This window comes from Thalassospira sp. CH_XMU1448-2, from assembly GCF_037027285.1.
In the GTDB taxonomy this organism is placed as follows: Bacteria; Pseudomonadota; Alphaproteobacteria; order Rhodospirillales; family Thalassospiraceae; genus Thalassospira; species Thalassospira profundimaris_C.
This window is the reverse complement of record NZ_JAYMEA010000001.1, coordinates 575,222-632,892: the sequence shown is the minus strand read 5'-3', so window position 1 is coordinate 632,892 and position 57,671 is coordinate 575,222. Positions and strand designations below refer to the sequence as shown.

The window sequence follows — 57,671 nt, the reverse complement described above, 5'->3', positions numbered from 1 at the left end:
TTTCTTGAAGTCGGCACAGTGCGCAAGAAGAACCAGGTCAACGCCCTGGTTAAGATCATTGTCGATTTTGCGGTTTCGACGATTGCCTATTTCTTTGTCGGCTATAGTATCGCCTATGGTGTTGATTTTATTACAAGTGCATCGGTTCTGAGCGGGCATGCTGCAAGTGACGGCGTCCCGGCCTTTGCATCAAGCGGCTATGATCTGGTCAAATTCTTTTTCCTGCTGACCTTTGCAGCAGCAATTCCGGCGATCATTTCCGGAGGCATTGCCGAACGTGCACGCTTCTACCCGCAGCTTTTTGCCACCGCCATTCTGGTCGGCCTGTGCTATCCGCTGTTTGAAGGCATGGTCTGGAACAATAATTTTGGTTTCCAGGACATGATCGAAACAGCATTTGGCGCGCCCTTCCATGACTTCGCCGGATCAATTGTTGTCCATGCGGTTGGCGGCTGGATTGCACTGGGTGCGGTTATCAGCCTTGGTGTCCGGCGTGGCCGCTATACCAAATCCGGCGGCTTGATCGGGATTCCACCATCAAACATTCCGTTCCTGGCCCTTGGATCATGGGTTCTGTGTGTTGGCTGGTTCGGCTTTAATGTCATGTCGGCCCAGTCGGTTTCGGGCATCACCGGACTTGTTGCCGTCAACTCGCTGATGGCAATGGTTGGCGGCATCCTGACAGCCCTTATTGCAGGACGAAACGATCCGGGCTTTGTCCATAACGGCGCCCTTGCCGGTCTTGTTGCGGTCTGTGCCGGATCAGACGTCATGCATCCGATCGGTGCGCTTGTCACCGGCGGGTTGGCAGGTGTCCTGTTTGTCTGGGGCTTTAACCAGTGTCAGGCGAAATGGAAAATCGATGACGTTCTTGGTGTCTGGCCCCTGCATGGCATGTGCGGACTGATGGGCGGTATCGCTTGTGGTATCTTTGGTCTTGAAGCCCTTGGCGGCATGGGTGGCGTTTCTTTTGCAGCCCAACTTGCCGGATCGCTGAGCGGTGTTGTCTTTGCCACCATTGCAGGCTTTGTCGTTTACGGCGTGATCAAGAAAACCATCGGCATTCGTCTTTCCGAAGAAGACGAGTTTGACGGTGCTGATATCTCGATTCACAAGATCGGGGCCTATCCCGAGGATGACCTCCGCGCGAGCTAGGACCGCACAAAACATCATCCCCAAATTTCCCGAAGCCCGGAAAGCCCGTCTTTCCGGGCTTTTTGCACCTTCGTGCCCTGTCTCTTAAATCTTTCTTTGCACTTTTGGCATAGGGGTAAAGTCAGGGGAATTTACCCATATTCTGCATAACGGCTCCGTGGATCATGACGGGGCACAGATCAAGCTGGAATGACGACGACCATGTTTAACGAACGCCTCGATCAATTGCCTGCCTATCCGTTCCCGCGATTGGCAGCCCTGCTTGACGGTATTGAACCCGGTCAATCCCCGCTGGTGATGTCAATTGGCGAACCTCAGCACGAGCCGCCCGCCATGATCACCGAGGCGATGGTTAAATATGCCAGCCTTTGGCACAAATATCCGCCCGGTTCCGGCACGCCCGAACTGCGCGACGCCATCAAGAACTGGCTTGATCGCCGTTATAACCTGCCGACGGGCATGATTGATCGTGATGATCATGTTTTGCCCGTCGCCGGTACACGCGAAGCCCTGTACCTGATCGCCACCACTGTCATTCCACAGGATCAGCCGGGCCCGAAGCCCAAGGTCTTGCTGCCCAACCCGTTCTATCAGGTCTATTGTGGCGCAGCCGTTTTGAATGATGCCGAAATGGTACCGCTTGCCGCGGGCCCGGAGACCGGCTTCCTGCCCGATCTTGATCTAATTGACGACGCAACCCTTGATGCCTGCCGTCTGTTTTTCCTGTGTTCGCCCGCCAATCCACAAGGATCGATTGCCTCGCCGGCCTATCTTGAACGGATTATTGGTCTTGCACGCAAGCATGACTTCGTTCTGGCGATGGATGAATGCTACGCCGATATCTATGACAGCGAGGCACCGGTTGGGGCCCTTGAAATCTGTGCAAGTCAGGGTGGAAACATGGACAACATTCTTGTGTTCCACAGCCTGTCGAAACGATCAAGCGCGCCGGGCCTGCGGTCGGGGTTTGTTGCCGGTGATGCCAAAATCGTCAAACGCTTTACCGCACTTCGCAGCTATTGTTCGGCAACCATTCCGATGCCGATCATGGCGGCATCAACCGCGCTTTGGAATGACGATGTCCATGCCGAGGAAAACCGCGATCTTTACCGCGCCAAGATTGATGTTGCCGCCGAAGTCTTTGGCAACCGGTTTGGTTTCTATCGCCCGCCGGGGGGATTCTTCCTGTGGCTTGATGTGGGCGATGACGAAGCCGCAACCAAAAAGATCTGGAAAGAGGCCGGGGTAAAGGTCATTCCGGGCAGTTATCTTTCGATCACGGACAAGGATGGCAACAATCCGGGCAAGCAGTTCATCCGCATTGCCCTTGTTCATGATCTTGCAACCACACGCGATGGGCTTACGCGGATTGCCGCGGCGCTGGAAAGCTAAGCCTTTCGCGCCAAAGCAGTCATTAAGCCCAAACAGGACCTAACCAGAACGGATACCCAGATGAGCAGTCAGTCGAACATTCTTGGAACCGCCTTCATGCCCGGCAGTCTTGTGACTTGGCTAAAGCGCAGCGGTTTGCGGATTTGCGGCCTTGGTCTGGTGTTTCTGGCCATTGCCCTGTTCATCATGCTGATTGGCTTCCATCCGGGCGATCCGTCCTTTAATCATGCAACCGACCGCGGCCCCATTTTCAACCCGCTGGGTGTTATTGGCGCTTATGGCGCGGATCTGATGTTGCGCACCCTTGGTCTGGCGTCGGCCCTTCTGAGTGTTCTGATGCTTGGTTGGGGCTTGCGTCTGATTGCGGTCAAACCGTTTAGCTGGATGTGGGTACGGTTTCTGGTATTGCCGTTGGCCTTGCTTTTGGTGGCGATTTCGGCGGCGGCTATTCATCCGGGCATGCACTGGCCGCTGACCGTGGGACTTGGCGGTTTTGCCGGTGATCTTCTTCTTGCGAAACTGCAGACCGGATTTGCCATGATCGGCGTACCGGGTGCACGCGCAATCATTGCCTTGGCGTCAATGCTTCTTGGCATGGCCCTGACCATCTTTTGCATGGCCTATTCGCTTTCGGATTGGGCTCGTCTGGGCGGTGCTCTGTCCTTTACCGCAGGCAAGGTGATTGCGGGTATCCGTGCCGTCATTCCGACCGGCAGCAACGATGAACCGGTTGCCAAACGTGCACCGGGATCACGGCAGGAACCGTCGCTTGATAAATCGAAATCCAAACTGGGTTCTGTTATCTCCACCCGTCGTTCCGAGCCGAACATGGAACCGGACGATGACGGAGACGACGCGTTTGACGATGATGATGGTATCGATCACGAACCACCTGTTCACATTGTCGCCGCCCCGGCAGCCAAGCTGCAGCCGAGCCCGAAGGCCGCAGCCCAGCGTCAGGCATCCTTTGATCTGGGATCGGACGAATATCGTTTCCCGCCGCTTGATCTGCTTGGTGAACCCGATCCCACCGATGCCAATCAGATCGATCAGGAAGCCTTGGCACAGAATGCCCGTCTGCTTGAAACTGTGCTTCAGGATTTCGGCGTAAAGGGCGAGATCGTTCAGGTTCGCCCGGGCCCGGTTGTAACACTCTACGAGCTTGAACCGGCAGCCGGTGTTAAGTCTTCACGCGTCATTGGCCTTGCCGATGATATCGCCCGCTCCATGAGTGCGATTGCCGCCCGTGTTGCCGTAGTGCCCGGGCGCAACGTTATTGGCATTGAACTCCCAAATGCACGGCGCGAAACCGTACATCTGCATGAAATCCTGGCCTCCAGCGATTTTGAAAAGAATACCGGCAAACTGAATATGAGCCTTGGCAAGGATATTGGCGGCACCCCGGTGATTGCCGATCTTGCCAAGATGCCGCACTTGCTGATTGCCGGTACGACCGGCTCGGGTAAGTCGGTCGGTGTGAACGCAATGATCCTGTCATTGCTCTATCGCCTGAAGCCCGAAGAATGCCGCTTCATCATGATTGATCCGAAGATGCTCGAACTGTCGATTTATGACGGCATCCCGCATCTTCTGACCCCGGTTGTGACCGATCCGCACAAGGCAGTTGTTGCCCTGAAATGGGCGGTGCGCGAAATGGAAGACCGGTATCGTGCCATGAGCCAGGTCGGCGTGCGTAACATTGCAGGCTATAACAAGCGCATCAAGGAAGCCTCCGCCAAGGGCGAGCAGCTTACCCGTCGTGTTCAGACCGGCTTTGACCCGGAAACCGGCAAACCGATCTTTGAAGATCAGGAATTGCCGATGGAGCCGTTACCATTCATCGTCATCATCGTGGACGAGATGGCCGACCTGATGCTGGTGGCAGGCAAGGATGTCGAAGCATCGATCCAGCGTCTGGCACAGATGGCCCGTGCGGCGGGTCTGCATCTTATTATGGCTACCCAGCGCCCGTCGGTTGACGTGATCACCGGTACGATCAAGGCCAACTTCCCGACACGTATTTCCTATTCCGTGACCTCGAAAATTGACTCACGCACCATCCTTGGTGAAATGGGTGCCGAACAGCTTCTGGGTCAGGGGGATATGCTTTACATGGGTCAGGGTGGTCGTTTGCAACGTGTCCACGGCCCGTTCGTCTCGGACGAGGAAGTCGAAAGCATCGTCAAGCATCTGCGCGATCAGGGCGACCCGTCCTATCTTGAAACCGTCACCGAAGAACCCGAAGAAGACCCGATGGCCGCCTATATGGGTGGCGGCAATGCAGGTGCAGGCGGCGGATCGGATGATGATCTTTATAATCAGGCCGTCGGCATTGTCCTGCGCGAGAAAAAGGCATCTACAAGCTTCATCCAGCGCAAACTTTCAATCGGCTATAACCGTGCCGCGCGCATCATCGAACAGATGGAAGAAAACGGTGTGGTTTCCGCCGCCAACCATGTCGGCAAGCGTGAAGTGCTGATGGAAAATATGGATGGCAGTCCTTACGAATATTGATCGGGATAAATCCCGTTTTCCATGGACGCACCAACAATAAAAGGCAGGCTGAAATTCAGCCTGCCTTTTAAAATGTGTATCTTCCGATATTCAATATACGAAACCGGTTAAGTGACCAGAAAATTTGCACCCCCGAACAAGTCGCGGCCCTTATTTCCCGATCAGTTAATGGTTATCCGCAACGAAGTCCCATTCCCAAAGACCCTGCAGCCGCACTGATTTCAAGATCAGAACGAGGTACTTCGTGACACAGTCCCATACTATTTGATCCGGCAGCCGCAAGGATATCTGAATCACCATTCGACACGCCGCAAGCCCCGCCGCCATAGGTGAATGCCGCTGCTTCCATGCCGGAATCTTCGTTTATCCCCGCCTCCAGGGACAGAGCAATTGCCCCACCGTGGGCCATCCATGCCGCCATCGAGCTCCGGCTCACATCTTCCATCCGTTCCATGTTCACTATCCCTGAATATTGTGAATAAAAATCGCCTCAGGATTGAATATTAACAAATACAAATTGTCAACGAGTACAGATCAAACCAGAGAATTTGTTTCATTTTCAACAAACTGGTTATGGCCTGAAGTTGTGTGCCATCAATAGGAAGGAAGGCAGGCCATTGCGGACCTGCCTTCCTGATACCGGACATGTAACCGTGGGTATTGCGAACCCCGAATTCTTCATGCGTGGCACATCTCATAGCCACTACGCACGCCTTTATCAAAGGAGTGCGATTGCCGTCAAATGCAACTGTGTAGCTTGCCGAAGCTGTTACTGACCAATGCTGTAACAGGTTTGTGGTGAGCGCGTCAGCATGGCAGACTGCAATTCCTGACCCTGATCAATGCAAACAGGGAATTGCTGCGAATACTGGGCAGCCTGAATTTCATGCTCGATACAGAACGGAAAATGACCGGAATATTGTCCATTCGCCATTTCCTGATCGATGCTGTAGCAGGTCTGAGGCGAGCGCGTCAGCATAGCTGACTGCATTTCTTGGCCCTGATGATCATCGGCATTGGCAACCGGCGTCGCAATCGCACCTCCGGTTTGGGCCCAGATATCCATCGGACCTGTCGTCACGTTTTCCATACGGCTCATACTCGTGTTCCCTGTTTTTTTTCGAAAGCAGACGTGCATTTTGATTGAATGGTAATTCCGGAAATTAGTCAAATGGTTGCGGCAACTTCTGGTGATAAAACTGACAATATCCCCAACTTTGTGACGCAACAGCACACGGGATGGTTTCCTGATCACGGGGATCGATGCAACAGTCAACACATCCTGAATGGAAAAAGGCGGGCTCAAGGTGACCCGCCTTCTCTATCATTTCAAAACTGTCGGGCGCTGACTACCAGCCCTATGTGCCGGGCCTAAGACCACCGATGGTAATTGCAGCAGCTTGAAGCTCGGCTCAGTACTTGGAAGAAGACCCTCGCCCAGCCGTAAATGTCGTGGCCTAACGTTCGATGGAACAAGCTATGCGAATACCCATAGTCAGCGCAGCCGAACTCAGTTCTGCACCCAGACCCAAACAAACTGTGCCAATTGTAATGGCGGCAGCATTCATTTCCAGAGCCGGTTCGTGCGAGAAAATTGCATCAGCGGTATAGGCCACAGCATACAATCCCTCGTCGGTGGCAATCGCTGTTTCCGTCATGCCGACAATAGCACCACCCGATTGTGCCCAGGCATCAAGGGACGTTGTTGCAGCAATATTCATCTGCGTCATTTTCTGTTCTCCCAAAGGAACTCGTTAAACACAACGAGGGAAATTAGAGATTTGCAACCGAACAAAGTCAACCGGGGATTTGACTCTCACACTCCGGACAAACACCAAAACCAATACGAAAAATTTATAAATCAGCAACTTGCAGAGGGAACCTAAACAGAAGGGCAGATCAATCTGCCTGTCTTTTCTGAAATCTTTCCGCCGAAAGCACCGCCCGTAACCAGGGGGCTTCATGCGGAAAAATCCCAGTTTCAGGCTTGATGTCACGATATGGTTTCGAAACTTGGAACAAAAAAACGGGCTCAAACGAAGAGCCCGTTTTAAACGCAATTTCAGACCACGGGTCCGCTCTCAGGTATCCTGCAGGAATGGCACCAAAAGTAACGAAGTCACCTGTGTCAATTTCTGCCAGCTGCTGTTAGTTACCAGCCGCCACGGCACTGAATCGAATGGGTATATGCTGCCGACTGCAGCTCGGGCTCCCAACCGCCACCGCCGCGACACACAGCAATCGAAGGTCCTGCTGCGTTCAGTTCAGGCTCCCAGCCCCAACCGCCACCGCCGCCGCACACACCAAGCGAAGATGCTGCTGCGTTCATTTCAGGTTCCCAGCCACCACATGTAAAACCAACGGTAACCATAGCTGCATTTAATTCTGTCTCGGTTGCCGGTGCACAAACCCGGGCAAGGCTTGGCTGCGCACTTGCAAGGGTTGCGTCTGTTGAGCCGGAAATATCTGTCATCGCACCGTTGAAAGCACCACCTGACTGTGCCCAGACATCAAGTGACGTGCCCGTCGAAACTTGGTTCATGGTCATTGACCGTTCTCCCGTAGAAATTCAATAAAGTCAGCCCATTGAATTAGCTACCCGCCGCAGCCCAATGTCAATTAAAGATTTAATTGCATCTATACACATCACCCAAAGGGAACATCATGCAAGCAGAAGAACCGGCCTGACCTTTGGCGGTGAACCAATTTCCAGCAAAGCCTGTCCGATCCCCGAAAGACCCTGCATCAGACCGTGCTGAAGCATGACATCGCTGGCTGCCAATCCGATCTGCCCGCTATCAAGCCTTGAAATCCATGCCAACAGACGTTGATTAAACACCGTCTCAAGATTATCGGGGCCCAATCCCATATCCATTGCATAGGCCAGCATGGAAAAACGTCCGGCATGGCCACAACACAGATTATCGCGCCCACCGTCGGGTACCGACAATGTCGCAGCAATCGCCATATCAATTTCAGCCCGGATCATCGGATCATCAAGGATATGCAAGGTCGCCATTCTCGCAAAACCGATGCCAACTGCACCATGGCACCATTGCACCGGATCAACCCGATTTGCATCATCCCGAAGATCCGGCCAGCCTTTCAGGTCAGGATCAAACAACCCTCTTTCATAGGCCAAGCCACTGTTGGCAAGATCAAGGAAAGCTTTGTCGCCTGTCGCCTGATAAAGTTTCAAAAGAGCATAAACGACGCCCGCAGCCCCATGCGACATCCCCGCAAGTGTGGTTGATGAAACGCTTTTCCACATCGTCGGATTTTCGGGGAAATGCCGGCCACACCGGACAGCACGTTCAAGCACCCCGGAATTCCCCGTCGCATCATAAAGTGCCAACAAAACAAGGATCGCCCCGGCCGAGCCACTAATCACATCCAACGCCTTGTCTGATGCAATTGCCTGATCATCAAGCCGTGCACATAGTCGAACCGCGTCTTCAAGCAGGTCCGGCATTTCAAGAAGATCCGCACATCGCGTCAGAACATAAACAAGTCCGGCAACACCTTCGAATCCGCCGATTGCCGTGACCGGCCTTGGCATTGTTCTGGCATTTCCCAAGGCCATTTGACGCGGGGCTTCCAGTGTCGCCACGGCCAGATCGCGCCATTTCCCCACAGGATCAACACCGTAACATTCAGCAAAAAACAGTGCCTGTCCCGCTGTCCCGCCATAGAGCCCCTCATCCATGACCCGTGCTTCAAGGCCCTTGCCGTCACCGGTAATATCAGCCGTTATCCAGCTGGCACTTCCATCCATCATGATGGCCTGAGATGCCACAATATCGGCAATTTGAAATGCCTTGGTTCGGGCCACATCCTTGATGTTCTCGACCGTCTTGTCATTTTGCCAGGGACGGCGCGATGGCAGTAAAGCTTGTGAGGTTGCCAGGAAAGATTGCCGAATAATTGCCCGTTCCTGCGCAGCATTGCCGGTCACCAGATCAATACGCGTTTCGATGGTTGGCAAAACCGCCCGTTGCGTCAGTTGATCGGTCAGAAATCGGCCATCAGCCCAGATCCCATCCTGATCGGTTTTTCCGGTAAATAGCGGAACGTCCAGACGGGCCAGAGCTGTTCGTTCAGCCCCAAGCAATGCCCATCCCGGATAATTTTCCAGATCCCAGCGCGCCTTGCGACACAGCCGTTCGAAATTCAGGCTCCAGACAAACCCGTCCTGCTGGTTTTGTGGCTGGCGCGATGCCCGTTCAAGCTCCTGATAATAGGCTGTCGGGCGCAAGACATGACGGATTGTTGCCCCGGCAAAAGCGGCAAGCGGACCATCACTGGCAACCAGTTCGTCCTTGTGCGCACCCAAAAAGGCAACCGTATCATCAAAACCCGACAAAACATCGTCAAGGAAGTCGGCTATATCGGGGGCTTTGCCACCAATGGTCAGTGCGATCCCCGAAAGCAATTCTTCACGTTCGACCTGATCAAAGATCATCTGATCCTGATTGATGTGACGCAGGGTGGGAACTTTGACCATGCATGTTTGCGCCACCGCCAGTCCGCCATCGTCAATCCAGTGGCCCGCAATATTTTTACGTTTGGGTAACAGGCCGACCGCATTCACGCCCCCATCAAGGCGATGTTGTGCCAGTTCCTTGGCGTGCAAGGCGCGATCAGTCCCGTAAAACAACCGCAGTTCCGGCTGAAACAGGGTTTCAAGGTCAATAACAACCGGGCGCCCATCCGCAATCAGGAAATTTTCATGATGCATGTCACTGCCCTTAAGACAGTACATCAATGCCAGTAATTGCCCAGCCGCCCGATAGAAACCCGATCCCTGATCCTGTGAAAGATCGGCATTGGCTTTGACAAAGCCCATCCAGCCATACCCGTCGCGCGCCCAGGTCTTCGGGGCGCAAAGACGAATATCGGAACCGGCCTTTTCAAACCAGTCTGACAGCTCCTTCCATGCGCATTCTGCGTCAACCGGGCGGGGCTTATAGACAATTTTGGCATCATTTTCGAAGGTCAGGATAAGGACCGTACGACCATGATTATGCGGATCAGAAATACCCGCCGTAATTTTGGCGACCTTCCGGGCATTCGCCAGCTCAGGGAATTGTCCGGCCAATGCAGGAAGATCGTTTTCAAGCCGTTCAAGGAATTCGCGCGTTGCCCCGATCCAGTGATCCGTCACGGTTGCCAGAATCCGGATCAGAACCGGACGCGCCGCAATCAGGTTACGCAACGGACCACTGCATAACGCCGTTTTGAATGCACCATATACGCCGGTTCCCGCCGCCTGACCGGGGGCGATTCCGACCGCTTGACGATAGCTTGTGAAACTTTCGAAAAAGGCACCTTCGGCAAATTTCGACAGACGACTGACAAGCCCGAGGGTCAGGTCATCCTGTGCCTGTGATGTCAGGGGACTTGGTGCCCGGTCACCAAGCATTCTTTGCGCTTGCACCACCGCAGGCCAGATCAGATCAGCAAATGGTACTGTTTCAACGATATCGCTTGGGCATTCTGTATCCGTGCCCTGCCCGCCTGCCATCATTGCATCGAGAAACCAGATCGCCGTCGGAACCCAATCTGGTAACGCTTCGCCGTCCCTTAAACGCACATTGCCCAGAAACGGTGCAACATCACGTTCACTCAGCCCATCGCGCGCAAGCCTGCGTGTAAACAGATCATGGTCACCATTGCTGGCAAATTCACACCATCTTTTTAGATATTCAGCCTGAGTTTGATCTGTCGTGACCGACGAACCGTCCGTCATCGAATTGTCTGCAGGAACCGGAACGTATTTTCCCGACAACCTTTCATCAATCGTTGCCGCCCGTGCAACGATTGTGGTCCAAAACGGATCGGTTTCCATCAGTTCCCCTTGACCTTTACGCGATTTAACGCCCTGATAGTTCAAGCTTAAGTCCAAATGACCCGCAAGAAAAGTTTTGTGAAACATGTACTTGGTTCCGATCACAAAAGAAAACATTGAACGCTATATCGCGTTCCGCCTTGCAATCTCGGATGAGGAACAAAGGAACTATTTCGCCAGTATCGATTTGGCAGCTGTCATTTTAGCCAATGGCAATGAATACGCCTTGCAGGACGAAAGCGGACGGATCCATGCATCGGTCATCATCTCGCGAAAACCAGGCCCCGGAGATAGTCTTCTGGTACTGTTTTCGATCGAGATTGCCGAAAAGGATTCGCGGAAACTGACCGAATGTCTCCATCAGGTTTTGGAAAAAGAAAACGGCCGCCTTGCCAGTCACGACACCCGCTATCGCATCTATAACCCGCCCGAAACCGTGTATGTTAAAGCCGATATGGAAAACTGGGGATTTGCTGAAGTTCCCGGAAGTTTCCGATATGAACGTGCCCCGGGCCCCCCGCGCGCTGGCGAGTTTCCCCATGCAGATCGGGCAGTCGAAAAAGGCTATGAGACGATCCTGCTTGATGATGCCTATATCAAAAAGCATCCCGATATTTTCGAAACCCTTGCGGCCATTTTCAACCGGGCTTTCGAGAACCGGGCTTCGGTCAACCAAACCACCGCAGAGCGATTCGAAACCAACTACAACAAGGAAAATAACGGCATGATCATTGCCAAGCTTGGCGATGAAGTCACTGGCTGTATTACCTTGACCCATATGGGAAATTCGGTGCTTTCACCGCAATATTGCTGTCTGCGCCGTCATTGGGGTACGGGATCGGTTGACCTGATGTGTCGCCATCTTGCCGAGTATGTTGCGAAACGGTGGAATGTTCCGATCATTGGCTATGCCGAAGTAAACAATGCCGCGTCATGGAAGGCACTTGAACGCTTTGGCCTGACACGGGTTGAACAATATATGGTGTGGGAACGGGTCGTTGCAGCCGGTGAACGTTTCAAGATTTGATCGTCTGAACAACCCGGGAAATAGCAATTTTTCCCTTCTCCATCCCGGAAACAAGACCTTTCATATCGCCAAGATCAAGGATTTTCGCAGGCTTGAAAGGTGATCTTCTTTTTCCTCACTTTAATAATTTTTATTTTAAGTATTTGGCATAGATCAGTGCAACCATTCCCCGAATCCGCGAAATAACCTGCAACTTTTCAATTTTGTTCCGTGCATTTCACCAGAAATGCGACACATCGCCATTGGAATAGGTGCTAAATGAAGTTGTCTGATTATTCGTTCGCGTGGAAGTTGCGTGGTGTAATTATACTGGTTGCCATCGCACTGGTCGTAATGGCGGTCATTAATTTGATGTCCTTGCATGGTACCATGCTTGGCGACCGACAGGTCACACTGCGCTACACAGTGGATCAGTCGGCCAGTATTCTTGAAGATTTCGCCAAGCGCGCAAAATCTGGCGAGCTTTCAGACGACGAAGCCCGCACACGCGCCCTTGATATCATCTCTGCCCAGCGATTTGACGGCGACAATTACGTATTTGTCACCGATCTTGATGGCACGATGGTCATGCATCCGATCAATCCGAAACTTGCCGGGAAAAGTGCGGGGACAGTCAAGGACCCGACGGGCGTAACACCGGTTGCCGACCTTGCCAAAGCCGCCAAAAACCCGGACGGTGGCTTTGTTTCCTATGTCTGGCCGCATCCAAGCACCAAAAACAACGAACCCAAGCTGGCCTTTGCCAAAAAAGTTGATGGTTGGGACCTTGTTGTCGCAGCGGGCATTTATACCGATGATGTCGAAGCCGCATTCTGGTCACGGGCCCAGACCGATATCCTTACGCTGGTCGCGATGATGATCGTCATTGGTGGCCTTGGTTTTGCGGTTGAACGCAGTACGACCGAGCCAATGCGCAACATCACTGCAGCCCTGTCACGTCTGGCCGATGGTGACTTGTCAGTTGAAAACAACGCCATCGAACGCAAGGACGAGATTGGGGATCTTGCCCGCGCACTTGAAGTATTCCGCGCCAACCGTGAAGAAGCCGACCGCCTGCAGAAGCAACAGGATGCAGCAAACGCAGCCCAACTCGCTCGGGCCAAAAATGTCGATAGCCGGATTGCGCTGTTTGAACACGAAGTTGAAAGCAACCTGACCACAGTGAATGCCGCGCTTGATCAGCTGCGCAGCACGGCCACCAGCATGGCCGCACAGTCCGATCAGACCACGGCTCAGGCAGCCAATGTTGCCGCCGCAACCGAAGAAGCCGCAACCAATGTTGATACCGTGGCGTCGGCTGCCCAACAGCTTGCCGCCGCGATTGATGAAATCACCATCCAGGTTGCGCGCAGTTCCGATATTGCCCAGTCCGGTGCGAACGAGGCCGATGACGCCAGCGCCATTTTTGCCGAACTGGCCAGTGCATCGGACAAAATCGGTGAAGTCGTCGAACTGATTCAATCAATTGCTGAACAGACCAACCTGCTGGCCCTGAACGCCACCATCGAAGCAGCACGCGCGGGTGAAGCCGGCAAAGGCTTTGCGGTGGTTGCCGCCGAGGTCAAAAACCTTGCCAACCAGACAACCCGTGCAACCGAAGACATTGCCGGTCATATCAATGGCATTCAGGACAGCACCCAGGGTGCCTTGGGCGCAATCGAACATCTGTCATCGCGGATGAAAGAACTCAATGAAGTTGCGGGCGGGATTGCTGCTGCCGTAAGCCAGCAGGATGCCGCGACCGGCGAAATTGCCCGCAACGTTTCCGAGGCCGCATCTGGTACCAAGGAAGTTGCCATCAACGTGGACGGCCTGCGTCAATCAGCAGAGGATGAGCGTCATGCATCGACCGATGTTCTTACCGCATCCAACAGCCTGAGCGACAAATCACAAACGCTTCTGGTTCAAATCAAGCAGTTCCTTGAAGACATCAGGGCAGCCTGATCACCTGTGATGGCATTCAACCGGCTTAATATGAAAAGCGGTCTGAAAATCCAGACCGCTTTTCTGCTGTAATCAGAAGTCAATACCGTCCGGGCTGTCCCTGAGCTTGCACGGATTAAGGGTGAAAGCAACTCGGTACACGGGTTGGAAGCGCTGCAGAAATTTCATAATCCTGCATATCGCCTTGATCCCCACGAGCAGAAGTATCCTCAAGTGACTTGGCACCACCTGATGCCTGCCATCCCGCCAATTTCTCAGGCTCCAAAGAAGTTACGTTTTTCATCTGTTCAATCCCTAATAAACGCGGTGAGAGTGCCGCAATTGATGGATAACCAGTCAATTTTTATAATTAATGATTGATAAGTAAAGAGCGCAGAGAAATCATAAATACTCACATCACTGCAACGAACTGACGTCCGCCTTATACTGTGATTCGTGAAGGGCACCGATCTGTTGTGCAACAACGGAATGCAGCATTTACCCCGGCGAACATTATGACAAACGACCTTTCGAAACGGTGTTTCCTGATCGTGCTGTCCTTGACCTTTTGGCTGATTACCGCCCAGATATCCTGCAAGTTTGTTGTAAACAGGAACCGGAAAAACCAAGCATCATGCAGTTTGTTGCTGTCACGAAAGACAATATAACGCCTTATGTCACGTTACGTCGCGAAATCGCCGGCGAAGAAGAGCAGCAGCAGTTCCAGACGACTGATTTGGCTGCGGCCATTCTTGATAAAGGCGAGGAATATGCTCTTCTTGATGACGATGGCGTGATGCAGGCTGCTGTTTCAATCCGGAACGGAAACGCCCTCGTTAACGACCGTTGCATCATGATTTCGGTCGAAGCCAGAGACAAGACACCAAAGACAGAGTTCAGAATGCTGTGCAAAGTTCTTGCCACGACTGCACAAGATATTGTCGAATCTGACACGCTCTATCGCGTTTACGACCCGATAGGATCAGCCTTTCCAAAAACGGATATGATGGAAATAGGTTTTTGCGAAAACGTGGCGAGCTTTCGCTATGAAAGAAAACCGGGACCACCTCAGCCCGGCGAGTTTCCTCATGCCGACCGCGCGACAAGGCGTGGATACAGATCAGTCCTGATAGACGACGATTATGTCGCATCTGATCCCGATGTCTTTGAAAAGCTTGCCGATATTTATAATCGTGCCTTTTCCGGTTGCGATCTCGTGCGCCCAACAACACCGGAACGGATGCGCAAAAGTTATGACACTGAGGCCAACAAGACAATCATCGCCAAACTTGGCGATGAAGTAACAGGAAGCATTATGCTCACCAATCTGGGGAGTTATGTTCTATCCCCCCAATATTACAGCCTGCGTCGTCACTGGGGGACAGGATCGGTTGATCTGATGTGCCGACACACCGCCGAGTTTGTTGCGGAACACTGGAACCTACCCATCGTTGGATATGCCGAAGCGACAAATGCAGCATCCTGGAAAGCACTTGAACGGTTCGGACTGTCCAGGGTCGCCGAATATTGCGTCTGGGAGCGCAAGGTCCTAGCAGGAGAACGACTGACTGTCTGAACCGTTGTTACCGTCGAGGTCAAAAACCTTGCCAGCCATAGCAACGGCCTTCAGGACAGTACCCAAAGAGCCTTGGGCACAATCGAACATCTGTCATCGCGGATAAAAAACGTCATAAGGTTTCGGGTGGGAATGCCGCAACTGGCTAGATCGCCCGCAACGTAGTCGGCCTGCTTCAATCAGCAGAGGATGCGCGTCATGCAACAACCGATGTTCTCACCACATCCAACAGCCTGAGCGACAAATCACAGGCATTGCTGACCCAGATCAGGCTATTCATCCGGGCTACCTGATCGCATTGGCTCAGAGCAGGCCAAATTTGAAGGAGGGCTGATCAAGTCCGCCTTTTCCATGACTTTCACTTGACCTCGAAACCCGTTAACATCTTGATAGATAATCACTGATTCCATTTTCATCAAAAGAGTACATCCGTGACCCGTACGCTTCTTCCAGTCTCACCGGACAATGTAAAACGCTTTGCCGATCTGCGCCGGACGGTCAGCACGGAAGAAGTCCGAAATTACATGGCTACTATTGATTATGAGGCCGTCGTCCTGCGCGAAGGCACAGATTACTTCTTTGAAGATGATGCGGGACAAATGACAGCGGCCGTCTCGATTGTCCGCAACAATGACAAGACCGACACCCCGAATATTCTGATTTCGGTTGATGTGCTGCAAAAGGATCCCCGCACCCTGACTGATGCGGCTTGCGACGCCTTGCGATCTGTCGAGGACACCTACGAACAATCGACAATCATCAAACTGATCCCGCCTGAAGATGTAGCGTTTGTCGAACAGGACCTTCAGGCACTTGGTTTTGAAAAAAAAGCCAGCAACTACCGATATATTCGACCGGCAGGACCGGTAGAACCCGATCAGTTTCCCCATGCGCAACGCGCCCTGGACAAGGGATACACATCCATCATTCTTGATGATGATTTCATCAAGAAAACGCCCGATATCTTTGAACAACTCACCGACATCCATAACCGTGCTTTCGCCAGTTGGGAAACAACGGTACCGACCGCACCGGAACGCATCCGTGCCCTTTATGAAGGTGGTGCCAATGTGTTTTTCATCGGCATGCTTGGTGATGAGATCGTTGCCAATGTGGTCAGCTTGAATCTCGGTGCGCATGTTCTTTCGCCACGTCTTGCGACCTTGCGCAAGCATTGGGGCAGCGGCGTTACCGACCTTGTATCACGTCATCTGATTAACGATGCTGCCAAACGCTGGAATCTTCCGGTATTGGCCTATGTTGATGCACGTAATGCCGCATCATGGAAGGCGCTTGAACGATTTGGATTCGAGCGCGTCCATGAAACGATCCAATGGGAACGGCACATTCCAGCAGGCAACCCGTTTCGAATTTGACTGGAACGTGGCCATAAAAAAAGGCGGGCCATATCAGCCCGCCTTTTTGAATTCTGTGATCTGAGGATCAGATCGACTGGTTGATCCAGTCAACAAGTGCGCTTTTCGGCAACGCGCCGACTTTCATCGCCGCAACTTCGCCGCCCTTGAAGATCATCAGGGTCGGGATGCCACGAACACCGTATTTCGCCGGGGTGTTCGGGTTTTCGTCGATATTCACCTTGGCGATCTTGAGCTTGCCGCCCAGTTCACCGGCGATTTCATCGAGATACGGCGCAATCTGTTTACACGGACCGCACCATTCAGCCCAGAAATCGACCAATACCGGGTCGTTGGAACCCAGAACGTCGGAATCGAACGAACCGTCGGAAACTTTAATCGTGGTCATACTTTCAGATCCTAGTTGTTACGAGGCAAGGGGTATTCCCCGTTAACCTCGATCCGCTGTATGAGGCCAAGGTAGGCAGCACGAATGCAAACGTCAAGCGCATTGGGTGATCAGCGGTCATGTCACCCGCGCTATGCCTTGTGTTCTGCAGAGTCGATTAGATTAGCTAAATGTCAGAATATGATCGGGAAGTTCGACCATCCATGGTCCGTTTGTCCAAAGAATGAAACAACGCACCTTTTTTCCCGGATACATTTGCGCCAGTGCCGCCCGGTAAATCGACATCTGTCGACGATAGGCACGTGGCGTTCCTTCGACATCACGCGGCGGCGGACGGTTGGTTTTATAATCCACAATCATCACGTCATCATCCCGCACGACAAGCCGGTCAATCTGGGCTGAAACAACATCCCCGCCGACAATCCCGACCAGTGGCACCTCGGCCCGTGATCCGGATGCAAAGACCGGGGCAAAATCGGGATTGTTGAAAATGGCGATGGTTTCATCGGCAATCTCGGCTTGCTGATCGGCTTCAAGTGCGTGAACAGGTTGGGCCAAAAAACGCTCCGCCGCGATACGGCGCGCATCAGCAGGCAGGTCTGGCAACAATTCCAGAAGCTTGTGAATCAAAATTCCACGCTTGAAGCTTTGCCCCTGATCCCCGCCCAATGGCGATTGAACAGCGGGTTCTTCCTCAAGCGGGCGACTTGGTGCCAGTGGTTTGGGCGGAAAGGCCTCTTCGGGGGCAATGTTGCGGATCAGGCCGCGCCTGAGTTTTTGTTGACTATCCGAAACGATATCGACTTTATCGGGCTTTGGCAACTCGGACTGGTCGGTTTCCCAAACCCAGCCTTCCCCGTCCCAACCAGACCCGGAATAGGTTGCCAGATCAATCCGGGCGGATTTGGCGTAACCTTCCATCGCCTGCTGGCACAGATTGTACCAGCAATGCTCGGGTGCCTTGCGCCGTCCTTGCCAGCCACAGATATAAAGCCGATCTTCCGCACGGGTCAGGGCGACATAGAGCAGGCGGTTATATTCCTGATCGCGCTTGACCGCGATGGCATCGCGCAGTCGCGACACCACATCGGTTTCCAGTGCCACGCGCGGCAACCAGAACATCAGATTCTTGTCTTCCTGCCAGAACAGGTTCGGGGCCTGTGTCGGCACCTGCATGGTATCGGGCAGGAACACAATCGGTGCCTGAAGGCCCTTCGCCCCATGCACCGTCATGATGCGGACTTCGTCACGTCCGCTTTGTTCAAGGTCACGCTTGATTTCCGCATCACCGGCCATCAGCCAGTGCAGGAAACCTTGCAAGGTCGGGGCATGATCGGCCTCATAGCCCATGGCAAGGTTCAGGAATTCGTCAATCGGGTCATTGGCCTCGATCCCCAGACGCCCGACCAGACGGGCACGGGCACCGCGCGCATCCTCGCCACGACCACCCAGCAATTCGGCATAAAGCTCAAACGGGCGCTCGTAATCCACCCGGCCAAGCCATTTGAACAGAAACGCGTAAGCACGGGCAAAGATTGAACCCTCATCCACCGCGCCTGCCTTTTCACGCAACGCATGCCAAAGGGTTCTGGGACGGTTATGGGCGATTTCAAACAACTGATCATCATCAAGCCCGACCAGCGGACTTTTAAGCAATTCCGCCAATGTCAGATCATCTTCGGGCATCAACAGGAAGCGGCCAAATGCCACAAGGTCCATCACTGCAAGCTGATCGGTGATCTGCATACGGTCGACACCTGCGACCGGAACGTTGCGCTCCTTAAGCGCCTTGACGACCTCGTCAACGAAGGCAGTACGACGGCGCACCAGGATCATGAAATCGCCCGCCCTCACCGGGCGACCACGCGATGTCAGGATTTCCTTTTCATCAATCGCATGACGAATACGCCCGGCAATCACCCGCGCCAGACGGATTTCCGGGTCTTCGAGACGCACGATCCGGGTTGGTGGCGTCCAGGGGTCTTCGGATGCACGTTCCTGTGGTTCCACGGCGGGCCAAAGCTCAATCCGGCCGGCCTGCCCGACACGAAACGGACTATGGGCGACATCCGCACCATCATCGCCAACGCCCTGCCTTGCCACCGGTCCGGCAAAGACACGGTCGACCGTGCCCAACACCGCATCGGTAGAACGGAACGAGATATTCATTGGAACTTCGCGCCAAACGGCGGCGATTTCAGTTGCCCGCTCCCGGAAATAACGACGCATTTCGGCGAACTTTTCCGGATCAGCGCGCTGGAAGCTGTAAATAGATTGTTTCGTATCCCCAACGGCAAAGATAGTGCGCGGTTTTTCGGCGTGACGCGCAGCATCTTCAAAGAAAACATCTGCCAGAATACTGACGACTTTCCACTGCTCCGGGTTGGTATCCTGCGCCTCGTCAATCAGGATGTGATCAAGGCCTTCGTCGAGTTTGAACAACACCCAACTGGCCATTTTACTGTGCTGTTCAAGCAGTCCCAGACTGGTCAGGATCAGGTCATCATAATCAAGACGGGCATGAAGCGCCTTTTTGGTGGCATAGCGATCAAGCATCGCATTGCCGATGGTGATCAGGGCCGATGTCGCGCCTGCCATGGCCGCGGCCTTGCGTTGACGGTCAATTTCGATCAGACGTGCGCATTCCTGTTCAAGGGCATCAGCCCCCATCGGATGATTTTCAGCCGCTGTCTTGGTGATCAGTTTGGCGCGCGGTTCGCCCGCGGTAGTGAAGAACACGCTGCGATAATCACTAAACACCGCAAGCCGGTCTTCGACCGTGGTTTTTTCCAGAAACTGCGCGAGCGCAGGCACACGGGCCTGATCGGTTTTGGTTCCGGCTTCAAGCGCGGCAAGACCGCGCATCAGACCATCGCGATCAAAGGCATCATCAGACAGCGCCTTGGCAAGGATCGCTTCCTCGCTCAGTCCGACCGGCACGCCAAGCGCCTTATAGACCGCATCACGCATCCGGTTTGCGCCGCCCAGGTTGGCCAACATCCGTTTAAGACGCCCGCGTTCACGGGCCAGTTCGCCCATCACTTCACCAAAGGCACCTTCGCGCACCTGACCGGTCACCACCGACAGCGCCTTGGCCAGATCTTCATCGCGCCCGGTTCGGGCAAAGGCCAGAACTTCTTCCTGCACATCGGCCATGGTTTCGGCCGCTGTGCGGTCATCCATGATTTCGAAATGCGGGGCAAGCCCGGCTTCGAGCGGAAAACGACGCAACAGCGACTGACAGAATGCGTGGATGGTCTGAATTTTCATCCCGCCCGGTGCATCCAGAACGCGGGCAAAGAGCTGACGCGCACGAATGGTTTCATCTGAACCGGGCGATGCCCCGGCGAGATTGGCAAGATCGTCATGAAGTTCGCGATCTTCCATCGTCGCCCAACGGCCCAGCCGTTCATTGACACGGTTGGCCATCTCGGCCGCGGCGGCCTTGGTAAAGGTCAGACACAAAATCCGGTGGGGTTCGGTGCCAGAAAGCATCAAACGTAAAACCCGGTCCGACAGGACTTTGGTCTTGCCCGCACCCGCCGACGCCGACACCCAAACCGATGCATTGGGATCAGATGCGTCGCGTTGCAGGATATTGGGATCAGTACCGCGCATTTCGGTCATGACGGATCCCCTTCCCCGGCATCATGCATATCATCAGTTTCATCGGCATCTTCGCTGCCCATCCATTCCCGCAGACGCGACAGATGCACATAATCCGAATATTTCGGCGCGTGGTCGGGATGCGGCACACTGAGGTACGGCGTATCGGGATCGGCGAAGGCCGCCGCCAGACCATTCACCCCGTCAATCGCCTCATGGGCCAGTGCCGCCGGGGTGGTTTTCATGCGTACTGTATTGATCTCGACAATCTCGCCAGCCGGATCGCCGCCGGACAGCTTCCAGAATGCCATGCTGGCCGGCGGTCCGGCCGGCACATCGCCAAAGCCACCCTTTTCGGCAATGGCGGCCTCAAGTGGCAATTGCGGGGCAAAGCCATTGGCAACGTCACCCTGACTGGGCGGCGCACCGGTTTTATAGTCAATGATCGCAATCCCGCCATCGCGAAGCTCATCAATGCGGTCGGCACGGGCATAGACCTGAAAACCACTGCTGGTATCAAGGGTGCCTGCCTGTTCGGTATAGGACCTGCGCACTGCATCGCGCCTTGTGGCTTCGGTCTGGATGAACCATTTGGCGATACGTTCAAAACGTGGCCACCAGAATGCCCAAAGCCCCGGACGGGCTGCCAGCGGCTTGAAGACTTCGCGCCCGATGATCAGCAATTCATGTTCCCCATCGGGCGGCAAATGATCGGGATGACGCGCAATGAACTGATCCAGTGCATCATGGATCAGGTTACCGTAGTCGGCCGCACCGGGGTCCTCATCCACCCCGTCAAGCTTGCGCAGGCCCAGAATATGACGGGCATAAATCGCATAGGGGTCACGCATCCATGTTTCGATCTGGGTCACCGACAGGCGTTGCGGACGGGCCGATACCGGTGGTTTCGGTGCTGGTCGTCCGATCCGGATTTTCATGTCATCGGTCGGCTCATCAAGGGTCTCGGCCAAGGCACGCCAGTCACTCGCATCGGGTTTTTCCATGGAAACACCCGATTTCCGAAGAATGTTTTCAATCCGTAACAACCACCGTGACGGCACGGTCGGCGTGCCTTCGATACGCAATGCGCGGGTCATCACCACATCGGGCGAACAGAACAGCTGCTGGAAATCATGGGCCGATTGCCCGACCCGGTGTTCGGGGGCTGGCAGGCCGAATTTGGTCCGCATGGGGCGGCTCATCCATGGATCGGCACCGGCTTCGGGTGGCCAGACACCTTCATTCAGGCCGCCCAGAATGGTCAGATCGGCCTGCTGCATCTGGGCTTCGACCGTCCCCCAGATAAACAGACGCGGATGTTTGCCATAGCGCGGGCGTACTGCGCGATCGGCCATCAATGCATCAAGAAACGCGCCATAACGATTGCCAGGCATCGGCACGAATTCGCCAAGCGCATTAAGCAATTCATGGACAAAATCAGCCAGCGCCTCGCCCGCTTCGCCGCGCCACAGACGATCTGCACCGGATTGGGTATCGCTTGCCGCCAATGCCTCGGCAGCCGTGATATGGCAGCGCAGGGCATGAACCGGTGACAGGGCCTTGTCCGCATTCAGGTCCGAAAGACTTTCAAGACAGGCCGCACAACGCGCCACCAGATCAGATAGCCGGTCATGATCATCGCGCAGACGTTCAATCCGGGCGGGTGCACTTTCCGACCCGCTTGCTGTCAGGCGTTCGATCCCCTCGTCACGCCAGCCATCAAGGGCGGTTTGCAAACCATCCAGTCCCGGCCCCGGACGCGCCCCGCGCAAGACCTCTTTTTCCAGAAGCCGGGTCAGAACACGGAAGGTTTCCGGCGAAAGTCCGGCGGCCGACAATGGATGTTTCAGCAATTCCAGCAACGGAACCGGTGCGAATTCTTCCTGAACCGCACGCACGACAAGACGCAGATAAATGGCAGGCGCCGTGTCATGGAGCGGGATACCCGCCGAGTCATCAATTTCAACTTCCCACCGCCGAAGCTCGGTCGCGACACGGCGCGCCAAACCACGATCCGGGGTTACCAACGCACAGGTCTTACCCGAATGTTCAAGGGCCTCGCGCATCATAAGAGCGATTGTGGTTGCCTCTTCACGGGCACCCGAACAGTCTACGCGCAACACACCATCCAGCACATCCGGACCAAAGCCCGTAATATGACGCCAGTGATGCGTGGTTTTGGCCGGACGCAGGGCTTCGCGGGCCAAACGGCGGCGTTCGATGGTGGCCTCGGTTTCATCTGTCACAGCCGGCCAAAGCAGAACACTGTCGGCGTGTCGTCCGATATGGCGCAATGTCTTGCCCAGCAAATGCTGCGGATGGGTGGCGTCTTCGTGGATGGCGGCCCAGTCTTCGTGCGTAAGTCCCTTCATCAGGCCGGGCAGAACCACCCGCCCCATCGGCATCCCGAGAACCGCGCGCATCAAATCGCGCAATGCCGGGAACGGACCGGTCGACCCGACAATCAGCACCGGAGTTTGCGGCGGATTGGCCGCCCAAAGATCAATCTGCGCCTTGATCAGGGCATTTCGACGCATCGCCCGGTCACTAACATCCTGTGACGCCAGAATACCCGGCCAGTGCAGGGTCAGGATTTGCAGGAACTCAAGGGTCAGTTGCCAGTGTTCGGCGAATTCTTCGGGCACCAGTCCTTCGAGGTCATCAAAGGCACAGTTTTCCGTCTGTACCTGATCGAGAAAACGGGCAAGCTCGCCTGCCAACCGGGCTGCCTGATCGGCGGTCGGTTTTTCACCGCGATGATCGGGCCGGTTCATGATCAAGCGGGTCAAAAGCAGTTTTCGTTGCAGATCCGGAATGGCAGGTGGAAGGTCAAGAGCCGCCTGCTCCCCACCCGCGCCATAGATCGCCAGTTCATCCTCATCCGCCTCGCCAAGTGGCCGGATGGTCGGAAGCAACGTGACCGCCCCGTTTGATTGCCGCAGGAAGGCATCGCGCATGACCTTGGCCGAACGACGGTTGGGCACCATCAAAGCATAATCAGGCAACGCATCCGGCTGATCAGCGGTTTCAGCCATCAGCTGTTTGGCAATCAGATCGGCAAAGGCTTCGCCAGGCGGGATAAAGAACAGATTTTGACGGAGCGCATCTTGGACGCCAAACGGGTCCGCGCCATCGTCGGGATATTCCGGTGCGTCCATGTAATCAAACAGGTCCGCCATTACTTGCCCCCGGATGTGGCTTGTTTGCTGCGCTCAATTTCAAGCGCCTTGGCTATCACCGGTTCGGATTCCGAAAGCGCTTCGGGCGTGCCGATATGGAAATACCCGCCATCATGGACAAGCCCGTAACACCGCCCGCGCGCCAGCGCCTTGTCATAGATAACATTCAGCGAAAAGGCCCCGTCGGGCGTGTTTTCAAACAGACGCGGCGACAGGACCTGCACGCCGGTAAAGAAATAGGGCACGCTTGCTGCTTCCCCGCGACGTTTCAACCGCCCGTCGACTTGCCAAAAGAAATCACCAGCACCGTCATAGCCATACCCGTCCGCCACCGGATAAATCGCCAGAAGCGCATCCATATGGTCGGGATCAAAGGCGCTGATCATACGATCAAACAAGGCATCCCGCCCCTCGGTCCAGAAGACATCGGCATTGGCAATCAGGATGGCATCACGGTCCAGCATCGGCAGGGCCTTTTTGACCCCGCCGCCGGTTTCCAGAAGGTCGGCTTCGGGCGATGTGATGACCATGGGTGCTGCCCGTGTCGCGACGTGATCGACAATCATCTGGCCAAGGTAATGACAATTCACTACCGCCTGATCAAATCCGGCCGCGGCAAGCTTATCAAGCACATGATCAAGCATCGGCTTGCCCGCCACCGGCACCAGTGGTTTGGGCATATTATCGGTAATCGGGCGCATCCGTTTGCCAAGTCCGGCGGCCAGTACCATTGCCTGTGCGCTTTTTGGGATGCCGGTCATGAATGCGCCTCGCGGGTTAAATCTGTTGTGGTCTTTGCAAGATCAGGGGCCTTGCGCGCCGGATCGGGGATATGGGTTTGCACCCATTCTTCGAGTGCGGGCAAATGATCCGCCGCCCCGCGCAGGATTAATTCCCAGCAGCGAGGGATATAGTCAAAATAACGGGTTTTCCCCGCCTTGACCGCCAGCCAGCCGAACCGGCCCAAAATGCGGAAATTGCGCACCATCGAGGTCGCGACATAAGACATTTCGAATCCAGAACGATCAATATCAGGGAAAGCCGCCAGATAGAACTTCTTCATCCGGGCTTCAAGGTCCGGGCCGATATCATGGCGGACATCGCGCAGAAGCGACACCAGATCATAGGGTCGCGTGGCAATTGCCGCGTCCTGAAAATCAATGATGCCGCAATCATCCCCGCCATCGCCATTTTCAACCAGCATCAGATTATCGACATGATAATCGCGATGAATGATCACCTCGCCCGCCTGCCAGCACATTGGCAGCACGTCATCAAGCAACCGGTCAAATGCCGTAATCGCCGCAATACGCTTGCCCTCGTCACCGATGATTAGTGGCAAATAGTCGTTCTTGAAACTGGCCAGCATCTTGCGGAAATTATCCGGGCCATATTGGACCAACCCGCAATCTGCCATACCCCCACCATCACAGAAGCGGTGCAGCGTGATCAGTTGTTCAACCGCACGCAGGTAAAGTCCGTCCTGACCTGTGCCATCCATGATGCCACCCGCCTGAAGCGCACGGGTGAAGGTGATATCACCAAAATCCTCGATCAGGACCAGACCGCGTTTTTCATCCGAGGCGTGGATTTCCGGCACCCGCCAGCCCGCACGTTCAAACAGCGCCGTTGTGTGAAGAACCGGGGCAACCGATGCCGGGCGTTCGGGATCATCATAAATCCCGTGCGGATCGACATGAATCTCGTATGGTGGGAAATCCATCAAAAGGGCCGTGTCATGACGGCGTTCAAGGCGGAAATATTTGCGCGCTGATGCATCATCGACAAGGGGCGAGACCTGTGCATTCTGCCAGCCACAGGACACCAGAAAATCCTGGCGTTCGAAATTGCGACGTTCCTGATCCGGGGTTGCGCGGCTCATGCCCGATCCCCTGACAGCTGATCAATGCGTTTAATCCAGTCATCCCCGCTTGGCTCAAGGATGAACACCCGCCCATCAGGGCTCGATCCGGGTTCGATATGAATATCAAGCCGGTTTTCCGGGGTCAGATATTCCAGCCGGTCGGGCCATTCAATCAGGCTGACGGCGTCGGCAAAGGCATCCTCGATATCCAGTTCATGGATTTCTTCGGGATCAGACAGGCGATAGAGATCAAAATGCCAGACCGGCAGACGATCAAGCTCGTAAATCTGGACCAGCGTGAAGGTCGGGCTTGGGACTTCTTCATGGGGGTTATTGGCAACCGCACGGATAAAGGCCCGGCAAAACGCACTTTTCCCCATCCCCAGTGTGCCATGCATCAGGATGACATCGCCGGGTTTGGCGACGGCTGCAAGTTGGGCGGCAAGGGCTTCGGTCCCGGTTTGATCGCTGACAGTGACTGTCTTGCTCATGATGTCCGTTTATCGATTTGGCGACAGGATGCGTTTATGTCCTCTTTTGTAGGGTGTGAGGCCCACCATTCGCAATGATTTTACGTGGTCGTGAGATTTTACGTGGTCGTGATCAGGCACACAGCATTTCCAGCCAAACAACCCGAATTCGCCCGGTTTACATTGCGATATATGCCCCCAGATGTTATTTCGCGATGAACAGATTTCCCGCACACCGCCGGGCCGAAGATCGAACCGAGCCCAAATTTGATTTTATTTGGATGGAATGAATATGTCAGACGCATCACACAGCACCGATATTGCCATTATTGGCGCAGGCCCGGTTGGGCTTTTTGCGGTTTTCGAAGCCGGTATGCTGGGGCTTAAATCCCATGTGGTTGATGCGCTTGAAATGGTCGGCGGCCAGTGCAGTGCGCTCTATCCGGAAAAGCCGATTTTTGACATCCCGGCCCATCCGCAGATTGCCGGTCAGGACCTGATTGACCAGCTTGCCAAACAGGCCGAACCGTTTGAGCCGACCTATCATCTGGGCCAGCAGGTCATCAAACTTGAAAAACGCGATGATGGCCGTTTCACGCTTGAAACCAATATCGGCACGGTCATTGATGCGGGTGCGGTTGTAATTGCCGCAGGCTGCGGGGCCTTTGGCCCGAACAAGCCCCCGATGGAGGGCCTCGAAGATTACGAAGGGTCGGGTGGCGTTCAGTATTACGTCAAACGTCGTGCCGATTTCGCAGGCAAGAAAGTCGTGATTGCCGGTGGCGGCGATTCGGCCGTTGACTGGGCATTGTCGCTTCATGACGTGGCTGAAAAAGTCATGGTCGTGCACCGTCGCCCGAAATTCCGTGCAGCACCCGATAGCAGCGCAAAGCTTCAGGCACTGGCAGAAGCTGGCAAGATCGAAATGGTCATCCCCTATCAGCTTAAGGGCCTTAAGGGGGAAAACGGACAGCTTTCCCACGTTGTTGTCGCAACGCTTAAGGGCGAAGAGCTGGAACTTGAAGCCGACCATCTTCTGCCGTTCTTTGGCCTTGCCATGGAACTTGGTCCGATTGCCGATTGGGGACTGAACCTTGATAAAAACCATATCGGTGTGACCCAGGCGACCATGCAGACGTCGGTTCCCGGCATCTTTGCGATTGGCGATATCGCGACCTATGAGCACAAATTGAAACTGATCCTGTCGGGCTTTGCCGAAGGGGCCAGCGCAATCCATGCTGCACGTTCCTATCTGTTCCCGGACAAGGAATTCCACTTCGAATATTCGACCACCACGGGTGTTCCCAACGAATAAACAGCTCTTTGGGGTGAAGCAAATGCAGAATTACAGCTGTAAACTCCTAGCAGATAAGCTGGAAATTACATTTGACCCTGCTCCGCTTCATTCTATTGGCAGTATCTTAGAAGGAGACGTGAAACGCTTTATTTGCGGAAGTTTCCTACATAACTGGGAGCCACCCTCTTGGGAAGAGAGCCACAAGAATCTGCAAAAGCTTTATTCAATAGAGAAGCCTAACCATTTTTTCTCAGCTTCTCCGCATGAATGGTTGTCCCTAATTGAAACTCAGTCCACCAAGGGCTTTGAGTACTTTTTGAACGCTGGATCAGCTCTGCAAAAAAAAGCAAGAGTTCAGGATTTCTTGCTCGCATTTGGCATTGCGACGAATGTTAATAATCCGGAAGTTAAAGCAGAAGCGCCAACAAGCGAATCAAAGCGTATCGATCTGTCAATCATTTGGCATGATGAAAACAACCAAAAGCATGGCTTGGCGATAGAAGCAAAATTTCAATATAAAATCACTAGAGGACAGCTTCCAAGTTATCGAAAGCACCTACAAAAACAGATAAAAAATGACGACAAAATCTATCTATTTGTTGTCTCCATTTCGAAAAATTCAAATCTAATCAGAGCATTAAGCCGCAACACATCCTGGAAATGGATATCTTGGCAACATCTCTTAATAGAATACGAAAAAGTGCGTTCAACCCGCCACGATGACAAAGAGTTTTTAAGATTTAGACGAACACTTTGGGATCGATCAGGCACACGAAAAACACATTAGGAAATTCGTATCGCATGACACACTTAGAAATCCCCAAAAGCGTTTTCGAATACTTCAATAATTCCACCGTCAAAACCACAGTTGACCACCTTTTAAGTCTCAAAAAAGGGGCTCTTCCTTCAAACGTACAATGGTCCGACTTAAAAGAATTCTACCGTGCCAATCTATTTGCATATCAAACTCAATGTGAACACGCAGCAGTCATGGTTGACCTCTGGACTACTATTTGGAGCCCGCGACTTGAGCTGTCTCATAGTATATTTTTGCCTGATGCGTGGACTATTGAGAAAACACAAAAGGAGATGGTACAAAACTTCGACCCTAAATCTCTTTGGGACAGCACTTGGTTTGGAAAATGTTTCACCATCTACAGCGAGACTAAAATTCTTACCTTAGGAATTTCGATGACTCCTGAATACGGTATTCAGTTAAGCTTGAACTTTGAGGATAGTCATGGTGCACCTACTTTCCTCGATTTGTCGGAAGCATGGCCACTAGCAGAAATGGAAGACAGCACTGCTTGGACAAAAGCACGTTTGATTGAAATAAGAGCTGAGTCACTAGATCTTTCCCCGCTGGTTGCCGCTGCTTCGGATGCATTGGAGAGAATTCAATCATATCGCTGATAGGCTTCAAGTAAATGAATAATACCTTACACACGCACTCCGGCGGATGTCTTTGTGGCGCGGTGCGCTTTGTTGCTTCCGGTGATCCAATTGGCAGCAATCATTGCCATTGCGGCATGTGCCGCAAGGATAGCGGTTCGGGTGTTTCAAGCTTTGTCTGCTTTCCGACCAGTGCCGTCACATGGAATGGCATGCCAACCGATTATGAAAGCTCGCCCGGTAAGTTCCGTGGATTTTGCCCGAAATGCGGATCAAGCCTGACTTGGCGGAATGGTGCCAAAGACAGCGAGATTGATTTCCGCCTTGGCAGTTTTGATGACCCCCGTCCGTTCAAGGCCCGCAAACATCTGTGGATGAGCACCGCCCTTGAAAGCTTTGCCGGAATTGATCCCGACATCGAACATCTCGACTGAGTTCGATCAGATCGAAACGCCAAGATGTTTGGTCAGAACATCGACAATCATGCCGTGATCTTCGTGTGATGCCAGCCCCGAAACTGTAATGGCGCCAATCACCCCGACACCGGCAACCCGGATCGGAAAGCTGCCGCCGTGATCGGCAAAATCGGCGAAATCAACCCCGTGATCGGCTAGTGTTTTGCCCTTGGCCTTAAGCGCCAGCCCGAAACGCATCGAACTTTCATGTTCGCGCAAGGTCAGATTGCTTTTGCGCCGCGCCCAAGAATCATTGGCCGGCTTGGCACCCGGAAGGGCTGCATGAAACAGTGTGCGGTCCGGGGTGCGGATATCAATTACCACCGGGGCGTTTTGCGTCTTTGCCACCGCAAAGAGTTTGGTACCAATCGCCCAAGCCGTATCCTCATCAAAGCGATCAAAGATCAGTTTTGCTTCCTGTCTGGCGAGAAGGTCGAGATCCATGAAAGGCTCCTTGGGCAGATATGTCGCAAAGTGTCGGTTTGAACCATCCATACCCCAGCAAAAGGGATACTGGAAACAGCAAAGAAAAAAGGCTGCATCAACAATATGATACAGCCTTTGTTTCGATATCGTAATTTCGGTCTATTTTTCGTCGCCCATCTTGAGCGCATTGATAAAGGCCGACTGCGGAATTTCGACCTTGCCGAACTGACGCATCTTTTTCTTACCGGCCTTCTGTTTTTCAAGAAGTTTACGTTTACGCGAAACGTCACCGCCATAACATTTTGCCGTCACGTCCTTGCGGAGTGCTGATACGGTTTCACGAGCAATCACCTTGCCACCGATGGCGGCCTGAATGGCGATACGGAACATCTGACGCGGGATCAGGTCTTTGAGACGCTTGCAGATCTCGCGACCACGATATTCAGCCGCCGACCGGTGCACCATCAGCGCCAGCGCATCGACCGGTTCCTCGTTCACAAGGATGGAAACCTTGACCAGATCGCTTTCGTCATAACCGGCAATCTCGTAATCGAAGCTTGCATAGCCGCGCGAAATCGATTTCAGACGGTCATAGAAGTCAAACACCACTTCGTTAAGTGGCAGTTTGTAAACCGCCATTGCACGGTTCCCGACATAGGTCAGATCAAGCTGGATACCACGACGTTCGGTGCAAAGGGTCAGAATACCGCCAAGATATTCGTCCGGAACCATGATCGATGCCTTGATCCACGGTTCTTCAATCGTCTTGACCTTGGTGACGTCGGGGAAATCTGCCGGGTTATGCAGCAGGATTTCTTCGCCCTTCGTCATGGTGATCTTGTAGGAAACCGACGGTGCCGTCGTGATCAGATCAAGCTCGAACTCGCGTTCCAGGCGTTCCTGAATGATTTCAAGATGCAGAAGACCAAGGAAACCACAGCGGAAACCAAGTCCAAGTGCGGTCGAGTTTTCCGGTTCGAACTGGAAGGACGCGTCATTGAGATGCAGCTTTTCAAGCGCATCGCGCAGCACTTCATATTCGCTGGTATCAACCGGGAAAATACCACAGAACACCACCGGAATGGACGGTTTGAAACCGGCCAGCGGCTTGGCGCAGGGGCGTTTTTCTTCGGTAATGGTGTCACCGACTTCGCATTCGGCAACGGTTTTCATACCGCAGTTGATAAAGCCAACCTCGCCCGGGCCCAGTTCATCAAGCGCCAGCGGTTTTGGCGTAAAGACACCAACACGTTCAATCGTGTGGCTGACCTTGGCGTTCATGAAGCGGACTTTCTGCCCTTTTTTGAGCGTCCCTTCCTTCACACGCACCAGAATCATCACGCCGAGATAGGTGTCATACCAGCTATCAACCAGCAAAACTTCAAGCGGCGCGGTCGCATCACCGGTCGGTGCCGGCAGACGATGAACCAGTGCTTCGAGCACATCGGGAACGCCAAGACCGGTCTTGGCTGAAATCATCACTGCGTCCGAAGCATCAATGCCGATCACTTCCTCGATCTGTTCCTTGACCTGGTCGGGTTCGGCCGCCGGAAGGTCAACCTTGTTCAGGACCGGAACGATTTCGTGGTTATTTTCAATCGCCTGATAAACGTTGGCCAGTGTCTGTGCTTCTACGCCTTGCGCAGCATCAACCACCAGAAGCGATCCTTCGCACGCGGCAAGCGAGCGCGACACTTCATAGGCAAAGTCAACGTGGCCGGGCGTATCCATCAGATTGAGCGTATATTCCTGCCCATCCTTGGCGGTATATTTCAGACGTACGGCCTGAGATTTGATGGTGATGCCACGTTCACGTTCGATATCCATCGAATCGAGAACCTGATCGGCCATCTCACGTTCGGTCAGGCCACCGGTCAACTGGATCAGACGATCGGCCAGGGTCGATTTACCGTGGTCAATATGCGCGATGATCGAAAAGTTACGAATGTTCTTAAGGTCAGTCATTTTGGCTGCTTCTGGCACTAAAATTGGCTGGCATTTCGCCGCGTGGCACATTTGTTTCGAAACGGTGTGATCACCCGAACCGGGCTGATACGTTCGGCGCAATCAGCAAGCTGTCCTGTTGCGTTCCGCCCCGGTCTGCGCACCCAAAGGCCGCGACTCAGAGGCCGGATCACATCCGATTGCCGGATTGGCATGAACAGGAAAACCCGCCTTGCGTGATCGCCATATCATTCGGAAAACTGTCTTTTCAATTTCCCGGATCAATCACCAGCGGGTTTATAGGGGTTTTTGCCCGGAATTAGAAGCGTTGTGTTGTGTTTCGCCCCCAACGAATTCACATGTCTGGCACGCAGGCCTTTTGATCAAACCGGTGCCGATTGGCGCCAAACACATCAAAGAACTGCCAAACTGGCGTGGATAAAGACTTTTTCTTTGTTTGCACCCATGAATTCATCTGTTTGTCATCTTTTCAACCACACGAAAAGAACATAGGTTTCAAGGGTGGAAACCTGAAACCATCCTGACAGGGATACGCTGAAAACATGTTCATGACATCCATCGAGCCATCCCTGTCCCAGCGCAGTCTGGTTAAACTGCGCAAAAGGCTCGCAGCCCTGACCCTGACGGGCGTGTTTGTCTTGCTGTTTTCGTTCTTCTTTATCCAGAAAACGCTTTATGACAGTGCAGTTGATCACGCCCGCGCCGAGCTTGAGGCAACGGCATATCGGCTTGGTCTGATGCTGTTTCAGCATCAGGATATCGATCTGCAACAGATTGTTGATGACAATTCCACCATCACCATCGGTGTCCTTGATGAAGAATTTCATCAGATCAAGGGCTTTATCCCGCCGCATCTGATCGGTGATCTGTCAGACTTTATTCGCGAACAAAAAGCTGATCGTGCGTCCCTGCTATGTGTTCACAATCAGCAGGTCATGATCATGGCTTACAGCAAGCTTCATGACATTGACCGTATTGTTGTTGCCTATACCCCGCGCAGTGTGATGATGGAAAACTGGCGTCAGGCCATCATTTTGCATGCCCTGATGTTTGTCATGGCGCTGGTCATCATGAGCGGCCTGTCATTCTGGCTGTGGCAGCGCCTGAAACGCCAGCATCTGCGTGCGATCAATCTGACCGAGCATTTCAGCGAAACCGAAAACACCCTGTCGCAATGCGGCTGCGCGGTAATCAGCTGGCCGGTTGACAGCAAGGATGGAAAGCTCAGCACCCAGTTGAACTGGCCGGAAATCCTTGGCCCGACGGACGAGACAGTGCGTCCGTTAATGACCGACTTCCTTGATCGTCTTTCACCGTCATCGCGCGCGAAGCTCAAAGGCCCACTGATTGATAACAACTGGCCGACCGAACGGATCGGAGCAATGGTCGATCTTCGGGTTACCGCCCAGCAGTCACAGCGTTTTTATCTGATGGCGCAACGCCTTAAGGATAATGACGCCGACATCATTTCCGTGCTGCTTCTGGAAACTGCCGAGCAACAGGAATTATGCCATCCGTTTGAGACCTATCTTCGGCATACACCGGAACCATCAATTGCCGTTGATCAGGATGGCATTTTGCGTGGATTCAGCCCGGCACTTGAAGAGCTGATTGGTCCGAAACTTCATGACCTGACCGGCATGAATTTCTTTAACCTGTTCGAACACGAAGACCAGCAATCGGCGATGACAGCCTTTGGCCAGAGCGGCGGGCCCATCATGATCGGGGATGGGCAAACAATCTTGCGGGTACGCCATCATGACGGATCGGTACGCTGGCTGGCCTGGCGGGGTATTGGGCCGATTGACGGCATGACCTTTGCCAGTGCACGTGACGTGACCGAGTTTGTCGAGAATGCCAACAAGCTACGCGATACCCTTGATCAGCTTAAACGCAGCAACGAGGATCTTGAACAATTCGCCTATGTCGCGTCTCACGACTTGCAACAACCCCTTCGCATGGTGGCAAGCTATACCCAGCTTCTCAAACGTCGTTATGGCGGCACGCTTGATCAGGAAGCTGACGAATATATCGATTATGCGGTTGATGGCGCCAAACGGATGCACAAGCTGATCAGCCATCTGCTTGAATATGCCAAAACCGGCACCAGCGAAGACCTTACCGAGATTGATTGCAACCTTGTTCTCAACGAGGCACAGGCAGACCTTAAGGCCGTGATCAGCCAGGAACACGCGACAATCACCCATGATGATCTGCCCACGATCAAGGGGGACCGGATCGCCCTTTCGCGCCTGTTCCAGAATCTTCTATCCAACGCCATCAAATATCGCCGCCCGGGAGTCCCCCCGCATATTGAAATTACGGTCGAACCCGATCCGGTACTGGGCGACTTCTGGCGGTTTTCGGTTCGGGACAACGGGATTGGCATCCATCCGGAACATGCACAACGCATTTTCCGCCTGTTCCAGCGCCTGCATAAAGACGAGTTTTCCGGAACCGGGCTTGGATTATCGCTGTGTCGCAAGATTGTCGAACAGCATGGCGGACGCATCTGGCTTGATACCAGCCGCCCGGTCAGCGATCCGGGCACAACCATCATTTTTACCCTGCGTGTCAATCGACCCGAATAACCCCCGACCATAACACCCGACCGATCACATCTCGCAGGCAAAGGATCCGTGCACCTTTTGCGAGTCCTGAGTGGCAAGCATATTGCTTGGATAAGCTGGTATCGGAGCAGCCGGGTAAAAGCTGCCCTGTGGTGGCCAAAGGAGTAATGCATGTTCACAATACCCGCCCTATCACGGTCGCGAATATCCGTTCTTGTCACCATGCTGGGCGTGCTCACGCTGGGCGCGTGTGGTTCTGACATGCGGACCATGAATGACAGCCACATGCAAAAGCTGGCCTACTTCTTTGCCAATCACGAACCGGGTGAGCCCTTGCCACGCGGTTGGAGACGCCTTGATGGCGCAGAAATCAATTACCGTTTTGCAAACGAAACATATGCCGTCTATTCCATTGACGAAGACGAACAGCTTCTGGTCATGCATCTTTATGACAATGGCGAAGGCCGCCTTGAAGCCAATGATGATCGCGAAAGGTGCGTGTGGAACACCATGATGGATCAGCTGGCCATCGAATGCGATGACACCGATATGGAATGGCACATCTTTACCAATGGCCCGGACCTGATCGCACTTGATCTTGATGAAGATGAATATGCCATCTTGCGAAAACGCCCCGGTCGGTAAATTTGACCCGGTCGGGCCAGATATATGACCAACCCGTAACTCATCCCAAACAAAAGCGGGCTGCCCCTGGATAAGGGCAGCCCGCTTTGTTATCGGGGATGTGGAAGACGCCTAGGCGCGCAACGATCCACCTGTTGCCTTTTCAACCGCATCAACAACCTTTTTGCTGACCGCTTCAATTTCTTCGTCGGTCAGGGTTGCCTTGGTCGGCTGCAAGGTGATCGAGAAAGCGAGTGATTTCTTGCCATCTTCGATACCTTTGCCTGCATAAAGGTCAAAGATTGTAACCTCGGTGATCAGGTTACGGTCTGCACCACGCGCAGCCTTGATGATCGCCTCGGCCTTGACGTCGCTATCAAGCAGGAAGGCAAAGTCACGCTCGACCGACTGGAAGCTTGATGCGTTCAGGGATGGGCGGGCAGTGCCTTTTTTCTTTGGCATCGGAATGTTTTCAACAAACAGTTCGAACGCCACGACACGGCCTTTGACACCCAGCGCCTTGAGCACTTTGGGGTGCAGTTCACCGAAATAGCCAAGAACGTTTTTCGGACCCAGCTGCAGGGCCGCCGAACGACCCGGATGATACCAGGCCGGTGCACCTTCGGTGTTGACCTGAAGGTTTGCGGCATTGGTCCCAAGTGCATCAACCAGTGCTTCGACATCGGCCTTGACGTCAAAGACGTCAACGTCACGACGCGAACCGGTCCAGCTGCGCTGGGTGGTCGAACCTGCACGAAGGCCCGCCGCCACCAGACGCTGATCACCCGGCTGGTCACCAAAGAATTCCGGACCAACCTCAAACAGTGAAAGATCGGCAAAACCGCGAGCCTGATTGCGGCCGGCTGCTGCGATCATGTTGATCAGGGCGTTCGGACGCATGACATCCAGATCGGAACTGATCGGGTTGGCAAGGAACAGGCCTTCCTTGAGTTCGCCAAACAGTTTTGCCCAGCGTGAATCGGTGAAGGACCAGGTCACGGTTTCATAAAGACCACGCGACGCCAGAATGCGACGGGTCAGACCAACACGTTTCTGCATCGGTGACAGAGCCGGGACCGGAAGACTGGTTTCACGTTCAAGCGGAACAGTCGGGATTTTGTCATAACCGACGATACGCAGAACTTCCTCGACCAGATCGGCTTCACCGATGATGTCCGGACGCCAGGTCGGGGCAACAGCGGTAATGACCGGTGCCGAACCACTGACCTCAAAGCCAAGAGCGGTGAGGATTTCAATCGCGCGGTCGGCATCAACAGCAACACCGCCCAGCTCAAGAATCCGGTCGATCCGCAAATCAAAGGCATTGCGCGGATTGGGAACGTCGCCTGCCTTGACGACGTGGGAGACTTCACCCCCACAGATCTCGGTGATCAGATGGGTGGCAACTTCCATGCCCCATGCGACCGACTGCGGATCAACGCCACGCTCGAAACGATAGCGCGCATCGGAATTGACCTGAAGCTTGCGACCGGTTTTGGCGATGCTGATCGGGTCAAACAGTGCGCATTCGACGAAGACATTGACGGTTTCTTGAAGGCAACCGGTTTCTTCACCACCAATGATGCCACCGATGCCAAGTGCCTTTGCCTGATCGGCAATGACAACCATGGAATCGGAAAGCTCGTATTCCTTGTTATCAAGGGCAGCAAGCTTTTCACCGTCGGTCGCGTAACGAACATTGATGTCACCCGACAGTTTGTCGGCATCAAAAACGTGCAGCGGACGGCCAAGATCGTGGGTCACAAGATTAGTGATATCAACCAGCGCCGAAATCGGACGCAGGCCGATGGCCTCAAGACGGGCTTTGAGCCAATCCGGGCTTTCGCCATTTTTCACGCCACGAATATAGCGACCGTAGAATGCTGGAACTGCATTGTTTTCAGCGATCTCGCCGGAAATGGTGACGCCAATCGGGCTGTCAAACGAACCGGCAACCGCTTCCTGACGCGGATCGGCCTTAAGCGTGCCGATGCCTGCTGCTGCCAGATCGCGGGCAATACCGCGCACACCGGTGCAATCGGGACGGTTCGGGGTCAGGCCGATTTCAATGATCGGATCATCAGCACCGAGAACGCCTGCAACCGGCGCACCGATTTCTGCATCTTCGGGCAGTTCGATGATGCCGTCATGGTCTTCACCCAGGCAAAGCTCACGGGTGGAGCACATCATACCCTGGCTTTCGATGCCACGGATCTTGCCCGGCTTCAGCTTGGAACCATCAATCGGAATGATCGCGCCCGGCTGTGCCAAAGCAACCTTAAGACCCGTGCGCGCATTTGGCGCACCACAGACGACCTGGATGATCTTGTCACCGGTATTGACCCGGCACAGTTTCAGGCGGTCGGCATCCGGGTGCTGACCTGCTTCTTCGATATAGGCGACACGAATGTCAGCAAGAGCTGCTGCACGATCAGTGACATTTTCGATTTCAAGACCGATATCGGTCAGTTTTTCGGCAACCACCTTGATCGAAGCATCGGTATCAAGGTGCTGTTTCAGCCAATCAAGTGTGAATTTCATAATCTCAGCCCCTTACCATGTTCGGTACATCCAGCGGCACGAAACCATAATGTTTCAGCCAGCGCAGATCGGTATCGAAGAAGGTGCGAAGATCAGGAATGCCGTATTTCAGCATGGCGATACGTTCGATTCCCATACCAAAGGCAAAGCCCTGATATTCATTGGGGTCCAGACCACAAGCCGCCAAGACGCGCGGATGAACCATGCCGCAGCCCAGAATTTCGAGCCAGTCATCGCCTTCACCAATTTTCAGCTCGCCGCCCTTGCGCGAACAGCCGATATCCATTTCGGCACTCGGCTCGGTGAACGGGAAGAAGCTCGGGCGATAGCGCACCGGCACATCATCAAGTTCGAAATAGGTTTTGACGAACTCAAGCAGGCAGCCCTTCAGATGACCCATATGGGTTTTCTTGTCGATCACCAGACCTTCGACCTGATGGAACATCGGGGTATGTGTCATATCGCTATCGGAACGATAGGTGCGACCCGGCGCGATGATGCGGATCGGCGGAGTTTTGCTCTGCATGGTTCTGATCTGCACCGGCGAGGTATGGGTACGCAGCACAAGGCGCGAGCCATCTTCCTGTTCGGGCAGATAGAAGGTGTCCTGCATTTCACGCGCCGGATGTTCCGGCGGAATGTTAAGCGCAGTAAAGTTATGGAAGTCGTCTTCAACATCCGGCCCTTCGGCCAGAGCAAAGCCCATCTCGCCAAAGATCGAGACAATTTCATCAATCGTCTGGCTGATCGGATGAATACGGCCCGCCGTTTCATCCGGGCGCGATGACAGGGTGACGTCGATCCGTTCACCCGAAAGGCGTGCCTCAAGGGCCGCATCTTCGAGGGCGGTTTTGCGGGTGTCGATTGCGCCTGCTACCTGGTCTTTGACAAGGTTCAGCGTCTGACCAAATTCACGACGCTGATCCGGGTCCATCTTGCCAAGGTTTTTCATAAGGCCGGTAATACGGCCTTTCTTGCCAAGGGCGCTGATGCGGACTTCTTCAAGGGCAGCAAGATCAACTGCCTTTTCGACTTCCGACAGAACCTCTTCGCGCAATGCTTCGATGTTTTCCATAACTTCCGACGCTTTGGCTTGGGTTTAAAAATTACAAAAAGAAAGGGGACGGCCAATATGGCCGCCCCCGATCAAATCAGGCAAGTGCCGATTAAACCTTTTAACAAAGGTTTATTAGCCGAGTGCAGCCTGCGCCTGGGAAACCAGAGCTTTGAAAGCTTCCGGCTCACGTACTGCGATGTCAGCAAGCACCTTGCGGTCCAGTTCAACGCCAGCCTTTTTGAGGCCATTCATGAACTGCGAATAGCTCAGACCGTTCTCACGTGCGCCAGCGTTGATACGCTGGATCCAGAGCGAGCGGAACTGGCGTTTCTTAACGCGACGATCGCGGTATGCATACTGCAGACCTTTTTCCACAGCCTGAACGGCGGTGCGGAAAGTATTGTTGCGGCGACCGCGGTAACCCTTGGCAGCCTTAATAACCTTGCGGTGACGAGCGTGAGAAGTCACGCCCCCTTTTACACGAGCCATTTAACTCTCCTTCAACCTTAACCGTACGGCAGGAATTTTTTGACGATGCGGGCATCTGCGTCACAGAGGATCTCCGTGCCACGAGCCTGGCGCTTCATCTTGGTCGGTTTCGCAGTCAGAAGGTGGCGCTTGTTTGCCACGTTGTGACGGACCTTCCCGCTTGCAGTCAGGCGAAAGCGTTTTTTCGCACTCGATTTAGTCTTCATCTTGGGCATTTTTCTATCCTTGCATAAGCAATGAAAACGAAATCCCCTTCGGCGGCTGGGCATGCCCTGAAGGACCATTACAGTTCTTCCAGCCTCACCACCTGTTTTGGGGACGGGTGGTTATAGACTCCGGGATAGCCTTTTTCAAGGGCCAATTCGCCCCTTTCCCCTTGCATTTTGCGGCCCAGACCCGCCATTGTGCCTTTGTCTGGCATATTTGCCTGTCCGCCCGCATCCCGGTTTCAGCTATCTGACTGATCACATGTCACAAATTACGTCTATCATTCTGCCATTCTTTGCCCTGATCGGCCTTGGCTGGCTCGGCGGGAAATTCAGGATCGTCACGCCTGAAGGCATGCGTGGCATCAACGGGTTCGTCTTTTATTTTGCCCTGCCCGCCCTGTTGTTCCGCGCCCTTGCCACCCGTACACCGGCTGAAATCTGGCAACCTGACATCCTTTTGGCCTATGGCGGGGCAACACTGGTTGTTTATGGCCTGACCCGACTGGTTGCCGCCAAATTCTTTGATCTCGACCCAACCAGTCAGACACTGTTTTCCTTTGCCGGAACCATGTCCAATGTCGGCTTTATGGGCTTGCCGCTGATTATCGGTTTGCTGGGCCCCGAGGCCACCGTGCCCCTGATTGTGGCCCTTGCCTTTGACTTGATTGTGATGCTGTCACTTTCGCTTCTTTTACTTGAGGGTGCAAAACATGCGCAGGGCAGAAACTCCCTTGGCAAAATCATTCGCGGAACGCTGACCAATCCGGTCGTTCTGGCCATTATTGCAGGCGTGATTGCCAGTTTGCTTGACCTCAGCTGGCCCGAGGGCGTCGACTATCTGCTTGAATTGCTTGGTCGAAGTGCGGGACCGGCGGCACTCTTTGCCATTGGCGTTGCCCTTGTCGGTCGCCCGATTGCCGAAAAACGGGCAGAGCTTGCTGCAATGTCGATTGCCAAACTGGTGATCCATCCGCTGATTGTTTTTATCGGATTCTATCTGGTCGGGACCGTGACCGGCCTTGAAGCCAAAGCTGTTTTCCTGCTTGCGGCCCTGCCAACAGCGGGCAATGTCTTTGTCGTTGCGACGACTTATGACCGGTATATCGTACGCAGTTCATCGATTGTGCTGGTAACGACAGCCCTTGGTGTCATCACCTTTTCGATCTTCTCGCTGTATATCGATCCGATTATTGCATTGCTTGACAGCGTTGCCCCCTGAACCACAGAAAAGGCGCGACGCTCAAAACTGTCACGACCCGCTCCGCTTGGTCGCGACACAATTTTATTTTGCTGATCGCATCGGAAATTGTCGCTTGGCCGTGAAAAACAGCTAAACAGCCGTTTTAATAGTATGTGCGCGGCCGATCCATTTCTCGATTCGGCTCATCAGTTTTTCACGGTTAATCGGCTTGAGAACGAAGTCATTGCCACCTGCGGCAACACCGCCACGCAAGTCTTCTTCGCCCTGACGGGCGGTGACATAAATGATCGCACAGGCCAGATCGGGGAAATGGGTCCGCACATTAAGTGCGGTTTCAAACCCGTTCATGTCAGGCATCATGATATCCATCAGAATGATGCGAGGACGTTTGGTCTTCAAAAGTTTGAGAAGATCCTTGCCAGAGGAAACACCCTGAAACGTGAACCCGCCGCTCTCGACGATTCGTTTCAGCAAGACCAGACTTTTCGGGTCATCGTCGACACCAACGATCAGAAGATCATTTCCTGCTGGCATGGCATTCCCTCTTTGGCTTGGACCTTTTGGGGCAGAACGGCAAAACGCCGCGTCTTAACGCGGCGCCAGCACCATAATCATAATACGGCCTTCCATCTTTGGCATCATTTCCGGTTTTGCGAGGTCTTCAAGATCCCCCGAAAAACGCTGCAACATGCCAAGACCGAGATCCTGGTGAGCCATTTCACGTCCGCGGAAGCGCAACGTAACTTTCACCTTATCTCCACCGCCAAGAAACTTCTGCGCAGCACGCAGTTTGACATTGTAGTCATGGGTATCGATGTTCGGACGGAGCTTGATCTCCTTGACCTCGATAACCTTCTGTTTCTTTTTGGCCTCGTTCTGCTTCTTGCTTTGTTCGTATTTGAACTTGCCGTAGTCGATCAGCTTGCACACAGGCGGTTCGGCATTGGGCGCAACTTCGACCAGGTCGAGTCCGACTTCCGCTGCCATTTCAATGCCTTCACGCACCGTCATCGGCTCCGACATATTGCCTTCGGCGTCGACAACACAGATGGAACGGGCTTTGATATCCTCATTGACGCGCGGACCTTCCTTGGTCGGCTGCATCGGTTTGCGTGGTCGTGCTATGGATAATCTCCTATGGTAATCAAACAAATCGGTCAGAAACAGAAACGACGAAATACACTGCTTGATCAAACAGTGTTTTCGTTCCAACCTGACCTAGCATATCCGCATGCGTTCAGAAAGCAATGTTTTTAGGCAATTACACTGGTCGCAAAGCGCCATTTTCCGGGCCTTTCATTCAGGAGCACCAATAACGCCACCCGCACCGATTTCCTAATCGGTCAGATCAAGGCGGCGCCGGACTTCATCCATCACCCGCTTTACGGTCAACTGCCGCAGATCGCTCTCGCGAATAACACTTACCGCGTCTTTCCCGATCCCGCGTGGCGCGCTGAGTTTCGGATCGGATTCGTTCGAAAACAGCACGATCGAAGGTGCAGCTGCGGCGGCTGCGATATGCATCGGCCCGGTATCATTCCCGATTGCCAGAACCGACCGCGCTGCAAGTGATGCAATCTCAAGGAAACCGGTACGCCCCATCAGATTGCGGGCCTTTGGGCACATCTGATCAATCTTGTTGAGCACCTCGGCTTCCTTATCGGTTCCAATCAGAACCGGCGTCAGGCGATAATCGGCAAGTTTCTTGGCCAGAAGACCAAAACGTTCGGCAGGCCAGCGTTTTGCCGGACGATGTGGTGCACCGCCCGGACAAATCAAAACAAACGGGCTTCGAATGCCGAACCGTTCCAGATCAATATCCGGTCCTTCAAGGTAAGGAGCCGGCACATCCTTGATACCTGCATCCAGAAGTTGCTCCGCCATGCGGTCAATTGAATGCATGGAATCACGATGCGGATTGGCGTGGGGATGCGAACATCCCCGGGCAATACCCGACCATTCCGGCTTCGGGCCCGGCCAGAACAGTTTGTAATAAAAGCCGCTGCGATCTGACGTTTGAAGATCATACACCCGGTCAAACTTGCCATTCCGCAGAAACCGCCGCAGCGCAAGAACTTCGCGCGGCTGGCTCAACTTGGGACGACGATCAATCGCAATCGAATCAAAATAACCACTCGCCTTCATCAGATCGACATAGGGACGCGTGGTCAGAACGGTAATATGCGCATCCGGATGGGCTGCACGAATTGCCGCAAACGGCCCCATCGCCAGAACAACGTCTCCAAGCGCGGACAGTTTGATCACAAGGATACGCTGGCGGGGCAGGTCTGCAGCTTGGAGAGAGCTTTCATCTTCGATGACCGACATCGGAGTTTCCTGTTCGCTTTCGATTTTCTGGTCGGTCATACCGCGTTCCTGATAACGCGCTTGAGCGCCTTGGCATAAACACGCAAGGTTCTTTCTGCCATTTGTTCGAGCGAGAATTCCTCGATCACGTGATTGCGGCCCTTGGTGGCAAGGATCGCCCGTTTTTCCGGAGTCAAGCTAAGAACCTGAATAAGGGCACGCGACAGCTGATCAACTTCATTCGGACTCACCAGCCAGCCGGTTTCACCGGGCAGCACCGTTTCCATCGCACCACCATGTGCGGTTGAAACCACCGGTCGTCCCATTGCCTGTGCTTCGGATGGAATGCGCCCGAATGCTTCCGGCTCAATTGACGGACAAGCCACAACATCGGCCAGCATATAAGCTGCAGGCATATCAGCACAGTGATCGACGATATGGACAACATCCTCGAGACCAAGCTTGCGGGTAAGCTGCAACAGTTCTTCTCGATACGCCGTACGCCCCTGATCCGATCCGACAATCAGACAACGCACCTTGCGGTGTCCCAGTTCTTCAAGAACAGCTGGTAATGCCCGAATAAGAAAAATTTGCCCCTTCCAGCGTGTCAACCTGCCCGGCAGCATGATCACATATTCTTCACCGTTCAGACGCCATTGGGTCGAAAGGGCTATCAACCGTTCCTGGCTGACATTTTCCGGATTGAAAAGATCGATATTCGTACCGCGTGGAACGATGTTGAGGCGCTCCGGGTCAACCTTGTAATATTTGTTGATGTGATTGGCGATATGCTTGGAAATCGCAATCACCTGATCACCCATGGTCATGATTGCGTTGTAGCGACGCTTGAACGGGTTGTTGTGTCCTGAATAGGTACCATGGAAGGTTGTCACAAACGGAATACCCGTCTTGCGCGCAGCGAAATAGGCACTCCAGGCCGGGGCACGTGACCGGGCATGAATAATATCAACGCCTTCTTCGCGAATCAGCTTGACCAGCGCATCGATATTACGGCGCATGACCAGAATATTCTTTGATTTTAACGGCAGAGTGATGTGTTTCGCACCAAAACGCGCCAGCTCGCGTTCCAGACGGCCGCCCTGGGACGCCACAAGTGCCTTGCCACCGCCATCAACAATGGCACGTGCAATATCGACAGTTCCGCGTTCCACACCACCGGCATCAAGTTCGGGCAGCACCTGCAAGATCACGGCAGGACGATAGTCCCCGTCTTGCGCTTGGGGCTCGGTTCGATAGACTGTTTCTGTCATTACTTCTGACGCGCTCATGCAACTCCAACCATCAACACCCAAGGATTCCGCCCCGGATGACCCATGACATGCCGACGCCACAGCGTAAAAAGCCCGAATATCTTAACCGGACTGACGGTTTGAAAATCGCATACCATCACGTACCGGGCAAGCCATCTGACGTACAGGCGCCTGATACTCCCGGGGTTATGTTCCTTGGTGGCTTCATGTCGGACATGACCGGCACCAAGGCAACCCATCTTGAAGCGCACTGCATTCGGCAGGGGGTGGCTTATACCCGCTTTGACTATTCCGGTCACGGACAATCGTCGGGTAAATTTGCCGATGGAACAATTGGTAAATGGGCCAGTGATGCCATTGCCGTTCTTGACGAAATCACATCCGGACCACAAATCCTTGTCGGTTCATCCATGGGTGGATGGATCATGCTTTTGGCAGCCCTTGCCCGCAAAGAACGGATAGCAGGACTTGTTGGCATCGCAGCCGCACCTGATTTCACCGAAGACCTGATGTGGGCGCAATTTAGCGACGATCAGAAAAAAGTGATCATGGAAAAAGGGGCATTGATCGAGCCAACAGAATATGGCGACGATCCCTATACCATCACCCGCGCCCTGATCGAAGACGGGCGCGAGCAGCTGTTACTGCGCAAACCGATTGATCTTGCCTGCCCGGTACGCTTGGTACAGGGAATGCAGGATCCTGATGTCCCCTGGCAGACAGCCATTCGCCTGACAGAGGCGCTGGCAACAGATGACGTTCGGGTCGATCTGATCAAGTCAGGAGATCACCGCCTGTCTGAACCCGACCAGCTTGATGTCATCACCAAGCATCTTGATGAAATGATTGCAAAGACAGCAGGCTAGCCTGCTGTCCTCTCAGATTGAAAGTGTTTGGCAACCAGATCAGGCGAGAACAACGTTCTCGTCCCTGATTTCCACCGCGACCGGTTCAAGTGCATCCCCCGTGCAAGGACCAGACACACATTCCCCGTCTTCGATCCGGAACCGCGCACCGTGGGTGGAACAGATGATTTCCTCACCGAAATCGCTGATGAATTCATCAGGCTCCATATCAAGCGGCACACCGATATGCGGGCAACTGTTTAGATAGCCGAAAACATCACTCCCGCTTCGAACCACAAAAATGCCGGTTCCGCCAAGATTGATGCCCTTGGCTCCGGTGGCATCAAGATCACGCAACGCACATAAAACCGTGCCGGATTCTGCAAGACTGGTCACGGTGCAACCCCGCCCATTTCACAAATCGCAGCCCATGACGCATCATCAATCGGCATCACAGAGAGACGCGATTGTTTAAGCAATGACAATTCGGCAAAACGCGGATCAGCCTTGATATCGGCAAGGCTGACCGGCGTCTTCAGCGGCTCGACCGTCTTGAAATCGACCTGGACAAATTTGCCGGTGGCATCGCCTGGATCGGGATAGAATTCGCGCACCACTTCAACAATGCCGACAATGCGTTTTTCATTTACCGAATGATAAAAGAACGCCTTGTCTCCGATCTTCATGGTGCGCAAGTTCTTGGCAGCCTGATGATTGCGAACTCCATCCCAGCCTTCGACATCCTTCCTGACCTGGTCGTCCCACGACCAGCTTCCCGGTTCGGTTTTTACCAGCCAGTATGCCATGGCTCAGAACACCTTCTTGAACGGGCGAATGACTACGGATTCAAACAGACCCGCCTTGGCATAGGGATCATTGGCGGCAAATTCGCGAGCATCCTCGATTTTATCAAACTCGATGATAAAGACCGAACCGTTCATGCCTTCCATATCAGGATCAAGGGTCGGACCGGCCGCCACGATACGTTCGGCAAAACCGCCTTTGATATAGGCCAGATGGTCTTCGCGATTGGCTTTGCGAACATCAAGATGACCGGGCTTATCAACACAACGGATATAGAAATGCATGGACTGTTTCCTGCTTCTTTATGGGATCAATGACCATAAAGTGACAGAACAACACGACATTCTCAAGCCGAACCAATCGGCAATAACCTGCTTATGAACAAGGGGCTGACAGAAATCAGCCGTTACTTTCAAGCTCGTCACGGAACGGACGCTGCAAGAGGGCATTAATCGTGCTGCGCAGATCCGCATCATGGTTTGCCACCTGATCAACAGCCGCACAAATCGGCATCTCCACACCATATTTGGCGGCCACTGCAGTAATCGAGGCTGCGGTATGAACACCTTCGGTCACAGATCGGCGTTCAGAGAGAATATCCTGCGCCTTACGACCTTCGCCAAGTGCGACACCAAAAGTGTAATTGCGCGAAAGTGTCCCCGTACAGGTCAGGGTCAGGTCACCAAGGCCGGCCAAGCCCATCATGGTTTCAACCCGACCACCCATGGCGACAGCCAGACGTGACATTTCGGCAATCCCGCGGGTAATCAGGGCCGCACGCGCATTATCGCCAAGCTTCAGGCCCGCCACAACGCCACTTGCAATCGCAAGAACGTTCTTGATCGCGCCTGCCACTTCAACACCGGCCACATCAGTACTGAAATAGGGACGGAATTCCGGCGTACCAATCAGATCGACCAGACGTTTGCCCAAAACACGATCCTCACAGGCAAGTGTAATGGCCGCTGGTAACCCGACTGCAACTTCCTGGGCAAATGTCGGGCCCGACAAAACAGCAACCGGCACATTGCCAAGCGTCTCATTGACCACCTGCGCCATCAGCGCACCGGTTTCCTTTTCAATTCCCTTGCAGCAAATCACCGCCGGAAGCTCGTCTGGCCAATGGGCGGCAAAGCGTGTCAGGGTTTCGCGCAAATGCTGCGCCGGGGTTACCAGAAGTACCGCATCGGAGTCCCGAATGCCGTCATAGTTTGTGGTTGCCCGCAATGCACCGGGCAACTGGACACCGGGCAAATAAAGATCATTCTCGCCGTTTTTGTTGATCCGGTCGGCAAGATCAGGATTACGCAAAATCAGTTCGACATCTTCGCCAGCCCGCACTGCCTGTACGGCAAGGGCCGTTCCCCAGGCACCGCCACCAACAACTGTAATGCGCTTTTTCATGATCATTGTTCCGGCAAAAGTGAAGTCGTTCTGGATGGTCGCAGACTTGCGCGATTGTCCCTATGCCTTGACCCCGGCACCGGGACGCTTGGGTGCCTCGGGGTCGAGCGGCCAGCGCGGACGTGGTTTGAAATCAAGATCGTCGCGCTCGCCCAGACGGAACCGTTCCAACCCGGCCCAGGCAATCATCGCGGCATTATCGGTACAAAGATCAAGCGGTGGGGCAACAAGCGTCATCCCTGCCTGATCTGTGAGTTCGGTCAGGCGTGTGCGCAGATATTTGTTCGCAGCAACCCCGCCCGCAAGAACCATGGTCTTGCCTGCCGGATAGTCGCGCATGAATTCAAACACCGCATTGCGCGCCCGATCAATAAGGGTATCGCCGACTGCGCGCTGGAAGGATGCGGCAAGATCGGCTTTGACTTCTTCGGTCTGTTGTTCGACCGGGAAACCGTCAAGATAGGTTCGAACTGCTGTTTTCAGGCCCGAGAACGAGAAATCACATCCCGGACGACCACGTAACGGACGCGGCAAGCCAAACCGGTTCGGATCACCTTTCGCAGCAATCTTTTCCAGTGCCGGTCCACCGGGATAACCCAATCCCATCATCTTGGCGGTTTTATCAAATGCCTCGCCAACCGCGTCATCAATGGTGGTGCCGATGCGCTTGTATTTGCCAACACCCTCGACAATCAGAACCTGACAATGCCCTCCTGAAACCAGAAGCAGCAGATACGGGAAAGCCACATCATCGGTCAGACGAACCGTAAGCGTATGACCTTCAAGATGATTAACCGCAAGGAACGGTTTCTGCGCGGCAAAGGCAATCGCCTTGGCGGTCATGGTGCCAACCATCACCCCGCCAATCAGGCCCGGACCACCGGTACAGGCCACCGCATCAAGATCATCAAATTCGACACCGGCATCATCCATCGCCTCGGCAACCAGACGATCAAGATGTTCAAGATGCGCGCGTGCGGCAATTTCGGGCACAACCCCGCCATAGGGACGATGATCGTCAAGCTGGGACAAAACACGGTTTGCCAGAATTTCGCGCTTGTCATTGACGACAGCAGCGGCCGTTTCATCACAGCTTGTTTCGATACCAAGTACGATCATGTGTTTGATCCGCTTATGCAGGTCTGCCGACAGGTTCGGCAATCGGAATCCATAATATGTCTGGCGATGATGTAGCGGAAACTTTGTGTTCTTTCCACCCCCGACGGGCGCAAGTGCCATATGCAGTTATCGCGCTTCACGCATGACCAGACCAATTGTTCCCGACAATCATCCTTTGGCATCCTTTGCCCGCACTGGACATAAGTCAATGAAACCGCCGGGAAATGCACTAGGATCAACCGTATCACATATGTGATTTTTCGGGGTTTGAACCACCGCCAACCCTTGTTTTTAAACGATTTTAAGACTAAGACTTCAGCCATGACAGATACAGCTAAACTTCGCATCGGTACCCGTGGTTCTCCCTTGGCACTCGCCCAGGCACACGAGGTACGTGACAAACTGGCAAAGGCCCATCCGGAACTTTCCGCCGAGGGGGCCATTGCCATTACCGTGATCACCACGACCGGCGACAAGATACTTGACCGGGCCTTGTCTGAAATCGGTGGCAAGGGCCTGTTCACCAAGGAAATCGATGACGCCCTGATGGGCGGCGAAATTGATCTGGCCGTGCACAGCATGAAGGACGTTCCGACAGTTCTTCCTGATGGCATGATCCTGCCAACCATTCTGCCACGTGAAGATGTCCGCGATGCGTTTATTTCGCTGAAATATAAAAGCTTTGCTGAAATGCCGGCTGGCTCTGTCATCGGATCGGCGTCCCTGCGCCGTCAGGCGATGATCCTCAATAAATATCCCGATCTGAAAGTCGTGACATTCCGTGGCAATGTTCAGACCCGTTTGCGCAAACTGGGCGAGGAACAGGTTGATGCCACCCTGCTTGCAATGGCTGGCCTGAACCGGTTGGGACAGCCCGAAATTGCCACCGCACCAATTGCCGAAGACGATATGCTGCCCGCCGTCGCACAGGGCGCCATCGGCATCACCATTCGCCAAACCGATACGCAAACCAGAGAATGGCTTGACGCATTACATTGCGAAAAATCTGCCATCCGCGTTGCTGCCGAACGTGCAGCCCTTAAGGCCCTCGATGGTTCGTGCCGCACCCCTATTGCAGCACTGGCAGAGTTTAATGATGATGGCAGCCTGCGTTTGCGCGTTGCAATTGTCCGTCCCGATGGGAGCGAACGACTTGATACCGAACGCCTGATCGCCAAGCCGGATATAGACAGTGCCGCCGCGGCCGGAACTGATGCCGGTGAAGAACTGAAACAGCGTGGTGGGCCAGACTTTATTTCGGCCTGACCCCGGCAATGACGGGAAAGCAGATGGGACCCTTGGTGTTAAATACCCGGCCCGAAACCGATTCTGCCGACCTTTTGGCCGCGCTTGAAACACGCGGCTTTCGTCATTTATCGGCACCGATGCTTGCCATCTCTTTTCCGGCAACCGACACGCCGTTTGATATCAGCCCCTATCAGGCACTGATATTCACCTCCGCGAATGGCGTTCGTGCCTTTGACCGGCTGACCAATGATCGCAGCCTGCCTGCGCTTTGCGTCGGGGATGCAACCGCGCGCATGTGTCGGGAACTTGGCTTTGCCACGGTTCAATCCGCCAATGGTGACATTCACGATCTGGCTGCACTCATTCGCCAAAAAATTGATCCGTCATCCGGGCCGCTTTTTCATCCAGCCGCTCGCAAGACTGCCGGTGATCTGGGCGAGATGTTGCGCAATGACGGATTTCAGATCGACCGGCAGACCGTCTATGAAGCAATCGCCAGTGACGAACTTTCGCCTGATGTGCTGACTGCACTTCGCCATCATCATATTGACGTCATTTTATTTTTCTCTCCCCGCACTGCGGAAACCTTTGTTAAGCTTGTGCACAGCTATAAGCTTGAAGATGATTTGTCAGGCGTGAGTGCAATTTGCCTCAGTCCGGCGGTGCAATCGAAGATCTCAGACCTTACATGGCATAGAACGTACGTTGCATCACAACCGACACAAGAATACCTTCTTTCCTTATTAGGGTCCGTCGTAACGGCTTGCCGTACCTGACGCCGTTCTGGGAATAACCGCAAACTGCAATGGTCCGATCGTGAAAACACCAGAAACGCCAAAAACCAACGCTTCCACCAAATCGACCGAAACGGAAAAGCCGTCCGAAACCATTTCCGTTGATAGCAAGGGAAATGCCAGCCCGGCCCCCAAAAAGGCGGATGCAGCCCCCGCAGCAAAGTCCGGTATGTCGACTGATACCGGTGCAAAAAAGCCCGATACGGATAAAAAGCCGGCCTCTGATCCAAAACAGGATGGCGCAAAATCCGCAGCGGAACCGGTAGCACCTCTGAAACGCAAGGGTGCTGGCGGCAAGGCGCTGGTTCTGTTCGTTCTGATCATTGTCGGGGCTTTGGCAGCAGGCTGGCTTACACGCGCAATCTGGTGGCGCGATGCCCAGCCGCATCTGGCGCAATATGTGCCCGATGAAATTCTTGCTGAAATTGCCCCGGACGGCTTTGATGCAGATAATCCGTCAAACAATGACGTCACCGTCACCAACGCACCGGTCCCCGAAAGCAATCAGGACACTTCAAACGCCATTCCGGCACCAAGTGAAGATGCCACCATGGCAGAAAAGGGCGACGGCGAAGTCACGACGGGCGATACGCTTCCCGGCGTTACGGAAACGGATTCCCAAATCGCGGACAGTACAACACTCCCCGATGGTGCCGTTGTCCTTGACCCGGACCTGACCGAACGTCTGTCGCGCCTTGAAGGCACGATCAATGCCCTGCGCGAACGCCTTAACAGCGAACGTGGCGATACGCTGAACAATACGGTCGCCCGCCGCATGGCCGAAATCGAAACCCGTACGGCACCGATTGAAGAACTGGCCCGCGTTGAAAGCGAACTTGCCGGTGTCGCCAATGAAATGCGCGAACTCTCGGCCCGCCTTTCGACCATGGAAGAAGAAGTCCGTGCAACCACAGGCCTGCGTGTTGAAAGCCGCGGACAGGCAATTGCCATGGCTGTGACCATCCTGCGTGATGCGCTTCAGCGCGGTGGACCATTCATGATTGCCCTTAATCAGCTTGAACGCAGTGCCGGGGATGATGCGCTCATTCTCGAACAGATCGAAACCCTGAAACCGCTAGCCGAACAGGGCGCACCGACCATCGAAAAACTGCGTCAGTCCTTCCCGGTCATGGCACAGGATGCGGTTGCAGCCGCAACTGATGATCATTCGGGCAGTGTTCTGGATGCGACATGGGCCAATATCAAGAAACTGGTCCCGATCCGTCGCGTTGACGCCGCCGGGGAAGAATCCCTTGAAGGCCGTCTTGTTCTGGCAGAAAACGCCCTGGCACAGGATGACCTTGATGGCGCAGTCGCAGCCCTTCAGGGTGTTGAGGGCGAACATGCCCAGGCCGCTGTCAGCGACTGGCTGAGTGCGGCGGAACATCGTCAAACCCTGAACGCGGCCATCGCGACCTTAAGCGCCCACGCCATCGGCCTTCTGACCGGGGCGGAGGGCAGCCAATGATCCGTCTTCTGACCTTTATCCTCATCACCGCTGCGCTGGTTTTCTGCACCGTCTGGTTTGCTGATAATCCCGGCAATATGACGATTGTCTGGCTGGGTTATCGCTTTGACGGGTCAATCGGCATGGTTGCACTCGGCCTTCTTGCCCTGACTGTTGTGCTGGTTCTGGCATGGCGCGGCTGGACAATGATTGCCAATTCGCCGGGCTGGATCGGGCGTCTTCTGGGCAGTCGCCGCCGCAAAAAAGGCCAGCAGGCATTGACCATGGGCCTGCTTGAACTGGCATCGGGTGATGTGCGTCAGGCGCTTAAACATACCCGTGCGGTTGATCGTTACCTTGAAGACGATACGCTGACGCGCCTGTTGACCGCACAGGCCGCCGAGCTTGATGGCAATAACGATGCCGCCAAACGCCAGTTCGAAGCGATGCTTGAAAAACCGGACTCGGCATTCTTTGGCCTGCGCGGTCTGTTGCAACTGGCCCTTAAGGCCGATGATCGCGAAGCCGCCCTTGACTATGCCGAACGCGCCCATCGTTTGCGCCCGCGCAACCCGGCTGTGATAGTCACGCTGTTTGATCTGCTGCTGACATCGCGTCGGTGGGATCGAGCGCTTAGCCTTCTTGTTGATGCACAAAAGGCATCTGTTTTCGGTGAACAGGAACTCACCCGCCGCCGTGCGCTATTGATCACGGCCAAGGCCGAAGACGCAATTGCGGCCAGTGAAAATGCCGAGGCCATCAAACTTCTGCGCAAGGCACTGAATGCTTCGGCTGATTTTACCGGGGCTGCCGTGCTGCTGGCCGGTCTTTATCGCGATATCAAACAGGATGCCAAGGCCCGCGAAGTCGTCACGCAAAGCTGGCGGGTTGCCCCGTCGGCCGCACTTGGCGCGATTTACCGTGAAACCCTGACCGGCAATCCGCTGGCACAGGTGAAATCGGTCGAAAAGCTGGTTGCGACCAATCCCGACCATGTCGAAAGCCAAATCGTTCTGGCCGAAGCTGCCCTTGAAGCCGACCTTTGGGGAATTGCCCGCAGCAATCTTGAAAAGGCCATGGCAACCAAGGCCGAAGCCCGCCATTACCGTCTTCTGGCCGATCTGGAATTGCGCGAAAATCAGGATGGTGCGAAGGCCCGTGACCTTCTGATCAAGGCAAGCCACGCCAACCCCGATCCCGATTGGCGGTGCGGAGCCTGTGGTGCGGAAACAGATCGCTGGGTGGTGTCCTGCCCGTCCTGTCATTCATTTGGCAGTGTCGATTGGCGTGCACCACTGCGCGTCCATCAGGACCCGGCAGCCAAGCCTGCAACTGACGCAACAAATTCCAAAGAACCTGTTGCGATTGAGCAGGATGGTACCCTTATTGATCACAGTAACGATGATGACGCCGCGACAACCGGGCAGCCATCAAAGGGCAGTCAACCCGCGCTATAATCATCGCAAACCGACCTAAAACAAAACCCCGGGGAAATCCCCGGGGTTTTTCAGTTTGGTCTCAAGCGCGCCTAGTGGCGGAAGTGACGCATGCCGGTAAAGACCATGGCAATGTCATGTTCATCCGCTGCGGCAATGACTTCTTCATCCCGCATGGAACCACCCGGCTGGATCACTGCCGTTGCACCGGCCTTGACCGCAGCCAGAAGACCATCGGCAAACGGGAAGAACGCATCGGACGATACGACCGAACCCTTGGTCCGCAGATCAGCTTCACCGGCATTCTTGCCAGCTTCTTCTGCTTTCCAGGCGGCAATGCGCGAGCTGTCAACGCGGCTCATCTGACCGGCACCAACACCAACCGTCTTGCCGTCTTTGACATAGACGATGGCGTTTGATTTGACGTGCTTGCCAACGCGGAAGGCAAACAGAAGATCATCAAGCTCCGCCTCAGTCGGCTTGCGCTTGGTGACAACTTTCAGCTCGTCACGTTTAACACGACCGGCATCGCGGTTCTGAAGCAGATAGCCGCCCGCCAGCGAACGCAGGGTCATGTCTTCGCCTTCCGGATCGGCCATGCCACCGGTCACCAGCAAACGCAGGTTTTTCTTGGCGGCCAGAACTTCCTTGGCCGCATCATCTGCGTCCGGGCAAATCACGACTTCAGCAAACAGCTTGGCGATTTCTTCGGCGGTTTCTTTGTCCAGGGTACGGTTAACCGCGATGATGCCACCAAATGCTGAAACCGGATCACAAGACAGCGCCTTGTTATAGGCTTCGATCAGGGTCGCACCCTCGGCAACGCCGCACGGGTTGGCGTGCTTGATGATCGCCACCGCCGGTTTTTCGTCAAACTCGGAAACCAGTTCAAACGCGGCATCGGTGTCGTTCAGGTTGTTGAACGACAGTTCCTTGCCCTGAAGCTGGGTCGCGGTTGCCACACCCGGACGGTTTTTACCGTTGGTATAGAACGCGGCCTGCTGATGGGGGTTTTCACCATAACGCAGGGTCTGTTTCAGTTCGGCTGAAACATTAAGACGCTGCGGGAAGGTTTCACCAAGCTGACCGGCAAACCAGGTTGAAATGGCCGAGTCATAGGCACCAGTCCGGGCAAAGGCCTTGGCAGCCAGAACACGGCGGGTTTCTGCGGTGGTTGCACCGTTATTTTCTGACATTTCCGCAACAACGCGGGCGTAATCAGACGGGTCAACAACAACCGTGACCGATTCATGGTTTTTGGCCGCCGAGCGGATCATGCTCGGTCCGCCGATATCGATATTTTCGATGCAGGTGTCAAAATCGGCACCCTTGGCAACGGTTTCTTCGAACGGATAAAGGTTCACGCAAACCAGATCGATCGGGGAAATGTCGTTATCTTTCATCGCCTGCATGTGGCTGGAAAGAGAACGGCGGCCCAGAAGGCCGCCGTGAATCTTCGGATGAAGAGTCTTGACACGACCGTCCATGATTTCGGGAAAACCGGTGTGATCGGCAACTTCCTTGACCGGAATACCAGCAGCTTCAATCGCCTTGGCGGAGCCGCCAGTCGACAGGATTTCAACGCCCTGTTCATGAAGGGATTTGGCAAATTCGACCAGACCGGTCTTGTCGGAAACGGAAATAAGCGCGCGCGCAATACGAGCAGTCATTGGGTTCGCTTTCATGCATCAATGTGATGAAGGTTGCGGACCCATTGATGATATATCGGCCCTCAAAGCATCATCTTGCATCTCTGCTCGTGCATGCGAACCTGACAATGTTGCGGGCAAGACCGGCCTTTTAACGGGACCAGAATGATGTCATTCCGGTCCGGGCCGACACATGATCAATGAGTCCGAACCATGTTTCGCGCGGAGCTTTACCATGTGCAGCGCAAAATGTGGACCCCGAATTCTTGCATGGCGGCTTTTAACAAAGCCGCCACCTGAGCCAAGTACCCGTAACGAAAACGGGGTGGCACTCTGGCCACCCCGCTTCATTCTTGCCAAGTTCAGGATCAGGCAACGTTTTTCTGAACCCCAAGGGTTTCAAGGGCTGCTTCAAGCGATGCCTTCTCGTGGGCGGCATAAAGGGCCAGCTCATCGGCAACCGGCGCGCCAAGGCATTGCTCGAACACGTCCTGATTGGATTGTTCGGCATAGTTTTTCTGTTCGTCACTGCCAAGATTCGACTGGAAGATGCCCGCCGCACTGACCGGCAGGAAGTCTTCGTAAATGATCGGATCGGCACGCAGATATCCCTGATCGACCAGATCATTCACCGACGCTTCAAGATCAACATTTTCCACCGCATTGCGACCAGCCTTGGTCACGCTATAGCGGAAGAATGCCAGTTTCTCGACGCGGAGTGTCTCGTAATCATCGGGGAAGGCCGCAAAACGTTCTGCCAGTTCGGTTTCATAGTCCCGCGCATTCGATCCGCCCGCACTGACCTGAACCGCATGACGGACAGATGCCAAAAGGGTGTCATAAAGCTTGCGTCCCTCGGCGGTCAGGGCAATCCCGCGCTGCTCGATCTCGCCAAAACGTGCGGTATGGGTACCAGCCGTCCCCTTTGCGCTGCCACCAACGAAATAGACCTGTTCTTCAAGCGCCTTGAAGCTGGTCTGACGCAGAAGGATCGGGCAATTGCGGGTGGGCGGGCCTTCAACAATGGCCTTGGGCGATATGCCGCGTTTGGGCATATCCCGCTGAACCGCATCGATATCAAGGGTTCGCGGGGTCAGGTGATTGATATGCGGCCCCTTGAAGCAGACAACATCGGCAATCAGACGATGGGCATCATGAAGCTTCTGATAGGTTTCAAGCGAAACCGTCGCATCACTGTGCCAGCGGAATGTTTCCAGTGCCTCGGCAACAAACTGTTCGGCCTGAATGCGATCAAGACCGCCATTCTTTTCTGCCAGATAAATCAGTTTCAGCGCGTCCGGGGTAAAGATTTCGCGCTCCGCTAGGATCGCTTCGGCCTCGGTGCGAAGGCCTTCATCCTCGATCAGTTCAAGACGCAGAAGGGATGTGAAAACACGAAACGGATTACGGCGCAGGGCTTCGTCATCAATCGGGCGAAAGGCCGTTGAATGCACCGGAACACCTGCCACCGACAGATCGTAATAGCCAACCGGATGCATGCCCATCACCGCAAACAGGCGGCGCATGTTAAACAGCTCTTCGGGTTTACCCAGACGGATCGCGCCATGACGTTCAAGATCAATACGATCAAGCTCGTCATTATGAGCAAGACCGTCTCGGAGCTCCGGATCGGCTGAGAGCTTTTGCCGATTGATGTCAGAAACCAGCTCCATCAGCGTGCCATATTGCGGCACCTCTGCGCGATACATGTCCGACATCGCACTGGAAAACATCGAACGGATTTCATCAGGATGGACAAATGCGTTTGCCGACATGTGGGCCTCCAAAAGACGGATCGTGCAAGAAACCGGAATGGCCAAACGCCTCGGTCATTCCAATTTGTCATTCTGAACGCAAGATATTGTCCGCTTTTGGCAATGACAAACGACAATTCCGCACGAGTTCATTCACCCACGGAATGAATATCACACCAATCGACGTCATATGGATCTGGGAATGTGGAAGCAGCGACCCTAAGCGGAACCGCTGGCCTGTTCGGTACCGCTATCGCCCGATGCATCGGCAAAGATCGACTTTACGCCGATTTCCGGTGGCTGGAATTCCGGAACAAGCTGACTGATCAGCTCAAGGGTTTTATGCGTGTTGCGATTGGTTGCGCTGTCTTCCAGTGCGTCAAACACCTGCCGGATCAGGGCATAATCAACAACACGCGGGCTTGCCAGCATCACACCGTCAGTCTCGGTCGGTGCGGGTGGTTCGCTGTCATGAAACAGTTCTTCATAAAGCTTTTCCCCCGGACGCAGGCCAGTCACCCTGATCTCGACATCCTTGCCCGGTTGCAGCCCTGACAACAGGATCATCTGACGTGCCAGATCAATGATTTTGACCGGCCGCCCCATATCAAGAACAAAGATTTTCCCGCCATCGGTCACACCATGACGTCCCAGCTCGGCTGATTGCAGAACAAGCTCGACCGCCTCGGCAATCGTCATGAAATATCGCGTAATACCTTCGTGGGTCACGGTCAGAGGCCCGCCAGCTTCAAGCTGGCGACGGAACAACGGTACAACCGATCCAGTAGAGCCAAGAACATTGCCGAACCGCACCGTGACAAAGCGCGTTGGCCCGCGCTGATCCGCCGGAAGGGTTTCAAGCGCCTGGCAGTAACATTCGGCCAGACGTTTTGATGCCCCCATCACATTGGCGGGGTTCACAGCCTTGTCAGTCGAAATCAGAACCATGGTCGAAACACCTGCCGCCCGACAGGCTTCGGCAACATTTCGTGTGCCAAGCGTGTTGGTCAGAATGCCTTCATTGGGGTTATGTTCGACCAGTGGCACAT

The 57,671-nt window shown here is 54.2% G+C and carries 49 protein-coding genes (2 of these 49 running past the window's edge); 19 read left to right on the top strand and 30 right to left on the bottom strand.

The features are described 5' to 3' along the window. From WA318_RS02945 to WA318_RS02935, 3 genes are all read left to right on the top strand, one after another. On the top strand, positions 1 to 1,155 hold the 3' portion of the coding sequence (locus tag WA318_RS02945; protein WP_336079933.1) for an ammonium transporter. Its footprint begins 84 nt before the window's first position; the window shows 1,155 of its 1,239 coding nt (coding positions 85-1,239); its start codon lies off the left edge, out of view; its stop codon occupies positions 1,153 to 1,155. A gap of 189 nt (positions 1,156 to 1,344) precedes the next feature. Beyond that, on the top strand, positions 1,345 to 2,547 hold the full coding sequence (locus tag WA318_RS02940) for an aminotransferase class I/II-fold pyridoxal phosphate-dependent enzyme (protein ID WP_258548585.1): 1,203 nt from the start codon (positions 1,345 to 1,347) through the stop codon (positions 2,545 to 2,547). Between the two features lie 60 nt (positions 2,548 to 2,607). Next, complete coding sequence (locus tag WA318_RS02935) at positions 2,608 to 5,061, top strand: DNA translocase FtsK (RefSeq protein ID WP_114096580.1); 2,454 nt, start codon at positions 2,608 to 2,610, stop codon at positions 5,059 to 5,061. Between the two features lie 172 nt (positions 5,062 to 5,233). Here the strand turns inward: WA318_RS02935 and WA318_RS02930 are convergent, their stop codons facing one another. From WA318_RS02930 to lanM, 5 genes are all read right to left on the bottom strand, one after another. Beyond that, positions 5,234 to 5,515, bottom strand: a complete 282-nt coding sequence (locus tag WA318_RS02930; protein ID WP_336079932.1) for a hypothetical protein — start codon at positions 5,513 to 5,515, stop codon at positions 5,234 to 5,236. A 315-nt stretch (positions 5,516 to 5,830) separates the two neighbouring features. Further along, entirely contained in the window at positions 5,831 to 6,160 is a 330-nt protein-coding gene (locus tag WA318_RS02925) for a hypothetical protein (RefSeq protein WP_147251918.1), read from the bottom strand. A 358-nt stretch (positions 6,161 to 6,518) separates the two neighbouring features. Then, positions 6,519 to 6,791: a hypothetical protein gene (locus tag WA318_RS02920; RefSeq protein WP_114096577.1), complete on the bottom strand. Its 273-nt coding sequence runs from the start codon at positions 6,789 to 6,791 to the stop codon at positions 6,519 to 6,521. A 422-nt stretch (positions 6,792 to 7,213) separates the two neighbouring features. Beyond that, positions 7,214 to 7,609, bottom strand: coding sequence for a hypothetical protein (locus tag WA318_RS02915; RefSeq protein WP_336079931.1), 396 nt, complete (start codon positions 7,607 to 7,609; stop codon positions 7,214 to 7,216). A 114-nt stretch (positions 7,610 to 7,723) separates the two neighbouring features. Continuing rightward, the gene (gene lanM, locus WA318_RS02910; RefSeq protein ID WP_336079930.1) at positions 7,724 to 10,909 is read right to left on the bottom strand and encodes a type 2 lanthipeptide synthetase LanM; all 3,186 of its coding nucleotides are present in this window, start codon (positions 10,907 to 10,909) and stop codon (positions 7,724 to 7,726) included. Positions 10,910 to 11,000: 91 nt separating this feature from the next. On the opposite strand from lanM, the gene WA318_RS02905 reads away from it, so the two are divergent. Beyond that, complete coding sequence (locus WA318_RS02905) at positions 11,001 to 11,936, top strand: GNAT family N-acetyltransferase (protein WP_336079929.1); 936 nt, start codon at positions 11,001 to 11,003, stop codon at positions 11,934 to 11,936. A gap of 258 nt (positions 11,937 to 12,194) precedes the next feature. Beyond that, positions 12,195 to 13,880: a methyl-accepting chemotaxis protein gene (locus WA318_RS02900; RefSeq protein ID WP_336079928.1), complete on the top strand. Its 1,686-nt coding sequence runs from the start codon at positions 12,195 to 12,197 to the stop codon at positions 13,878 to 13,880. 115 nt (positions 13,881 to 13,995) lie between these two features. On the opposite strand, the gene WA318_RS02895 is transcribed toward WA318_RS02900, so the two are convergent. After that, positions 13,996 to 14,163: a hypothetical protein gene (locus WA318_RS02895; RefSeq protein ID WP_336079927.1), complete on the bottom strand. Its 168-nt coding sequence runs from the start codon at positions 14,161 to 14,163 to the stop codon at positions 13,996 to 13,998. Between the two features lie 330 nt (positions 14,164 to 14,493). Between WA318_RS02895 and WA318_RS02890 the strand changes: the two genes are divergently transcribed. After that, positions 14,494 to 15,435, top strand: coding sequence for a hypothetical protein (locus WA318_RS02890; protein WP_336079926.1), 942 nt, complete (start codon positions 14,494 to 14,496; stop codon positions 15,433 to 15,435). 431 nt (positions 15,436 to 15,866) lie between these two features. Then, positions 15,867 to 16,811, top strand: a complete 945-nt coding sequence (locus WA318_RS02885; RefSeq protein ID WP_336079925.1) for a GNAT family N-acetyltransferase — start codon at positions 15,867 to 15,869, stop codon at positions 16,809 to 16,811. A gap of 67 nt (positions 16,812 to 16,878) precedes the next feature. Here the strand turns inward: WA318_RS02885 and trxA are convergent, their stop codons facing one another. The 6 genes from trxA to tsaE form a co-directional block, all read right to left on the bottom strand. Then, the gene (gene trxA, locus WA318_RS02880) at positions 16,879 to 17,199 is read right to left on the bottom strand and encodes a thioredoxin TrxA (protein WP_101246499.1); all 321 of its coding nucleotides are present in this window, start codon (positions 17,197 to 17,199) and stop codon (positions 16,879 to 16,881) included. 162 nt (positions 17,200 to 17,361) lie between these two features. After that, the gene (addA, locus tag WA318_RS02875; RefSeq protein ID WP_336079924.1) at positions 17,362 to 20,826 is read right to left on the bottom strand and encodes a double-strand break repair helicase AddA; all 3,465 of its coding nucleotides are present in this window, start codon (positions 20,824 to 20,826) and stop codon (positions 17,362 to 17,364) included. Further along, positions 20,823 to 23,984, bottom strand: a complete 3,162-nt coding sequence (gene addB, locus WA318_RS02870) for a double-strand break repair protein AddB (RefSeq protein WP_336079923.1) — start codon at positions 23,982 to 23,984, stop codon at positions 20,823 to 20,825. The genes addA and addB overlap by 4 nt, the downstream gene beginning before the upstream one ends. Beyond that, entirely contained in the window at positions 23,984 to 24,745 is a 762-nt protein-coding gene (locus WA318_RS02865) for a nucleotidyltransferase family protein (protein ID WP_336079922.1), read from the bottom strand. The genes addB and WA318_RS02865 overlap by 1 nt, the downstream gene beginning before the upstream one ends. Then, positions 24,742 to 25,866, bottom strand: a complete 1,125-nt coding sequence (locus WA318_RS02860) for an aminoglycoside phosphotransferase family protein (RefSeq protein WP_336079921.1) — start codon at positions 25,864 to 25,866, stop codon at positions 24,742 to 24,744. Before WA318_RS02860 ends, WA318_RS02865 begins: the two co-directional genes overlap by 4 nt. Beyond that, a complete protein-coding gene (tsaE, locus tag WA318_RS02855) occupies positions 25,863 to 26,339 on the bottom strand; it encodes a tRNA (adenosine(37)-N6)-threonylcarbamoyltransferase complex ATPase subunit type 1 TsaE (RefSeq protein ID WP_336079920.1) in 477 nt (158 codons plus the stop codon). Before tsaE ends, WA318_RS02860 begins: the two co-directional genes overlap by 4 nt. Before the next feature lie 271 nt (positions 26,340 to 26,610). Between tsaE and WA318_RS02850 the strand changes: the two genes are divergently transcribed. From WA318_RS02850 to WA318_RS02835, 4 genes are read left to right on the top strand one after another with little or no spacing between them, the layout of a single operon-like run. Next, positions 26,611 to 27,633, top strand: a complete 1,023-nt coding sequence (locus WA318_RS02850) for an NAD(P)/FAD-dependent oxidoreductase (protein ID WP_336079919.1) — start codon at positions 26,611 to 26,613, stop codon at positions 27,631 to 27,633. 22 nt (positions 27,634 to 27,655) lie between these two features. After that, positions 27,656 to 28,402, top strand: a complete 747-nt coding sequence (locus WA318_RS02845) for a PD-(D/E)XK nuclease family protein (RefSeq protein ID WP_336079918.1) — start codon at positions 27,656 to 27,658, stop codon at positions 28,400 to 28,402. A 14-nt stretch (positions 28,403 to 28,416) separates the two neighbouring features. Beyond that, positions 28,417 to 29,028, top strand: a complete 612-nt coding sequence (locus WA318_RS02840; RefSeq protein ID WP_336079917.1) for a hypothetical protein — start codon at positions 28,417 to 28,419, stop codon at positions 29,026 to 29,028. 14 nt (positions 29,029 to 29,042) lie between these two features. Continuing rightward, positions 29,043 to 29,441 carry a GFA family protein gene (locus WA318_RS02835; protein WP_336079916.1) on the top strand — a complete coding sequence of 133 codons (399 nt, stop codon included), beginning with the start codon at positions 29,043 to 29,045 and terminating at the stop codon, positions 29,439 to 29,441. Between the two features lie 6 nt (positions 29,442 to 29,447). On the opposite strand, the gene WA318_RS02830 is transcribed toward WA318_RS02835, so the two are convergent. Together WA318_RS02830 and lepA are read right to left on the bottom strand one after the other, a co-directional pair. Beyond that, complete coding sequence (locus WA318_RS02830; protein ID WP_114096563.1) at positions 29,448 to 29,906, bottom strand: heme-degrading domain-containing protein; 459 nt, start codon at positions 29,904 to 29,906, stop codon at positions 29,448 to 29,450. A 141-nt stretch (positions 29,907 to 30,047) separates the two neighbouring features. Beyond that, positions 30,048 to 31,853 (bottom strand): translation elongation factor 4, encoded by a 1,806-nt coding sequence (gene lepA, locus WA318_RS02825; protein WP_114096562.1) that lies wholly within the window; start codon positions 31,851 to 31,853, stop codon positions 30,048 to 30,050. A gap of 542 nt (positions 31,854 to 32,395) precedes the next feature. Here lepA and WA318_RS02820 point away from each other — a divergent pair. Both WA318_RS02820 and WA318_RS02815 read left to right on the top strand, forming a co-directional pair. Then, positions 32,396 to 34,444, top strand: a complete 2,049-nt coding sequence (locus WA318_RS02820) for a sensor histidine kinase (RefSeq protein ID WP_336079915.1) — start codon at positions 32,396 to 32,398, stop codon at positions 34,442 to 34,444. 150 nt (positions 34,445 to 34,594) lie between these two features. Further along, positions 34,595 to 35,068 (top strand): hypothetical protein, encoded by a 474-nt coding sequence (locus tag WA318_RS02815; protein WP_114096560.1) that lies wholly within the window; start codon positions 34,595 to 34,597, stop codon positions 35,066 to 35,068. Between the two features lie 111 nt (positions 35,069 to 35,179). On the opposite strand, the gene pheT is transcribed toward WA318_RS02815, so the two are convergent. The 4 genes from pheT to rpmI all read right to left on the bottom strand — a co-directional run bounded on the left by pheT (position 35,180) and on the right by rpmI (position 39,349). Further along, positions 35,180 to 37,588, bottom strand: a complete 2,409-nt coding sequence (gene pheT, locus WA318_RS02810; protein WP_114096559.1) for a phenylalanine--tRNA ligase subunit beta — start codon at positions 37,586 to 37,588, stop codon at positions 35,180 to 35,182. Positions 37,589 to 37,592: 4 nt separating this feature from the next. Then, on the bottom strand, positions 37,593 to 38,663 hold the full coding sequence (pheS, locus tag WA318_RS02805; protein WP_114096558.1) for a phenylalanine--tRNA ligase subunit alpha: 1,071 nt from the start codon (positions 38,661 to 38,663) through the stop codon (positions 37,593 to 37,595). A 114-nt stretch (positions 38,664 to 38,777) separates the two neighbouring features. After that, on the bottom strand, positions 38,778 to 39,134 hold the full coding sequence (gene rplT / locus WA318_RS02800; RefSeq protein WP_114096557.1) for a 50S ribosomal protein L20: 357 nt from the start codon (positions 39,132 to 39,134) through the stop codon (positions 38,778 to 38,780). A gap of 17 nt (positions 39,135 to 39,151) precedes the next feature. Beyond that, entirely contained in the window at positions 39,152 to 39,349 is a 198-nt protein-coding gene (gene rpmI, locus WA318_RS02795; RefSeq protein WP_044829755.1) for a 50S ribosomal protein L35, read from the bottom strand. Positions 39,350 to 39,602: 253 nt separating this feature from the next. On the opposite strand from rpmI, the gene WA318_RS02790 reads away from it, so the two are divergent. Further along, on the top strand, positions 39,603 to 40,562 hold the full coding sequence (locus tag WA318_RS02790) for an AEC family transporter (protein ID WP_336079914.1): 960 nt from the start codon (positions 39,603 to 39,605) through the stop codon (positions 40,560 to 40,562). A 111-nt stretch (positions 40,563 to 40,673) separates the two neighbouring features. On the opposite strand, the gene WA318_RS02785 is transcribed toward WA318_RS02790, so the two are convergent. From WA318_RS02785 to WA318_RS02770, 4 genes are all read right to left on the bottom strand, one after another. Further along, positions 40,674 to 41,078 carry a response regulator gene (locus WA318_RS02785; protein WP_114096555.1) on the bottom strand — a complete coding sequence of 135 codons (405 nt, stop codon included), beginning with the start codon at positions 41,076 to 41,078 and terminating at the stop codon, positions 40,674 to 40,676. A 54-nt stretch (positions 41,079 to 41,132) separates the two neighbouring features. Then, entirely contained in the window at positions 41,133 to 41,648 is a 516-nt protein-coding gene (gene infC, locus WA318_RS02780) for a translation initiation factor IF-3 (protein WP_114096554.1), read from the bottom strand. A 231-nt stretch (positions 41,649 to 41,879) separates the two neighbouring features. After that, the gene (locus tag WA318_RS02775) at positions 41,880 to 42,872 is read right to left on the bottom strand and encodes a glycosyltransferase family 9 protein (RefSeq protein WP_443082635.1); all 993 of its coding nucleotides are present in this window, start codon (positions 42,870 to 42,872) and stop codon (positions 41,880 to 41,882) included. A 35-nt stretch (positions 42,873 to 42,907) separates the two neighbouring features. Beyond that, the gene (locus WA318_RS02770) at positions 42,908 to 44,122 is read right to left on the bottom strand and encodes a glycosyltransferase family 4 protein (protein ID WP_336079912.1); all 1,215 of its coding nucleotides are present in this window, start codon (positions 44,120 to 44,122) and stop codon (positions 42,908 to 42,910) included. Between the two features lie 56 nt (positions 44,123 to 44,178). On the opposite strand from WA318_RS02770, the gene WA318_RS02765 reads away from it, so the two are divergent. Further along, positions 44,179 to 44,988, top strand: a complete 810-nt coding sequence (locus WA318_RS02765) for an alpha/beta fold hydrolase (RefSeq protein WP_114096551.1) — start codon at positions 44,179 to 44,181, stop codon at positions 44,986 to 44,988. Between the two features lie 39 nt (positions 44,989 to 45,027). On the opposite strand, the gene WA318_RS02760 is transcribed toward WA318_RS02765, so the two are convergent. The 5 genes from WA318_RS02760 to tsaD form a co-directional block, all read right to left on the bottom strand. Beyond that, positions 45,028 to 45,363, bottom strand: coding sequence for a Rieske (2Fe-2S) protein (locus WA318_RS02760; protein ID WP_336079911.1), 336 nt, complete (start codon positions 45,361 to 45,363; stop codon positions 45,028 to 45,030). Further along, the gene (locus WA318_RS02755; RefSeq protein ID WP_336079910.1) at positions 45,360 to 45,773 is read right to left on the bottom strand and encodes an EVE domain-containing protein; all 414 of its coding nucleotides are present in this window, start codon (positions 45,771 to 45,773) and stop codon (positions 45,360 to 45,362) included. The genes WA318_RS02760 and WA318_RS02755 overlap by 4 nt, the downstream gene beginning before the upstream one ends. A gap of 3 nt (positions 45,774 to 45,776) precedes the next feature. Continuing rightward, positions 45,777 to 46,055, bottom strand: coding sequence for a YciI family protein (locus tag WA318_RS02750; protein ID WP_114096548.1), 279 nt, complete (start codon positions 46,053 to 46,055; stop codon positions 45,777 to 45,779). 115 nt (positions 46,056 to 46,170) lie between these two features. Continuing rightward, the gene (locus WA318_RS02745) at positions 46,171 to 47,175 is read right to left on the bottom strand and encodes an NAD(P)H-dependent glycerol-3-phosphate dehydrogenase (protein ID WP_114096884.1); all 1,005 of its coding nucleotides are present in this window, start codon (positions 47,173 to 47,175) and stop codon (positions 46,171 to 46,173) included. A gap of 60 nt (positions 47,176 to 47,235) precedes the next feature. Further along, positions 47,236 to 48,294: a tRNA (adenosine(37)-N6)-threonylcarbamoyltransferase complex transferase subunit TsaD gene (gene tsaD, locus WA318_RS02740; protein WP_336079909.1), complete on the bottom strand. Its 1,059-nt coding sequence runs from the start codon at positions 48,292 to 48,294 to the stop codon at positions 47,236 to 47,238. A gap of 321 nt (positions 48,295 to 48,615) precedes the next feature. On the opposite strand from tsaD, the gene hemC reads away from it, so the two are divergent. From hemC to WA318_RS02720, 4 genes are read left to right on the top strand one after another with little or no spacing between them, the layout of a single operon-like run. Then, positions 48,616 to 49,560 carry a hydroxymethylbilane synthase gene (gene hemC / locus WA318_RS02735; RefSeq protein WP_336079908.1) on the top strand — a complete coding sequence of 315 codons (945 nt, stop codon included), beginning with the start codon at positions 48,616 to 48,618 and terminating at the stop codon, positions 49,558 to 49,560. Between the two features lie 23 nt (positions 49,561 to 49,583). Beyond that, a complete protein-coding gene (locus WA318_RS02730; protein WP_114096882.1) occupies positions 49,584 to 50,318 on the top strand; it encodes a uroporphyrinogen-III synthase in 735 nt (244 codons plus the stop codon). A gap of 40 nt (positions 50,319 to 50,358) precedes the next feature. Further along, entirely contained in the window at positions 50,359 to 51,804 is a 1,446-nt protein-coding gene (locus WA318_RS02725) for a COG4223 family protein (protein WP_336079907.1), read from the top strand. Then, positions 51,801 to 53,240, top strand: a complete 1,440-nt coding sequence (locus WA318_RS02720) for a heme biosynthesis protein HemY (protein ID WP_336079906.1) — start codon at positions 51,801 to 51,803, stop codon at positions 53,238 to 53,240. Before WA318_RS02725 ends, WA318_RS02720 begins: the two co-directional genes overlap by 4 nt. Positions 53,241 to 53,311: 71 nt before the next feature. On the opposite strand, the gene purH is transcribed toward WA318_RS02720, so the two are convergent. The 3 genes from purH to WA318_RS02705 all read right to left on the bottom strand — a co-directional run. After that, positions 53,312 to 54,889 (bottom strand): bifunctional phosphoribosylaminoimidazolecarboxamide formyltransferase/IMP cyclohydrolase, encoded by a 1,578-nt coding sequence (gene purH, locus WA318_RS02715; protein ID WP_336079905.1) that lies wholly within the window; start codon positions 54,887 to 54,889, stop codon positions 53,312 to 53,314. A gap of 347 nt (positions 54,890 to 55,236) precedes the next feature. Further along, positions 55,237 to 56,643: a 2-oxoadipate dioxygenase/decarboxylase HglS gene (gene hglS / locus WA318_RS02710; protein WP_336079904.1), complete on the bottom strand. Its 1,407-nt coding sequence runs from the start codon at positions 56,641 to 56,643 to the stop codon at positions 55,237 to 55,239. Between the two features lie 198 nt (positions 56,644 to 56,841). Next, positions 56,842 to 57,671: the 3' portion of a polysaccharide biosynthesis protein gene (locus WA318_RS02705; protein WP_336079903.1), read on the bottom strand. It continues 1,132 nt past the right edge of the window; only the last 830 of its 1,962 coding nucleotides appear in the window; its start codon lies beyond the right edge, outside the window; the stop codon is at positions 56,842 to 56,844.

Bases quoted from the DNA above. Each gene is read 5' to 3' on its own strand.
- WA318_RS02745 (WP_114096884.1), bottom strand. From the start codon at position 47,175: ATGAAAAAGCGCATTACAGTTGTTGGTGGCGGTGCCTGGGGAACGGCC.
- WA318_RS02920 (WP_114096577.1), bottom strand. From the start codon at position 6,791: ATGACGCAGATGAATATTGCTGCAACAACGTCCCTTGATGCCTGGGCA.
- tsaD (WP_336079909.1), bottom strand. From the start codon at position 48,294: ATGATCGTACTTGGTATCGAAACAAGCTGTGATGAAACGGCCGCTGCT.
- WA318_RS02840 (WP_336079917.1), top strand. From the start codon at position 28,417: ATGACACACTTAGAAATCCCCAAAAGCGTTTTCGAATACTTCAATAAT.
- addB (WP_336079923.1), bottom strand. From the start codon at position 23,984: ATGGCGGACCTGTTTGATTACATGGACGCACCGGAATATCCCGACGAT.
- trxA (WP_101246499.1), bottom strand. From the start codon at position 17,199: ATGACCACGATTAAAGTTTCCGACGGTTCGTTCGATTCCGACGTTCTG.
- WA318_RS02815 (WP_114096560.1), top strand. From the start codon at position 34,595: ATGTTCACAATACCCGCCCTATCACGGTCGCGAATATCCGTTCTTGTC.
- WA318_RS02755 (WP_336079910.1), bottom strand. From the start codon at position 45,773: ATGGCATACTGGCTGGTAAAAACCGAACCGGGAAGCTGGTCGTGGGAC.
- hglS (WP_336079904.1), bottom strand. From the start codon at position 56,643: ATGTCGGCAAACGCATTTGTCCATCCTGATGAAATCCGTTCGATGTTT.
- WA318_RS02900 (WP_336079928.1), top strand. From the start codon at position 12,195: ATGAAGTTGTCTGATTATTCGTTCGCGTGGAAGTTGCGTGGTGTAATT.
- WA318_RS02730 (WP_114096882.1), top strand. From the start codon at position 49,584: ATGGGACCCTTGGTGTTAAATACCCGGCCCGAAACCGATTCTGCCGAC.
- WA318_RS02750 (WP_114096548.1), bottom strand. From the start codon at position 46,055: ATGCATTTCTATATCCGTTGTGTTGATAAGCCCGGTCATCTTGATGTT.
- WA318_RS02940 (WP_258548585.1), top strand. From the start codon at position 1,345: ATGACGACGACCATGTTTAACGAACGCCTCGATCAATTGCCTGCCTAT.
- WA318_RS02865 (WP_336079922.1), bottom strand. From the start codon at position 24,745: ATGACCGGCATCCCAAAAAGCGCACAGGCAATGGTACTGGCCGCCGGA.
- rplT (WP_114096557.1), bottom strand. From the start codon at position 39,134: ATGGCTCGTGTAAAAGGGGGCGTGACTTCTCACGCTCGTCACCGCAAG.
- hemC (WP_336079908.1), top strand. From the start codon at position 48,616: ATGACAGATACAGCTAAACTTCGCATCGGTACCCGTGGTTCTCCCTTG.
- lanM (WP_336079930.1), bottom strand. From the start codon at position 10,909: ATGGAAACCGATCCGTTTTGGACCACAATCGTTGCACGGGCGGCAACG.
- infC (WP_114096554.1), bottom strand. From the start codon at position 41,648: ATGCAGCCGACCAAGGAAGGTCCGCGCGTCAATGAGGATATCAAAGCC.
- WA318_RS02890 (WP_336079926.1), top strand. From the start codon at position 14,494: ATGCAGTTTGTTGCTGTCACGAAAGACAATATAACGCCTTATGTCACG.
- WA318_RS02770 (WP_336079912.1), bottom strand. From the start codon at position 44,122: ATGACAGAAACAGTCTATCGAACCGAGCCCCAAGCGCAAGACGGGGAC.
- WA318_RS02765 (WP_114096551.1), top strand. From the start codon at position 44,179: ATGACCCATGACATGCCGACGCCACAGCGTAAAAAGCCCGAATATCTT.
- WA318_RS02775 (WP_443082635.1), bottom strand. From the start codon at position 42,872: ATGTCGGTCATCGAAGATGAAAGCTCTCTCCAAGCTGCAGACCTGCCC.
- pheT (WP_114096559.1), bottom strand. From the start codon at position 37,588: ATGAAATTCACACTTGATTGGCTGAAACAGCACCTTGATACCGATGCT.
- WA318_RS02830 (WP_114096563.1), bottom strand. From the start codon at position 29,906: ATGGATCTCGACCTTCTCGCCAGACAGGAAGCAAAACTGATCTTTGAT.
- pheS (WP_114096558.1), bottom strand. From the start codon at position 38,663: ATGGAAAACATCGAAGCATTGCGCGAAGAGGTTCTGTCGGAAGTCGAA.
- WA318_RS02860 (WP_336079921.1), bottom strand. From the start codon at position 25,866: ATGAGCCGCGCAACCCCGGATCAGGAACGTCGCAATTTCGAACGCCAG.
- purH (WP_336079905.1), bottom strand. From the start codon at position 54,889: ATGACTGCTCGTATTGCGCGCGCGCTTATTTCCGTTTCCGACAAGACC.
- WA318_RS02835 (WP_336079916.1), top strand. From the start codon at position 29,043: ATGAATAATACCTTACACACGCACTCCGGCGGATGTCTTTGTGGCGCG.
- WA318_RS02895 (WP_336079927.1), bottom strand. From the start codon at position 14,163: ATGAAAAACGTAACTTCTTTGGAGCCTGAGAAATTGGCGGGATGGCAG.
- rpmI (WP_044829755.1), bottom strand. From the start codon at position 39,349: ATGCCCAAGATGAAGACTAAATCGAGTGCGAAAAAACGCTTTCGCCTG.
- WA318_RS02790 (WP_336079914.1), top strand. From the start codon at position 39,603: ATGTCACAAATTACGTCTATCATTCTGCCATTCTTTGCCCTGATCGGC.
- WA318_RS02850 (WP_336079919.1), top strand. From the start codon at position 26,611: ATGTCAGACGCATCACACAGCACCGATATTGCCATTATTGGCGCAGGC.
- WA318_RS02720 (WP_336079906.1), top strand. From the start codon at position 51,801: ATGATCCGTCTTCTGACCTTTATCCTCATCACCGCTGCGCTGGTTTTC.
- WA318_RS02925 (WP_147251918.1), bottom strand. From the start codon at position 6,160: ATGAGCCGTATGGAAAACGTGACGACAGGTCCGATGGATATCTGGGCC.
- WA318_RS02935 (WP_114096580.1), top strand. From the start codon at position 2,608: ATGAGCAGTCAGTCGAACATTCTTGGAACCGCCTTCATGCCCGGCAGT.
- WA318_RS02785 (WP_114096555.1), bottom strand. From the start codon at position 41,078: ATGCCAGCAGGAAATGATCTTCTGATCGTTGGTGTCGACGATGACCCG.
- addA (WP_336079924.1), bottom strand. From the start codon at position 20,826: ATGACCGAAATGCGCGGTACTGATCCCAATATCCTGCAACGCGACGCA.
- lepA (WP_114096562.1), bottom strand. From the start codon at position 31,853: ATGACTGACCTTAAGAACATTCGTAACTTTTCGATCATCGCGCATATT.
- WA318_RS02915 (WP_336079931.1), bottom strand. From the start codon at position 7,609: ATGACCATGAACCAAGTTTCGACGGGCACGTCACTTGATGTCTGGGCA.
- tsaE (WP_336079920.1), bottom strand. From the start codon at position 26,339: ATGAGCAAGACAGTCACTGTCAGCGATCAAACCGGGACCGAAGCCCTT.
- WA318_RS02820 (WP_336079915.1), top strand. From the start codon at position 32,396: ATGTTCATGACATCCATCGAGCCATCCCTGTCCCAGCGCAGTCTGGTT.
- WA318_RS02845 (WP_336079918.1), top strand. From the start codon at position 27,656: ATGCAGAATTACAGCTGTAAACTCCTAGCAGATAAGCTGGAAATTACA.
- WA318_RS02930 (WP_336079932.1), bottom strand. From the start codon at position 5,515: ATGGAACGGATGGAAGATGTGAGCCGGAGCTCGATGGCGGCATGGATG.